Origin of the sequence: Pseudomonas sp. Z4-20 (genome assembly GCF_051131955.1) — a bacterium.
GTDB lineage: Bacteria > Pseudomonadota > Gammaproteobacteria > Pseudomonadales > Pseudomonadaceae > Aquipseudomonas > Aquipseudomonas marvdashtae.
Genome location: NZ_CP071641.1, coordinates 446,348 through 504,018 on the forward strand (window position 1 = coordinate 446,348; position 57,671 = coordinate 504,018).

The 57,671-nt window shown below is 61.3% G+C and carries 47 protein-coding genes (1 of these 47 cut by a window edge); 19 read left to right on the forward strand and 28 right to left on the reverse strand.

The window, feature by feature from the left end; translation table 11 throughout:
• Window positions 1–182: 182 nt before the first annotated feature.
• The 3 genes from J3P82_RS02195 to J3P82_RS02205 form a co-directional block, all read right to left on the reverse strand.
• Window positions 183–467 (reverse strand): fructose-bisphosphate aldolase, encoded by a 285-nt coding sequence (locus tag J3P82_RS02195; protein WP_434560382.1) that lies wholly within the window; start codon window positions 465–467, stop codon window positions 183–185.
• A 458-nt stretch (window positions 468–925) separates the two neighbouring features.
• Window positions 926–1,594: a polysaccharide lyase family 7 protein gene (locus tag J3P82_RS02200; RefSeq protein ID WP_434560384.1), complete on the reverse strand. Its 669-nt coding sequence runs from the start codon at window positions 1,592–1,594 to the stop codon at window positions 926–928.
• 306 nt (window positions 1,595–1,900) lie between these two features.
• Window positions 1,901–2,569 carry a polysaccharide lyase family 7 protein gene (locus J3P82_RS02205; protein WP_434560386.1) on the reverse strand — a complete coding sequence of 223 codons (669 nt, stop codon included), beginning with the start codon at window positions 2,567–2,569 and terminating at the stop codon, window positions 1,901–1,903.
• Between the two features lie 323 nt (window positions 2,570–2,892).
• On the opposite strand from J3P82_RS02205, the gene J3P82_RS02210 reads away from it, so the two are divergent.
• Genes J3P82_RS02210 through J3P82_RS02220 form a run of 3 tightly spaced genes read left to right on the forward strand, consistent with a single transcriptional unit; the run spans window position 2,893 to window position 5,862 of the window.
• Entirely contained in the window at window positions 2,893–5,016 is a 2,124-nt protein-coding gene (locus J3P82_RS02210) for a putative bifunctional diguanylate cyclase/phosphodiesterase (protein ID WP_434560388.1), read from the forward strand.
• A 41-nt stretch (window positions 5,017–5,057) separates the two neighbouring features.
• Window positions 5,058–5,561 (forward strand): M48 metallopeptidase family protein, encoded by a 504-nt coding sequence (locus J3P82_RS02215; protein ID WP_434560390.1) that lies wholly within the window; start codon window positions 5,058–5,060, stop codon window positions 5,559–5,561.
• 4 nt (window positions 5,562–5,565) lie between these two features.
• Window positions 5,566–5,862 (forward strand): winged helix-turn-helix domain-containing protein, encoded by a 297-nt coding sequence (locus J3P82_RS02220; protein ID WP_434560392.1) that lies wholly within the window; start codon window positions 5,566–5,568, stop codon window positions 5,860–5,862.
• Between the two features lie 38 nt (window positions 5,863–5,900).
• Here J3P82_RS02220 and J3P82_RS02225 read toward each other — a convergent pair whose 3' ends face one another.
• On the reverse strand, window positions 5,901–6,353 hold the full coding sequence (locus tag J3P82_RS02225; protein WP_434560394.1) for a GNAT family N-acetyltransferase: 453 nt from the start codon (window positions 6,351–6,353) through the stop codon (window positions 5,901–5,903).
• 259 nt (window positions 6,354–6,612) lie between these two features.
• Here J3P82_RS02225 and J3P82_RS02230 point away from each other — a divergent pair, with 259 nt between their 5' ends.
• Window positions 6,613–7,350, forward strand: coding sequence for a substrate-binding periplasmic protein (locus J3P82_RS02230; RefSeq protein ID WP_434560396.1), 738 nt, complete (start codon window positions 6,613–6,615; stop codon window positions 7,348–7,350).
• 89 nt (window positions 7,351–7,439) lie between these two features.
• Here the strand turns inward: J3P82_RS02230 and yccS are convergent, their stop codons facing one another.
• The 12 genes from yccS to J3P82_RS02290 form a co-directional block, all read right to left on the reverse strand.
• Entirely contained in the window at window positions 7,440–9,611 is a 2,172-nt protein-coding gene (yccS, locus tag J3P82_RS02235) for a YccS family putative transporter (protein WP_434560398.1), read from the reverse strand.
• 145 nt (window positions 9,612–9,756) lie between these two features.
• On the reverse strand, window positions 9,757–10,935 hold the full coding sequence (locus J3P82_RS02240; protein ID WP_434560400.1) for an NAD(P)/FAD-dependent oxidoreductase: 1,179 nt from the start codon (window positions 10,933–10,935) through the stop codon (window positions 9,757–9,759).
• 182 nt (window positions 10,936–11,117) lie between these two features.
• Window positions 11,118–12,455 carry an ATP-dependent RNA helicase DbpA gene (dbpA, locus tag J3P82_RS02245; RefSeq protein WP_434563668.1) on the reverse strand — a complete coding sequence of 446 codons (1,338 nt, stop codon included), beginning with the start codon at window positions 12,453–12,455 and terminating at the stop codon, window positions 11,118–11,120.
• Window positions 12,456–12,634: 179 nt separating this feature from the next.
• Window positions 12,635–14,062 carry a multidrug transporter subunit MdtD gene (mdtD, locus tag J3P82_RS02250; RefSeq protein ID WP_434560402.1) on the reverse strand — a complete coding sequence of 476 codons (1,428 nt, stop codon included), beginning with the start codon at window positions 14,060–14,062 and terminating at the stop codon, window positions 12,635–12,637.
• A gap of 205 nt (window positions 14,063–14,267) precedes the next feature.
• Window positions 14,268–15,605, reverse strand: a complete 1,338-nt coding sequence (locus tag J3P82_RS02255; protein ID WP_434560404.1) for a TldD/PmbA family protein — start codon at window positions 15,603–15,605, stop codon at window positions 14,268–14,270.
• Complete coding sequence (locus J3P82_RS02260) at window positions 15,605–17,047, reverse strand: TldD/PmbA family protein (RefSeq protein ID WP_434560406.1); 1,443 nt, start codon at window positions 17,045–17,047, stop codon at window positions 15,605–15,607. Before J3P82_RS02260 ends, J3P82_RS02255 begins: the two co-directional genes overlap by 1 nt.
• A gap of 159 nt (window positions 17,048–17,206) precedes the next feature.
• The gene (gene betA, locus J3P82_RS02265) at window positions 17,207–18,910 is read right to left on the reverse strand and encodes a choline dehydrogenase (protein ID WP_434560408.1); all 1,704 of its coding nucleotides are present in this window, start codon (window positions 18,908–18,910) and stop codon (window positions 17,207–17,209) included.
• A gap of 128 nt (window positions 18,911–19,038) precedes the next feature.
• Window positions 19,039–20,511 carry a betaine-aldehyde dehydrogenase gene (betB, locus tag J3P82_RS02270; protein ID WP_434560410.1) on the reverse strand — a complete coding sequence of 491 codons (1,473 nt, stop codon included), beginning with the start codon at window positions 20,509–20,511 and terminating at the stop codon, window positions 19,039–19,041.
• An 80-nt stretch (window positions 20,512–20,591) separates the two neighbouring features.
• Window positions 20,592–21,212: a transcriptional regulator BetI gene (gene betI, locus J3P82_RS02275; RefSeq protein ID WP_434560412.1), complete on the reverse strand. Its 621-nt coding sequence runs from the start codon at window positions 21,210–21,212 to the stop codon at window positions 20,592–20,594.
• A 261-nt stretch (window positions 21,213–21,473) separates the two neighbouring features.
• Window positions 21,474–22,652, reverse strand: coding sequence for a choline ABC transporter ATP-binding protein (gene choV / locus J3P82_RS02280; RefSeq protein ID WP_434560414.1), 1,179 nt, complete (start codon window positions 22,650–22,652; stop codon window positions 21,474–21,476).
• Entirely contained in the window at window positions 22,649–23,494 is an 846-nt protein-coding gene (gene choW, locus J3P82_RS02285; protein ID WP_186634273.1) for a choline ABC transporter permease subunit, read from the reverse strand. The genes choV and choW overlap by 4 nt, the downstream gene beginning before the upstream one ends.
• Before the next feature lie 66 nt (window positions 23,495–23,560).
• On the reverse strand, window positions 23,561–24,508 hold the full coding sequence (locus tag J3P82_RS02290; protein WP_434560416.1) for a choline ABC transporter substrate-binding protein: 948 nt from the start codon (window positions 24,506–24,508) through the stop codon (window positions 23,561–23,563).
• Window positions 24,509–24,941: 433 nt separating this feature from the next.
• On the opposite strand from J3P82_RS02290, the gene J3P82_RS02295 reads away from it, so the two are divergent.
• Together J3P82_RS02295 and J3P82_RS02300 are read left to right on the forward strand one after the other, a co-directional pair.
• The gene (locus J3P82_RS02295) at window positions 24,942–26,318 is read left to right on the forward strand and encodes an L-serine ammonia-lyase (protein ID WP_434560418.1); all 1,377 of its coding nucleotides are present in this window, start codon (window positions 24,942–24,944) and stop codon (window positions 26,316–26,318) included.
• 446 nt (window positions 26,319–26,764) lie between these two features.
• Entirely contained in the window at window positions 26,765–27,868 is a 1,104-nt protein-coding gene (locus J3P82_RS02300) for a GlxA family transcriptional regulator (protein WP_434560420.1), read from the forward strand.
• 46 nt (window positions 27,869–27,914) lie between these two features.
• On the opposite strand, the gene J3P82_RS02305 is transcribed toward J3P82_RS02300, so the two are convergent.
• The 5 genes from J3P82_RS02305 to J3P82_RS02325 all read right to left on the reverse strand — a co-directional run bounded on the left by J3P82_RS02305 (window position 27,915) and on the right by J3P82_RS02325 (window position 31,920).
• Entirely contained in the window at window positions 27,915–28,175 is a 261-nt protein-coding gene (locus J3P82_RS02305; protein ID WP_434560422.1) for a hypothetical protein, read from the reverse strand.
• Between the two features lie 328 nt (window positions 28,176–28,503).
• Complete coding sequence (locus J3P82_RS02310; RefSeq protein WP_434560424.1) at window positions 28,504–28,980, reverse strand: thioesterase family protein; 477 nt, start codon at window positions 28,978–28,980, stop codon at window positions 28,504–28,506.
• A gap of 22 nt (window positions 28,981–29,002) precedes the next feature.
• On the reverse strand, window positions 29,003–29,968 hold the full coding sequence (locus tag J3P82_RS02315) for an L-carnitine dehydrogenase (RefSeq protein WP_434560426.1): 966 nt from the start codon (window positions 29,966–29,968) through the stop codon (window positions 29,003–29,005).
• A gap of 47 nt (window positions 29,969–30,015) precedes the next feature.
• Window positions 30,016–30,903, reverse strand: a complete 888-nt coding sequence (locus J3P82_RS02320) for a 3-keto-5-aminohexanoate cleavage protein (protein ID WP_434560428.1) — start codon at window positions 30,901–30,903, stop codon at window positions 30,016–30,018.
• Window positions 30,904–30,975: 72 nt separating this feature from the next.
• Complete coding sequence (locus J3P82_RS02325; protein ID WP_434560430.1) at window positions 30,976–31,920, reverse strand: choline ABC transporter substrate-binding protein; 945 nt, start codon at window positions 31,918–31,920, stop codon at window positions 30,976–30,978.
• A gap of 194 nt (window positions 31,921–32,114) precedes the next feature.
• Between J3P82_RS02325 and J3P82_RS02330 the strand changes: the two genes are divergently transcribed.
• Window positions 32,115–33,074 (forward strand): GlxA family transcriptional regulator, encoded by a 960-nt coding sequence (locus J3P82_RS02330; RefSeq protein ID WP_434560432.1) that lies wholly within the window; start codon window positions 32,115–32,117, stop codon window positions 33,072–33,074.
• A 298-nt stretch (window positions 33,075–33,372) separates the two neighbouring features.
• Here the strand turns inward: J3P82_RS02330 and J3P82_RS02335 are convergent, their stop codons facing one another.
• From J3P82_RS02335 to J3P82_RS02355, 5 genes are all read right to left on the reverse strand, one after another.
• A complete protein-coding gene (locus J3P82_RS02335) occupies window positions 33,373–33,789 on the reverse strand; it encodes a DUF3010 family protein (protein ID WP_434560434.1) in 417 nt (138 codons plus the stop codon).
• Between the two features lie 49 nt (window positions 33,790–33,838).
• Entirely contained in the window at window positions 33,839–34,615 is a 777-nt protein-coding gene (locus J3P82_RS02340; RefSeq protein WP_434560436.1) for a DUF4239 domain-containing protein, read from the reverse strand.
• A gap of 104 nt (window positions 34,616–34,719) precedes the next feature.
• Window positions 34,720–35,043 carry a helix-turn-helix domain-containing protein gene (locus J3P82_RS02345; RefSeq protein ID WP_434560438.1) on the reverse strand — a complete coding sequence of 108 codons (324 nt, stop codon included), beginning with the start codon at window positions 35,041–35,043 and terminating at the stop codon, window positions 34,720–34,722.
• On the reverse strand, window positions 35,027–35,281 hold the full coding sequence (locus J3P82_RS02350) for a type II toxin-antitoxin system RelE family toxin (RefSeq protein WP_186634314.1): 255 nt from the start codon (window positions 35,279–35,281) through the stop codon (window positions 35,027–35,029). The genes J3P82_RS02345 and J3P82_RS02350 overlap by 17 nt, the downstream gene beginning before the upstream one ends.
• An 88-nt stretch (window positions 35,282–35,369) precedes the next feature.
• Window positions 35,370–35,771, reverse strand: coding sequence for a lysozyme inhibitor LprI family protein (locus J3P82_RS02355; RefSeq protein WP_434563670.1), 402 nt, complete (start codon window positions 35,769–35,771; stop codon window positions 35,370–35,372).
• Between the two features lie 233 nt (window positions 35,772–36,004).
• Between J3P82_RS02355 and J3P82_RS02360 the strand changes: the two genes are divergently transcribed.
• The 9 genes from J3P82_RS02360 (at window position 36,005) to J3P82_RS02400 (ending at window position 51,481) form a co-directional block, all read left to right on the forward strand.
• Window positions 36,005–36,982, forward strand: a complete 978-nt coding sequence (locus J3P82_RS02360; RefSeq protein ID WP_186634465.1) for a dipeptidase — start codon at window positions 36,005–36,007, stop codon at window positions 36,980–36,982.
• A gap of 79 nt (window positions 36,983–37,061) precedes the next feature.
• The gene (locus J3P82_RS02365; RefSeq protein WP_434560440.1) at window positions 37,062–37,592 is read left to right on the forward strand and encodes a DUF5943 domain-containing protein; all 531 of its coding nucleotides are present in this window, start codon (window positions 37,062–37,064) and stop codon (window positions 37,590–37,592) included.
• A 15-nt stretch (window positions 37,593–37,607) separates the two neighbouring features.
• A complete protein-coding gene (gene dgcA / locus J3P82_RS02370; RefSeq protein WP_434560442.1) occupies window positions 37,608–39,668 on the forward strand; it encodes a dimethylglycine demethylation protein DgcA in 2,061 nt (686 codons plus the stop codon).
• 104 nt (window positions 39,669–39,772) lie between these two features.
• Complete coding sequence (gene dgcB, locus J3P82_RS02375) at window positions 39,773–41,722, forward strand: dimethylglycine demethylation protein DgcB (RefSeq protein ID WP_434560444.1); 1,950 nt, start codon at window positions 39,773–39,775, stop codon at window positions 41,720–41,722.
• Entirely contained in the window at window positions 41,722–42,942 is a 1,221-nt protein-coding gene (locus J3P82_RS02380; protein ID WP_434560446.1) for an electron transfer flavoprotein subunit alpha/FixB family protein, read from the forward strand. The genes dgcB and J3P82_RS02380 overlap by 1 nt, the downstream gene beginning before the upstream one ends.
• Before the next feature lie 15 nt (window positions 42,943–42,957).
• Window positions 42,958–43,728, forward strand: a complete 771-nt coding sequence (locus J3P82_RS02385) for an electron transfer flavoprotein subunit beta (protein ID WP_434560448.1) — start codon at window positions 42,958–42,960, stop codon at window positions 43,726–43,728.
• A gap of 1,004 nt (window positions 43,729–44,732) precedes the next feature.
• Entirely contained in the window at window positions 44,733–48,185 is a 3,453-nt protein-coding gene (locus J3P82_RS02390; RefSeq protein ID WP_434560450.1) for a GMC oxidoreductase, read from the forward strand.
• 152 nt (window positions 48,186–48,337) lie between these two features.
• Entirely contained in the window at window positions 48,338–50,206 is a 1,869-nt protein-coding gene (locus tag J3P82_RS02395; protein WP_434560452.1) for a hypothetical protein, read from the forward strand.
• A 27-nt stretch (window positions 50,207–50,233) separates the two neighbouring features.
• The gene (locus tag J3P82_RS02400; RefSeq protein WP_434560454.1) at window positions 50,234–51,481 is read left to right on the forward strand and encodes a metallophosphoesterase; all 1,248 of its coding nucleotides are present in this window, start codon (window positions 50,234–50,236) and stop codon (window positions 51,479–51,481) included.
• 43 nt (window positions 51,482–51,524) lie between these two features.
• Here the strand turns inward: J3P82_RS02400 and gbcA are convergent, their stop codons facing one another.
• Window positions 51,525–52,820, reverse strand: a complete 1,296-nt coding sequence (gene gbcA, locus J3P82_RS02405; RefSeq protein ID WP_434560456.1) for a glycine-betaine demethylase subunit GbcA — start codon at window positions 52,818–52,820, stop codon at window positions 51,525–51,527.
• Window positions 52,821–53,104: 284 nt separating this feature from the next.
• Between gbcA and gbcB the strand changes: the two genes are divergently transcribed.
• Complete coding sequence (gbcB, locus tag J3P82_RS02410; RefSeq protein WP_434560458.1) at window positions 53,105–54,205, forward strand: glycine-betaine demethylase subunit GbcB; 1,101 nt, start codon at window positions 53,105–53,107, stop codon at window positions 54,203–54,205.
• A gap of 192 nt (window positions 54,206–54,397) precedes the next feature.
• Here the strand turns inward: gbcB and J3P82_RS02415 are convergent, their stop codons facing one another.
• Window positions 54,398–55,438, reverse strand: a complete 1,041-nt coding sequence (locus tag J3P82_RS02415; protein ID WP_434560460.1) for a low specificity L-threonine aldolase — start codon at window positions 55,436–55,438, stop codon at window positions 54,398–54,400.
• 196 nt (window positions 55,439–55,634) lie between these two features.
• Here J3P82_RS02415 and J3P82_RS02420 point away from each other — a divergent pair, with 196 nt between their 5' ends.
• Window positions 55,635–56,339: a TraX family protein gene (locus J3P82_RS02420; protein WP_434560462.1), complete on the forward strand. Its 705-nt coding sequence runs from the start codon at window positions 55,635–55,637 to the stop codon at window positions 56,337–56,339.
• A gap of 177 nt (window positions 56,340–56,516) precedes the next feature.
• Window positions 56,517–57,671: the 5' portion of a serine hydroxymethyltransferase gene (gene glyA, locus J3P82_RS02425; RefSeq protein WP_434560464.1), read on the forward strand. 99 nt of this gene lie beyond the right edge of the window; only the first 1,155 of its 1,254 coding nucleotides appear in the window; the start codon lies at window positions 56,517–56,519; the stop codon falls past the right edge of the window.

The following is a 57,671-nucleotide window of genomic DNA, read 5'->3' on the forward strand; positions in this document are numbered from 1 at the left end:
TTGAAAAACCCGCAGTGATGCGGGTTTTTTATGTTTGGGATTTGGGTATATATCCGTTACCGCAGTAATAGATATGCACACAGAACTTGATAGCGCTGTGTCAGCCAGCATCCCTGTCAATGACCCACCGCTATCGCGAGCAAGCTCGCCCCCACTGAGGATCGTCTCCCACCGCGAGGGCTTTATTGGTCTTCGAGGCCATGTTGTTCAACGACACCGAACACGTCGGTGACATCCTGGACCAGAATCCGAGCGACATTGGCGAGGGTGTTGAAGTCACCGGCAGCCGAATCGCGCAGGGTGGCGCAGGCCATGAGCGTCAAGTAGTCGAGAGTCGCGTGCAGGCGCTCGCTGGCGCAGGCGTGAAGCTCGGTCAGTGGGGCGGTTTTATCGATGAACAGGACGGGGTGGGTGGTGGCGATCGGCGTGAGCGGAGTGAAGCGGCTGAGCAATTGTTCGGCTTTCATGACAAACCTCTAACTCAAGAAAAAGTATTTGCCACCGTTCGCTGCGAAACAAATTGGGTGGCAGCCATGTGCGGGTTCGCAGACCGAGGAGTTAGAAGCCCGGCAGACCCGAAGATCTCCCACACACAGCCGCCATGAAAAGCCGACGTCGGCAGGAGAGGCCTATGTCGATTTCTGACGGTCGTGATTCTAACTCACACGGGCTGCGAAACCCTCGTCCACTGACCAAAGCCAGCAGACCCGCCGAACTATAGAGGAAATTTTCGAGGCCAAAATCGACCCTGTAGGACGCACCGCCCCTGTGGCGAGGGAGCTTGCTCCCGCTCGGGGGCGCAGCCCCCGTAAAACCGGTGCATGCGGTAGGTCTGGCGAGAAGAGGGGCCGGTTCGCAGCCCAGCGGGGATAAATCCTCTCGCCACAAGAGGGTGTTTTCCTACGAGATTTTCGGAAGTGAAATCTCAGGTGTTGTGATCGATGTCCAACTTGCTGAACGTCACCTTGCCGCCTTCACTGGTATAGCCACTGTTGTCCTGCACATACACCCCAGCCTTGAAGTACAGCGGCTTGACCCGCCAGGCGCCGCCGACCGTGGTGTACCAGCTATTACCCGCAGCGGTGATGCCCAGGTCGCCGGTGCGATCAAGGTGTATCCGATAAGAAAAGGCCCGGTCAAGCTTCACGCCTGTCGCCACCGTGATGACCCGGCTTTTGCTGTCATCGGGGCGCATGCGCACCTTGGCGACGATGTTGCCGGTGTTGGTGGCGTCCTTGAACTGGTATTCCAGCTTCACCATCGGTTTGTTGCTGTCCTTGGCATGGATCTGGCCAATGACAATTTTGCCGCTGCTGGGAACCTGATTGACCACCAGCGTCGCGCGCAATTGATTGTCGGCCTCGGGGTACAGCCAGTTGCGCAGGGTGCCGTCTCTGTAGGTTTCGCGCAATTCGCTGCGCGGATAGATCGCATTTTCAGTCTTGGAACCGGTGACGGGTGACCAGAAATAGACCGTGCTGCCTTCGGAGTTGAAATACTTGTCCCTGAACCCGTTCACCAATCGAGGTGTTTCGATGGTCTTCGGCGGGCTGCCTTCGGGGATGCTCAGGTTCCAGGTTGCAAGGTCGACCATGTTCGGATCCTTTCTGAGAAGAAGAAATGATTTACGCCACAGCCTGAGGCTCTAAGACGCGCTTTCTGCGGACGCCGGCAGGCGCGCGGACAAACATTTGGCACGTTCGTTCGGCGGAGGATTGGCGTCAGCAGTCCGTCAGAGTAGGGATTACCGATTTTGTGCCGCAGATAATTGACCGTTGGTCGGTAGCGTCAAATTTTTATTGAACGATGGCTTTTTGGCGGTGCCCTTGCAACGTTGATCGAAGGGGAGCGAGTCGGCTGCGGGCAAGCAGCGATCCATGCTGCTGCTCGGGGGGCGAGCTTAGAGGTTGTGATCGATATCCAGCAGGCTGAAGGTCGCTTTCCCGCCTTCAGTGGCGTAGCCGGTGTTGTCCTGCACGTAGACACCTGCCTTGAAGTACAGCGGCTTGTTGCTCCAGGTGCTGTTGACTGTGCCACTCCACTGATAACCGGCACCGCTGATGGTCAAGAGACCTGCACGGTTGAGGTGGATAAGGTACGAGAACGGCTGGTTGAGCTTGATGCCCGTGGCAATGGTAATGACCTGGCCCGCTGCATCATCAGGGCGCATGCGCACCTTGGCGACGATGTTGCCGGTGGAACTGTAGGTCTTGTACTGGTATTCCAGCTTTACCATGGGACTGGTGCTGTCCTTGGCGTGGATCTGGCCAATCACCAGCTTGCCGGTGCTCGGCACCTGGCCGACGGTCAGGGTGGCGGCCAGCTTGTTATCCGCAGCCGGGTATAACCAGTTGCGCAACGTGCCGTCGCTGTTGGTTTCGCGCAGCTCGCTGCGAGGGTAAATGGCGTTGGCCGTCGTGGCGCCCGTGACGGGGACCCAGAAAAACACGGTGCCGGTTTCAGCGTTGAAGTACTGGTTCTTGAAACCTTGTACCAGTTGCGAGGTTTGGATGGTCGCCGGTGGTGCGCCTTCAGGAATGCTCAAGTTCCAGGTTGCGAGATCGATCATGTCTAGGTCCTGCGTATCGGATGTAAGAGTGGGTACGCCGTGTCGGGAGGCTTTAAACCGCCCTTTGAAGCGTGTCGAAACGCTGGAGAGGGGCTTTTTCTTGTTGACCGTTCGGCGAATGTTTGACGTCAATTGTTCGTCGAATGGGTCATTGCAGTTTCTGTGCCTGAGAAGGGTGACCGTTAGTCGGCTATTTCGGGCTTTGCCTGGATGATGGCGTGTTGACATCTACTGCTTTTCAGAAAGCCGGTCTAGAGTGAGATCACTGTATTTTGTCCGCCTTGCTCTATAAGGCAGGCATGGCGTCCGATAAGAGAAGCAGCATGGAATGCGCGCAACCCCCGTTTGGCGAAGACAGCTCTGTCCTGTTAATTGTTGATGATTACCCTGAAAACCTGCTCAGCATGCGAGCGTTGTTGCAGCGCCCGGATTGGCAGGTCATGACCGCAGCCTCCGGGGTCGAGGCCTTGAACCTGCTGCTTGAGCATGACATCGACCTGGTGCTGCTGGATGTGCAGATGCCGGACATGGACGGCTTCGAGGTGGCGCGCCTGATGCGCGGCAGCCAGCGAACGCGGCTTACGCCGATTATTTTCCTGACGGCCAATGAGCAATCCCAGGACGCGGTCATCAAGGGCTACGCCAATGGCGCGGTGGATTACCTGTTCAAGCCGTTCGACCCGCAAATCCTCAAGCCCAAGGTTCATGCCTTGCTGGAGCACCAGCGCAACCGTCGGGCCTTGCAGCGCCTGAGCCAGGATCTGGAAGCCGCCCGGGCCTTCAACGCCTCGGTACTGGACAACGCCGCCGAAGGCATCCTGGTAGTGGATGAGAGCGGGTGCATCCGTTTCGCCAACCCTTCCACGTGCCGTTTGCTCAACGCCACCGCCGACCTGTTGCAAGGAAGGGCGTTCTTGGATTTCCTGCAAAAACCCCACATTCCCGATTGGGTGGGTTCGCAGATCCATACGGCTTATCAGCGGGGCGAAACCTGGCGCCTGCACGACGCCGTGTTGCGCACCGCGCCCGGCCAGCAAGTGTCGGTGGCCTTGTCTTGCGCGCCGCTGTCTTCGGAACAAAAGGCCATGGTGGTGACGCTCCAAGACATGTCGGTGGTCCGCCATCTACATCAACAACTCGAATTCCAGGCTGTTACTGACCCGCTGACCGGTTTGCTCAACCGCAGGGGGTTTTATCAGACGGCGGAAAACCTGTTGATGCGCAGCGAACGGTCGGAGAGCAACTGGGTGCTGCTGTACCTGGACCTCGATGGCTTCAAGCGCGTCAATGATTCCCTGGGGCACGATGCCGGTGACCGGGTGTTGCGCTGGGTCTCGGAACAATTGAAAGCTTGCCTCCGTCCGTTCGATATCCTGGCGCGGCTTGGCGGTGACGAATTCACGGCCCTGCTGGATCTGGAAGTGCCCGAGCAAGCAGCCAAGATTGCCGAAAAGCTCATCGAGCGCGTCTCGGTCTGCCAGCAGATCGAAGGCATGGACGTGGCGTTGGGCGCCAGTATCGGTATTGCGACCTACCCGGACTGCGGCTCCAATCTGGATGGTTTGTTGCGCGCCTCCGACATCGCCATGTACGAAGCCAAGCGTGCCGGCCGTCAGCAATACCGTTTTTACGACCACGAAATGAACGGTCGAGCCCGCTCACGGTTGATGCTTGAAGAAAGCGTGCGCTCGGCAATCGAGAACCGTGACTTCAACATGGTCTATCAGCCGCAAGTGGACATTCATGACGGTCGGACCCGCGGGTTCGAGGCGCTGTTGCGCTGGCAACATCCGAGCGTCGGGGACGTGCCGCCGGGCTTGTTCCTGCCCTTGCTGGAGGAGGTGCGACTGATCAGTCGGCTTGGCAGTTGGATTTATCATCGCAGCGCGGCCCAGCGCAAAGTCTGGGAACGCTTTTTCGCCGATGACCTGGTGCTGGCGGTGAGCCTGAGCAGCACCCAGTTCGGCATGCCCAACCTGGTGACCGAACTGCGTCAGGTTCTGGAGCGCCATGCGTTGAAGCCTCGGCAATTGGAAGTCGAGGTGACCGAGGATGCACTGATGCGCAACCCGGACGAGACCCATAAGCAGTTGCGGCTGTTACGCCACTTGGGGGTGCGGGTCGCGCTGGACGATTTCGGTTCCGGCCCCTGCTCGCTGACGCATCTGCGCGACTTGGAACTCGATACGCTCAAGCTGGACCGGCATTTGATCGCCCGTTTGCCGGACTCGCCACGGGATGCCGCGCTGGCCGCCTCGGTGATCGATTTATGCATTCATCTAGGCTTGCGGGTGATCGCCGAGGGGGTCGAGACTCAGGCGCAATATCAGTGGCTCAAGGACCATGGCTGCGAATACGTGCAGGGCTTCCTCGTCGCGCGGCCCTTGATGGCCGAGGACACCGATGCCTTTGCCCGGCCGTTCGACTGGAGCGCGGTGCAGGCCTGAATTCGCTACACTGGCGGCCTCATTGATTGTGTTGCCGTCCGATGACCGTGCTCAAATACCTCCAGGCGTACCCCACCGCCCTGCAAGCCCAGGTGCAACAATTGATTGCCCAGGATCGACTGGGTGAATACCTGCGCGAGCGTTATCCCGGCCGCCATCCGATCCAGAGCGACAAGGCGTTGTACGGTTACGCGCTGGACCTCAAGCAGCAGTACCTGCGTAACGCCCCGGCAATCGACAAGGTGCTGTTCGACAATCGCCTCGACTTGACTCATCGCGCACTTGGCTTGCACACGGCGGTGTCGCGAGTGCAGGGCGGCAAGCTCAAGGCCAAGAAGGAAATTCGTATTGCTTCGCTGTTCAAGGACGCGGCGCCTGAATTCCTGAAGATGATCGTGGTGCACGAGTTGGCCCACTTCAAGGAGTCGGACCACAACAAGGCCTTCTACCAGCTGTGCGAGCACATGCTGCCGGGCTACCACCAAGTTGAATTCGACTTGCGGGTTTACCTCACCTGGCGGGATCTGCAACAAGACAAGGAATGACCGTATGGACGTCAGCAAGACCAAGAGCAGCTTCTACCGCCGCTTGTATGTGGCGTACCTGATCGACAGCGACACGGCCAGTAACATTCCCGCCCTCACCGAGTCCACCGGCATGCCCAGGCGCACCGCCCAGGATACTGTCGCGGCACTGGCTGACCTGGATATCACTTGCGAATTCGAGCAAGAGCAGGGCGCCCGGAACCATGCCGGGCGTTACCGGATTCGCGATTGGGGCGCTATTGATCGGCGGTGGATCGAGCAGAATCTGGATCGGATCAAAGCGGTGCTGGAGTATCCCTGAGGAATTGGCGGATGGCAGCGTTGGCGCCTTCGCGAGCCTTAAGGTCGATGCATGCCGATGTGTGGAATCCCGTCTTCCAGGTACTCGACACCTACCGCTTCAAACCCATACCGCCGGTAATACCCTTGCAGATGCGCCTGGGCCGACAATGAGATCGACGTCCCAGGCCAGTGCCTTTCGGCCTGCTTGAGGGCCTGCTCCATCAGTATGTGCCCCAGCCCCTGACCTCGGGCGTTGGGCGCGATGACGACCCGGCCAATCACCACATCGCTGTTCTGCGAATGGGGATCGAGCAAGCGAAGGTAGGCCACCAAGTGATTGTCCTGCCATGCCATCAAGTGGCAAGTATCACCCTCCAGATCCAGTCCGTCGACGTCCGGGTAGGCGCAGTTCTGTTCGACGACGAACACATCGGCACGCAGTTTCAGAATGGCGTAGAGCTGTTCCTTACTCAGGTCACTGTGATGTTTGCAGACCCATTCGATTTCCATTTTTGAATTTCCTTGAGAACTTGATGCCGATATTAGGCGCCCTGGCCTTGGATGTCTTTCTGCGGTTTGTCGGAAAATCTGTGACAAAGGCCAAAATGCCATCATCGATGTGTCGCGACCTTGTCTTCTTTGTGTAATCTTCAATCCAGCACTGCGCAGCGGCTTCGATAAGCTAACGTTAGGACCGGATATCCCAGGATATCCCTTGAGTATCGGGCTAAAAACAAACCGGGCTTTGAACCCGTCAAGGATGTTTGGCATGCCGCGATTGCATCGAGCTGTTGCTTTGGTCGGGTTGCTGTTGCTGAGCCACGACGCCTGCGCGCAAAAGCTGCGCTTGGTCGCCGATGCCTGGCCGCCCTTTACCGACTCGACGCTGGTCAACGGTGGCTTGGCGACCGATATTGTCACCACGGCGCTGGCGCGGGCGGGGTATGCCAGCGACTTCGAGCAGGTGCCCTGGGCCCGGGCAATGCTGGGTATCAGCGAAGGACGCTACGACGTGCTGATCAACGCCTGGTACGCCGAGGAGCGCACCCATGTGGGCCAGTTCTCGGCCGAATACCTGCGCAATCGCGTGCGCTTCATCAAGCGCAAGGACGCGGACATTGACTTCGATAACCTGCAGCAACTGTACGAATTTCCCATCGCGGTGGTACGCGGTTACGCCTATTCCAAAGCGTTCGATGAGGACGGGCAGGTGCAGAAAGTCCCTGTGCACAACTTTGCGATGGGCGTTCGCATGCTGGTCGCCGACCGGGTGAAGCTGACCCTGGAGGATGAATACGTCGCCCGTTATTACCTGAGTCGTGAATCCGCCAAGGTGCGTAATGCCGTGGAATTTCTACCCAAGCCGTTGAGTGAAAACAGCCTGCGTATCCTGGTCAGCCTGAAGAATCCCGAGCATGCGGAGATCGTTGCCGGGTTCGATCGGGAGATCGCGGCGATGAAAGCGGATGGAAGTTATCAGAAGTTATTGAAGGCGCACGGGATGTAGGGGTAAGAGCAGCTTCAAGCTTCAAGCTTCGAGCTGCAAGCAGGGCGCCACCAGCTTGACTTGCAGCTTGAGGCTTGAAGCTCGCCCCGTCAGGCCTTCATCAGGTGCGCTGCCAGTGTGCGCAAAGGTCCCAGTTGGCGGCAGATCAAACCCAGTTGTGTCTGCACCAGCCGCTGGCCCTCGTCGATTTCATCGGGCATCTGCTCCAGCTCACTGGCGAGGGCTTCTTCTTCGTCGCTCTGGATGGCAATCGGTTGCTTGCTCGCCAAGCCCTGGGCGATTTCATCGATGCTCGTCGCCAGCTTCACGCCCGCGCCGTTGATCAGTTGCTCGCGAACCTCCGCCGGTAACTCGGTGCCCCGGTGGGCGCCCAACCCCGACAGGTAGCTGAGCAGGGTGTGGGACAGCACCAGGAAGCGGAACCCCACATCGGCTTCCTTCCGGAAATGCCCCGGCTCCATCAACATGTTCGCCAGCGTGGTCGATAGCGCCGCGTCGGCGTTGTGGGCGTTGCGTCGGGCCAGGCGATAGGCCAGGTCGTCGCTTTTGCCCGCCGCGTACTGCTGCATGATCTGGCGCAGGTAGATGCTGTTGCAGGTCAGCGTGTTGGCCAGCACCTTGTTCAGCCGCCGGCCCTGCCAGTCCGGCAGGAACAGGAACACTGCCAGCCCGGCGATCAGACTGCCAAGCAAGGTATCGAACAGCCTTGGCAGCAGCAGCCCGTAGCCGTCTCCGACCTGGTTGAAGCAGAACAGCACCATGATGGTGATCGCCGCTGTCGCCAGGGTGTAGCGCGTGGTGCGGTTGGTAAAGAACACCACCCCGGCGGCAATGGCGAAGCATGACTGCACCAGCGGGGTGGGAAACAGGTCGAACAACGCCCAGGCCACCGTCAGGCCGATGGCGGTGCCGATGATCCGCTGGCCGAGCTTGCGCCGGGTGGCGCCGTAGTTGGGTTGGCAGACGAACAAGGTGGTGAGAATGATCCAATAGCCCTGGGATGGGTGGATCAGATGCACCATGGCGTAACCCACGCTCAGGGCCAGGGGCAAGCGCAGGGCATGACGGAACAGCAGCGAGGTGGGCGTCAGTTGAGTGCGCAAGCGCAGCCAGACGTCCTTGAGGTTGCGCGGCGAGCGGTCCAGCAGGCTGCTGTCGGTGGCGTCGGCCAGGGCGTCGGGGTTGCTTGCATCGCTGAGCAATCGGTCCATGGTGCCGAGGTTGACCGACAAGGCCCGCAACGATCGCAGCAAGCCGCGCCAGGCCGGGTTGCTCTGGATGCGCAGATGCTCGAGGGACGCGTGCAAATCGTTCAAGGCCTCGGCGAAGCTGTCGTCGTAGACGAACGGCTGGCGCAGCTGGATCGACTCCGCCAGTGCCTGGCAGGCCTTGCCTTGCTGGCGCAGCAGGCGTTGGCAGCGGAACAGCACGTCACTGTGGAAAAAAGCTTCGGCCAGCGCGTTGTAGGGGTAGTGGGAAGAACTGGCGCGTTCATGGATGTCCTGGGCGAGGAAGTACAGCTTGAGGTAGCGGCTGACTTTCGAGCCCGGCCGGCCATTACCGACGCGATGCAGGATGATTTCCTTGGCGTTGTTGAGCGCGGCGACCACGCGGCCATTCTGTTGGGCCAGTTCCAGGCGGCGGGCTTCGATATCCAGGTGACGGATCGGCTCAAGCAGCGATGACTTGAGTTTCAGGTAGCGTCCCAGCTCGCGGAACAACCGCGCCAGGCTCTGCTGCACCGGCTGGTTGGAAAACAACGCATGCCACAGCACCGAGAGCAGGCCATACCATGCGGCGCCGGCCACCAGCAGCAAGGGCTCATGCCAGAAATCGGTGACCGCGCCGCCGCGCTGATCCACGCCGATCATCGTATAGACGGAAAGAATCAGGGTGGCCGAGGCAATTGCGCCATAACGCTCGCCCAAGGCGCCGAGCATGGTCAGGCCAAAAGCCGCCAGGGCCAGGGCGACGATGAACAGGACTGGGTAGGGAAACAGCAACTCCACCGACAGCGCGGCGACAGTGAAACAGACCAATGTCACGGCCAGCGCATTGAGGCGGCCCTGCCAACTGTCGTCGGTCTCGGCCAGGGCGCTGGCGATGATGCCCAGGAACAGCGGGATCAGCAGCGCCATCTTATCCAGATACCAGCACAGCCCCATGCTGCCGGTCAGGGCGATGAACACCCGCACGCTATAACTGAATTTGTCCAACGCCCAGAGGCGACGCAAGGATTGGCTAAACGAGGTCGATGACATGAAGTGCAAGGGCCTGACGGACAATGACGCTAAATTGAGGCAGTAATGACGCCGATGCAATGGCGACGATCACTTGCGACAGCAAAAAGTGTTCCCGGAGGCAATGACGCACCTCGCCACAGAGGCAGGCTCAACACAGGTGGGATCAGACGTACTGCGCCGCCGCATAGCCGGAAGCCCAGGCCCATTGGAAATTGAATCCGCCCAGATGGCCGGTGACGTCCAGCACTTCACCAATGAAATACAGCCCTGGGCTTTTGAGCGATTCCATGGTCTTGGACGAGACTTCCCGCGTGTCGACGCCGCCCAAGGTGACTTCGGCGGTGCGATAGCCTTCGGTGCCGGCAGGGATCACGTTCCAGCTCGCCAGTTTCTCTGCGATGTCGGCCAGCTCCGAGTGGGTGTATTGCTTCATCGGTTTGGAGACGAACCAGGTATCGGCCAGCAGGTTGGCCATTTTTTTGGTGAACAGCTCGCTGAGCAGCGTCTTGAGTTCGCTGTTGGGGCGCTCGGCCTGTTGCTGTTGCAGCCATTGCGGCACGTCGTGGTCAGGCAGCAGGTTGATTTGCACCGTGTCGCCCGGCTCCCAGAACGACGAAATCTGCAAGATCGCTGGGCCGCTCAGGCCGCGATGGGTGAACAGGATGTTCTCGCGAAAACTCTGCTCGTTGCAGCTGACCAGGCAATCCACCGACGTGCCGGAAAGCTCGGTGCAAAGGGCCTTGAGCTGATCGGTGATGGTGAACGGCACCAGCCCGGCGCGGGTCGGCAGCAGCTCATGGCCAAACTGTTTCGCTACCTGATAACCGAAACCGGTGGCGCCCAGGGTTGGGATGGACAGCCCGCCGGTGGCAATCACCAGGGATGGGCAGCTGATGGTTCCAAGGGTGGTTTGCAACAAATAGCCGCTTTCGGCTTTTTCGATCTGTTGGACTGAGGTGTCCAGGTGCAAGCTCACGCCGGCCTGGCCACACTCGTCCAGCAGCATTGCGAGGATGTCGCTGGATTTGTTATCGCAGAACAACTGGCCGAGTTTTTTCTCGTGGTAGGGCACGCCGTGCTTGGCCACCAGTGCGATGAAATCCCACTGGGTGTAGCGGGCCAGGGCTGATTTGCAGAAATGCGGGTTCTGCGAGAGAAAATTGCCAGGCTCGGTGTACATGTTGGTGAAATTGCAGCGCCCACCGCCCGACATGAGGATTTTCTTGCCGGCCTTGTTGGCGTGGTCCAGCAACATCACCTGCCGCCCGCGCCCGGCGGCGGTCAGCGCGCACATCAACCCTGCGGCGCCAGCGCCAATGATCACGACTTCGGTAGAGCGCAAAACGGTGTCCTCACATTCAGATGAGTATGGAGCTTTTGTGGCGAGGGAGCTTGCTCCCGCTGGGCTGCGAGCAGCCCCGAACTGACGACACGGTGCATCTGGAATATCGCATCGCCTGGATTACGACTGCTGCGCAGCCGAGCGGGAGCAAGCTCCCTCGCCACAGGGTGAATCAACGGCAATCAGAGAATCCGCACCCGCAACGAGCGGCCCTTGATCTTGCCATCGTTCAGCCGCTGCAGCGCCTGTTTGGCGATCCCGCGTTCCACTGCCACGTAGGCCTGGAAATCGAAAATCGCGATCTTGCCGACCTGGGCGCCGGGAATGCCGGCGTCGCCGGTCAGGGCGCCGAGGATGTCGCCGGGGCGGACCTTGTCCTTGCGCCCGGCGCCGATGCACAGGGTGCTCATCGCTGGCAGCAACGGGGCGCCGCCCTGGGACTTGAGGTTGTCCAGTTGGTCCCAGCTCAGCGGAGATTTCTGCAACTGCTCGATGGCCTGGGCGCGGTGGGCTTCGGACGGCGCCACCAAGCTGATGGCGATGCCTTTCTCACCGGCGCGGCCAGTGCGGCCGACGCGGTGGATATGGATCTCCGAGTCCCGGGCCAGTTCGACGTTGATCACCATGTCCAGCGCGTCGATGTCCAGGCCGCGTGCGGCCACGTCGGTGGCGACCAGCACCGAGGTGCTGCGGTTGGCGAACATCGCCAGCACTTGGTCACGATCGCGCTGCTCCAAGTCGCCGTGCAGGCCGACGGCGGAGATGCCCTTGGACGTCAAGTGGTCAACGGTCTCCTGGACTTGCTGCTTGGTGAAGCAGAAGGCCACGCAGGAGGCTGGACGGAAATGCGCGAGCACCTTGACCACCGCGTCCATGCGCTCCTCCGGGGAGATCTCGTAGAAGCGCTGCTCGATCTGCGCGTCGGAGTGGAACGCCTCGGCCTTCACCTGCTGCGGGTTGCGCATGAACTTGGACGACAGTTGCTTGATGCCAACCGGGTAGGTGGCGGAGAACAGCAGGGTCTGGCGACGTTCCGGGGTCTGCAGGATGATGTCCTCGATGGCGTCGTAGAAACCCATGTCGAGCATGCGGTCGGCTTCGTCGAGGATCAGCGTGTTCAAGCCATCGAGCACCAGCGAGCCCTTGCGCAGATGCTGCTGGATACGCCCCGGCGTGCCGACAATGATGTGAGCGCCGTGTTCGAGGGAGGCGATCTGGGGGCCGAAGGAGACGCCGCCGCACAAGGTCAGGACCTTGATGTTGTCTTCGGCGCGGGCCAGGCGACGGATTTCCTTGGCGACCTGGTCGGCCAGCTCGCGAGTCGGGCACATCACCAGTGCCTGGCAGCCGAAGAACCGTGGGTTGATCGGGTTCAGCAGGCCGATGCCGAAGGCCGCGGTCTTGCCACTGCCGGTCTTGGCCTGGGCGATCAGGTCCATGCCCTTGAGAATCACCGGCAAGCTTTGCGCCTGGATCGGCGTCATCTGGGCATAACCGAGTGATTCGAGGTTAGCCAGCATGGCGGCGGACAGCGGCAAAGTATTAAAAGCGGTGGCAATGGTGGTCACGGGACTGGCCTGCAAAACAAAATGTCGCGCAGTGTAGCAGCCTCGTGCCACTTTCTTCGAACGTTCTGGACGAGCTGCGGCGCAGTTCCGAAGCGGACAGATTTCCCTGTGGCGATCTGGCTTTATCGAAGCTAGTGCTCGATATGCTCATCCGGCCGCTTCACCCGCCGTCCGTCTTCCCGTGACAACTGGGAGAAAATCGTCGCCGCCAGCATCGCCATGATCCCCACCGTCACGAACGTCAGTTGGAACGCACCCAATACCGTGTCCACGCCATCGTTGCCGACCTGGGCGGTAAAGCCGCCGAGCAAGGCGCCGGCGCAGGCTACGCCGAGGCTCAGGGACAATTGCGCCACCACCGACAGCAAGCTGTTGCCGCTGCTGGCGCTGGCGTCGTCCAGGTCGATCAGCGTCACGGTGTTCATCGCGGTGAATTGCAGCGAGTTGATCGCCCCCAACACCGCCAGTTGCGCCAGCAGCAGCCAGTACGGCGTCTGTTCGCTGACCAGGCCCATGCTCGCCAACATCACGCCCAGCGCCACGGTATTGCCGGTCAAGACGATGCGATAGCCCAGGCGTTCGATCAATGGCCGGGCCACGGACTTGGCTACCATCGCCGCCGCCGCCAGGGGCAACATGCTCATCCCGGCCTGGGACGGCGAATAGCCCAGCGCCACCTGTAGCAACAGCGGCACCAGAAACGGCAGGGCGCCGCTGCCCAGGCGCGCGAACAGGTTGCCGAGAATGCCCACGGCGAAGGTCCGGGTCTTGAACAGTGACGGTGGGAACAGGGCGTTCTCGACATGCCCGGCCCGCAACCAATACGCCGCCAGGCAAGCCATGCCGCCAAACAGCAGCAACATCACCCGCAGGTGCGGCAAGTGCAGTTCACCGAGGCCTTCCATGGCGATGGTGATCAGCACCATCGCCGCGCCGAACAACAGGAACCCCAGCCCATCGAACCGCGTGCGCTCGCTGCCGCGCAGGTCCGGAATGAATTTCCAGACGGCATAGCAGCCGATTACCCCCACCGGCAGGTTGATGATGAAAATCCAGTGCCACGTCAGGTACTCGACCATCCAGCCACCCATGGTCGGGCCGATCAGCGGGCCGAGCAGGCCGGGGATGGTGATGAAACCCATGATCCGCACCAGCTCCGAACGCGGGTACGCCCGTAGAACTACCAGCCTGCCCACCGGCAGCATCAGCGCGCCACCCAGGCCCTGGACGACCCGGGCGCCGATCAGCATGCTCAACGAATTGGACAAGGCGCACAGCAACGAGCCGAAGCTGAACAGCAGGATCGCGCCGAAGAAAATCTTCTTGGTGCCAAAGCGGTCGGCGATCCAGCCCGAGGCCGGGATCAGCAGGGCCACCGTGAGCATGTAGGCGATGATCACGCCTTGCATGCGCAGCGGGTTCTCCGCCAGGTCGCTGGCCATGGCAGGCAGGGCGGTGTTGAGGATGGTCCCGTCCAGGGACTGCATGAAGAAAGCAATCGCCACGACCCACGGAAGCCAGCGGGCGGTGACGGCGTCGAGTGGGGCGCGGTTGGGCATGGGACCTCTTGCATTAAAATTGAACAATTACCTGTGGCAAGGACGCTCTTGTGGCGAGGGAGCTTGCTCCCGCTGGGGGGGCGAAGCACCCCCAACCGGCCAACACGGTATGCCTGAAAGATCGCGTCGCCTGGATTACGACTGCTTCGCAGCCGAGCGGGAGCAAGCTCCCTCGCCACAGGAGGGTGAAGCCATCTTCTTGGTGCTACAACGTCAACGTCAAGCGCTTCACCAACGCCCCCGGCAACAACATCGAGGCCGTCGCCCGCTGGCTGTAGGTACTGGCCGAGAGAAGAAGTTCCCGCTCCTGGGTCAGGCCTTCGAGTTGCGAACCGAGCAGGCTGTAGACGCTGTCGTCGAAACGCATGGTGCTGACCGGTGCCTGGATCTGGCCGTTCTCGACCCAAAACGTGGCGAAGCGGGTCATGCCGGTCAGGCGCGCGGCCGGTTGGTCGGAATAATTCAGATACCACAGGTTACTGATGTACAAGCCAGTGCCGAGTTCCTCAAGCACATGCCTTTGCTCCAAGTGACCTTCTTTCATTTCCAGCGCTGTCGGGTATTCGTAGCTGCTGGCGCCGTTGGCGGTGACGCCGTATTCGGCGGCGCTGCGGGAATTGACCAACCGGGCATTGGCCGTGCCCTTGGCAATCAGCGCCAGGTCATCGCGTGGATAGCCTTCGTCGGAAAATGCCGGGCTCAAGGAGCCGCTGACCTGCTCCGTCAGCCACACGTTGGGGCTGAAGTTGGCTTCGTTGGCATAGAACTTCTGCAGCGGGCTTTGCTTGCTGGCGATTGCCCGCGCCGAGAACCCACCCCAACTGAGCATGCCCATGATTTCCTCCAGCGCAGCCGGCGCCAGGTAGGCGCGGTACTCGCCAGGCGGCAGCGTGCGCAGTGGCCGGCCAAGAAACGTCAATTGTTCGCGGGCTTGCTCGAAGCGCCGGGCGAATTCCTCACTGCTCCATGCGTGTCCGGCATAGCTTGCCTTTACGGCCTGGCCGTTGTCATGAAACAAGCTGAAGTCGAAATTGAAGCTGTTGGCCTGATGCCAGCCAAATGCCCCCGAGGAACTGGCGAAGCCACGGCTGATGGGGCCGGCGGCGTAAAAACCGACCAGGTCCAGGCCTTCGGCGGCGCGGGTGATTTCAGCGACGGCCTGCGCGGTCTCGGGCAGCGAATGATCCTGCACATTGTTGCTCTGCCAGTGATTGTGATTGAGCAGCAGGTAGGGATCGGCTGGCAGCAGAGGCAAGGTGTCGCGCAATTGTTGCAAGCCCTCGGCCAAGCGTTGCAGGTCGGTCTCGGTGTCGCCGGACAAGGTGATCTGCAAGTCGGCATGACGGCCCTCGTCGATCAACTTGAGACTGACGTTGGCCTGCTGCACCTGTCCGGCCTGGCGAACCTTGCCGTGGTTGAAACGCACGAAAGCCGAGGATTCGGCGGCATAGCCCAGGGTGAATTGTTCAGGGCCGTGCAACGCATTGCGCAACCAATCGACCAACGCCTTGAACGCCCCAGACTCATTTGTGATCGTACTCATCAGGCGTCTCCCCCAAACACATCGATATTGCTGAATACACAGGCCGGCGACGCGTGGCCGACGCGGATCACCTGGTTCGGCTCGCCCTTGCCACAATTTGGCGTGCCCAGGACTTGCGACGTGCTGGCATCGCCCACCGCCTTCAGGCTCTTCCAGAATTGCGCGGAGATGCCTCGGTAGTTGGGGTTCTTCACCACGCCCTTGAGCTCGCCGTTCTCGATCAATTGGCCCCATTCGCAGCCGAACTGGAATTTGTTGCGAGCGTCGTCGATCGACCAGGAGCGGTTGGTCCGCATCAGCACACCGTGCTCGATGCCCTGAATCAATTGCTCCAGGGTCTGGTCGCCGGGCTCGATGTTCAGGTTCGCCATGCGGTCGATGGGCGGCCGATTCCAACCGCAGGCGCGGCTGTTGGCGACACCGTCGAGGCCGGCGCGAAACTGCGACAACGCGCCGCCCAAGGGTCGCAGCAACAGGCCTTCTCGAATCAGGAACTGCTTGCTCGCGGCGGTGCCGTCGTCGTCATGGCTGTAACTGGCCAGTTCTTCGGGAATGTCCGGGTCGAAGGTCACGTTCAGCAGATTGGAGCCGTATTGCAGCTGTCCAAAATCGCTGGTCTTGACGAAGCTGGTGCCGGCGTAATTGCGCTCGTCCCCCAGGATGCGATCCAGTTCCAGCGGATGACCGATGGATTCATGGATCTGCAGCATCATCTGGTCGGGCATGAGCAGCAGGTCGCGCGGCCCTTGCGGGGTGTTCGGCGCCATCAGCAGTTGCAGCGCCTGGCCGGCGATTTTCGGGCCGGCACCGATCAGGCCGCAGCGGCGGATGACATCGAAGCCGCCTTGCTGGCCGAAGTTCTCGCGGCCCAAGGTTCGGGTCTGGCTGTCTTGCCCGTCGAAAGCGGTCACGTCCAAAGCCGGGTAAATGTAACGCTGGGCCTGGCGCAGTTCGGCACCGGCACTGTTGAGGTAGATCTGTTCGACCTGGGTCAGGCCAATGCTCACTTGCCAGTTCACCAGGCGCTCGTCCGCCGGCACTGCCGCCGACTCGTCGCCAAGCAACTGGAAGCAATCGCCCAGTGGAGGGAAGGCCTGGTCGAAATGAGGAGAGAAATAATCGGCGCGGTCGCTGGACACCGATTGCTCGCGCAAGTCGAGCAAGGCGTGGGGCTTGAGCTGGCGGGCCTGTTGCTCGGCCCGTGCCAGCGCCGCTTGCAGACCGGCCTGGGACAAGTCGTTGGTGGCCGCATAAGCCTCGACGCCGTTGACTCGCGCGGTGAGCATCGCGCCTTCGTCGCGGCTCAGGCTGGGCGGTTCGGCGACATTCTTGCGCACCGACAGGTGCTGGCCGGACTCGCGGACATAACGCAAGGAGAAGAACTCGGCGCCCGTGCGCAGCGCAGCAAACCGCTGCTTGAGCTGGGGGTGGAAATCGAACATGGAACCTCCTTGTCTGGAGTGGCGGTGCAGCGAGGTGTGGCGCGTTGACGCGGCGGCTCTAGAGTAGGCCTGGGGCTGGGAGGGATCAAGGCAGAAGGGAACAAAGACGGGGGAGCCTGGATGCCATCGCGAGCAGGCTCGCGATGGCGGTCAAGCATCTTACTGCGCGCCGGGCGCCACTTCACGCAATGGCTTGCCGCGCACCGGCGCATCGCCCGCCACGTAATAAGGTGCGGCACTGCGCGGCAGGGGCTGGCGACCGCGAATCTTGTCGGCGATTTTCTCGGCGATCATGATCGTCGGGGCGTTCAGGTTGCCAGTGGTGATGATCGGCATGATCGAAGCATCGACTACGCGCAATCCCTGCATGCCATGCACACGGCCTTCGCCATCCACCACTGCCATGTCGTCGGTGCCCATCTTGCACGAGCAGGACGGATGGAACGCGGTTTCGGCGTGTTCGCGGATGAACTGGTCCAGTTGCTCGTCCGTCTGCACTTCGATGCCCGGACTGATCTCGCGACCACGGAACGGGTCGAGCGCCGGTTGCTGCATGATCTCGCGGGTCAGGCGGATGCCATCGCGAAACTCCTGCCAATCCTGCTCGGTGGCCATGTAGTTGAACAGGATGCTCGGGTGCTGGCGCGGGTCCTTGGACTTGGCCTGGATCCGTCCTCGGCTCGGCGAGCGCATGGAGCCCATGTGCGCCTGGAAACCGTGTTCCTTCACACCGTTGCTGCCGTTGTAGTTAATCGCCACCGGTAGGAAATGGTACTGGATGTTCGGCCATTCAAAATCAGGACGGGAGCGGATGAAACCGCCGGCCTCGAACTGGTTGCTGGCGCCGATCCCGGTGCCGTTGAACAGCCATTCGGCACCAATGGCCGGCTGGTTGTACCAGAGCAGCGACGGGTACAGCGAAACCGGCTGGGTGCAGGCGTATTGAAGGTACAGCTCAAGGTGATCCTGCAGGTTTTCACCGACGCCCGGCAGGTCGTGGACCACCGGGATGTCGAGGCTTTCGAGCAATTTTGCCGGACCGACGCCGGAGCGCTGCAGGATCTGCGGCGAGGCGATGGCGCCGGAGCACAGCAGCACTTCCTTGCGCGCCCGGGCTTCGACGCGCTCCTCAGCGGCGCCCACCAGGTAACGCACGCCGACCGCGCGTTTGCCTTCGAACAGGATCTTGTCGGTCAGGGCGTGGGTGACGATGGTCAGTGTGGAGCGCTTCTTGGCGATGTCCAGGTAACCGCGCGCGGTGCTGGCGCGGCGGCCGTTGGGCGTCACGGTGCGGTCCATCGGGCCGAAACCTTCCTGCTGGTAGCCGTTGAGGTCGTCGGTACGCGGGTAACCGGCTTGCACGCCGGCCTCGACCATGGCGTGGAACAGCGGGTTATTGCCGGGCTTGGGCGTGGTCACGCTGACCGGGCCTTCGCCGCCGTGGTAGTCGTTCGGGCCGATGTCGCGGGTTTCGGCTTTACGGAAATATGGCAGGCAATCCAGGTAGGTCCAGTCTTCCAGACCCGGCAGCTTGGCCCAGTTGTCATAGTCCAAGGCGTTGCCGCGGATGTAGCACATGCCATTGATCAGCGAAGAACCGCCCAGGCCCTTGCCGCGACCGCATTCCATGCGGCGGCCGTTCATGTGTGGCTCCGGATCGGTCTCGTAGGCCCAGTTGTAGCGGCGGCCTTGCAGCGGGAATGCCAGGGCGGCGGGCATTTGCGTGCGAAAGTCCAGGCGATAGTCCGGGCCGCCGGCTTCGAGCAGCAGGACGCTCACGCCTTCGTCTTCGGTCAGGCGGGTGGCTAATGTGTTGCCTGCTGAACCGGCGCCCACAATGATGTAGTCGTATTCTGTAGTCATAGGTTCTCCGGGGAGCTGCAAGCTCCAAGCTTCAAGCTGCAAGAAAAAGCAGCGAGCGGTGTATATGAGAGCAACGGCAAACCCGAACTGCTTTTACTCGCAGCTCGAAGCTTTCCGCTCGAAGCTCCTCAGAACACTGAGGCGTAATCGCCCATTTCGACCTGTACCGATTTGATGCGGGTGAAGTTGTTCAGCGAGCTGATGCCGTTCTCCCGGCCCACGCCCGATTGCTTGTAGCCACCGACCGGCATTTCCGCCGCCGATTCGCCCCAGGCGTTGATCCAGCAGATGCCGGCTTCGAGCTGGTGGATCACCCGGTGGGCGCGGTTCAGGTCGCGGGTCACGACGCCGGCGGCCAGGCCGAAGTCGGTGTCGTTGGCGCGGCGGATCACTTCTTCTTCGGTGTCATAGGTGAGGATGCTCATCACCGGGCCGAAGATTTCTTCGCGCACGATGGTCATCTCATCGGTGCAATCGGTGAATACGGTCGGCGCGACGAATGCGCCCTTGGCCAGGTCGCCATCGGTCAAGCGACCGCCGCCGCACAGCAGGCGCGCGCCTTCGGCTTTGCCTTTCTCGATGTAGCCCAGCACGCTTTCCATGTGGGCGAAGCTCACCAGCGGGCCGAAATTGGTGTTTTCGTCTTCCGGATTGCCGATGCGGATGCGCGCCACGCGTTCGGTGATCTTGGCTTCGAAGGCAGCCTTCAGGTGGCTCGGCACGAACACGCGAGTACCGTTGGTGCACACCTGGCCGGAGCTGTAGAAGTTGGCCATCATCGCGGTGTCGGCGGCGCGATCCAGGTCGGCGTCGTCGAAGATGATCAGCGGCGACTTGCCGCCCAGCTCCATCGTCACGTCCTTGAGCGATGAGCTCGACGCGCTGGCCATGACTTTCTTGCCGGTGTCGGTGCCGCCGGTGAAGGAGATTTTCTCGATGCGCGGGTGCTCGGTCAGCCAGGTGCCGACTTCGCGGCCGCTGCCGGTGAGTACGTTGAACACGCCTGCTGGGACGCCGGCTTCGGTGTAGATCTCGGCCAGTTTCAGGGTGGTCAGGGAGGTGACTTCGCTTGGCTTGAAAATCATTGCGTTGCCAGCGGCCAGGGCCGGTGCGGATTTCCACAGGGCGATCTGGATCGGGTAGTTCCACGCGCCGATGCCGGCCACCACGCCCAGGGGCTCGCGGCGGGTGTAGACGAACGACGTGGTGCGCAGCGGAACCTGCTCGCCTTCAATGGCAGGCACCAGGCCAGCGTAGTATTCCAGCACGTCGGCGCCTGTGACGATGTCGACGTATTTGGTTTCGGAGAAGGACTTGCCAGTGTCCAGGGTTTCCAGGGCCGCCAGCTCATCGTTGCGCTCGCGCAGGATGTCCACGGCGCGGCGCAGGATGCGCGAACGCTGCATGGCGGTCATCGCCGCCCAGATTTTCTGGCCCTTTTCGGCGCTGACCACGGCGCGTTCGACATCTTCTTTCGTCGCGCGCTGCACCAGGGCGAGTACTTCACCGTTGGCCGGGTTGATGGCTTCGAAGGTGGCGTCGCCGCTGGCATCGCTGTACGCGCCATCGATGTAGAGTTTTTGCAGTTCGAAACGGGCCATAAAGTCCTCGCAAGTGCATAAGTGGTTGGCTTGGCCACCGGGCGTGTCGTTTATAGCTGACTACGCGGTTCGGTGGCGGTTCAGGAGTCGAGCCGTTCTCCGTGCTCTGGTTCTCCTGCCTTGGCCAGTTGGAAATCCATGTATTCGTAAGCGATCTGGTGTGCCTGGGCGGTATCGAACGCGTCTCCCGACAGCGCTCCGCGCAGCCACAAACCGTCAACCAGCGCGGCCAGGCCCCGTGCCGCGCTGCGTGCCTGGTCAACGGGCAACACGCGGCGGAACTGGCAACACAGGTTCGAATACAGACGGTGATCGTTGATCCGCTGCAACCTGTGCAAAGACGGGTGGTGCATGCTGGTGGCCCAGAAGGCCAGCCAGGTTTTCATCGCCGGGCCGTTGACCTGGCTGGCGTCGAAGTTGCCTTCGATGATCACCTTCAGGTGAGATCGCGGGCTCGGGTCCGTCAGCGCTTGACGCCGCGCGGTGACGTTCTCGCTCAAGACGCTCATCAGGTACTGGGCCGTAGCTGCAATCAGGCCATTCTTGTCCTGAAAGTAGTGACTGATGATGCCGTTGGAAACACCGGCCAAACGGGCAATCAGCGCAATGCTGGCGTCCCCCATTCCGACCTGATCGACAGCCTGCAAAGTGGCTTCGATCAATTGCTGGCGGCGGATGGGTTGCATACCGACCTTGGGCATCTAGCACATCTCCTTAGGCCCACAGACAGACGAGTGCAGTCCGCCATGGTGAGGGCCAGTCTATTTTGTTTTGATTGAACGTTCAATCAACAAAAAATAAATTCTATGACATGTCGTCGCTATTTGCCGGGGCGAGGACTTTTGGGGATGTCTTTATAACACTCGTTGGTTGGCATGTAGGCCGAATGCGCCTGGTAGCTGGTCTTGCACACACAAAAACGCCGCGATCATCTCGCGGCGTTTTGGTGTGCGTGGGCTTGCTTAGCCCAGGTTTTTGCCGAGCAGCGCGTGGTACAGCTCGCTGTCGCCCAGGATTCCGACGACTTTCTGGTTATCGTGGAGCACCAGTTTGTTGCCGGTCTGGTAGCGGATTTGCAACGCGTCGCGCATGCCGATGTTGGAGTCCACCAGGGTCGGGCGGCGGTCGAGGCCTTCGACGGCTTGGCCCGGCGCCCAGTTTTGCAGATCCAAGGCCGCGCCGTTCTGCCGGGCGCCCTTGATGGTGTTGCCTTCGGCCAGATCGAGCCAGGAATCGCCGCCCGGGTCCAGGCACACCGAACCGTTGATGCGCTTGCAGTTGTCCAGGGTACGCATCAGGCTGCGACCGCACAGGACGTTGAGCGGGTTGGTGTGGGCGACGAACGTACGCACATAGTCGTCCGCCGGGTTCAGCACGATCTGTTCCGGCTTGCTGTACTGGATGATCCGGCCGTCTTTCATGATCGCGATACGGCTGCCCAGTTTCAGGGCTTCGTCCAGGTCATGGCTGACGAATACGATGGTCTTGCTCAGCTTGCGCTGCAGTTCCAGCAGTTCGTCTTGCAGGCCTTGGCGAATCAGCGGGTCGAGGGCCGAGAAGGGCTCGTCCATCAGCAGAATGTCGGCGTCCATCGCCAGGGCGCGGGCCAGGCCGACCCGTTGCTGCATGCCGCCGGACAATTCGTCGGGCTTCTTGTTGCGCCATTGGGTCAGACCCACCAACTCAAGCTTTTCATCCACCAGCTTCCTGCGTTCCTTCTCCGGTCGACCCTGCATTTCCAAGCCGAAGCTGATGTTCTCGCGCACCGTCAGCCAGGGCATCAGGGCGAACTTCTGGAACACCATGGCGATGCGTTTGGTGCGCATCATCTTCAGTTCTGCGGGGGTGCAGGAGGCGATGTCGATCTGCCGGCCTTCGTGTTCGACGAACAGCTTGCCGCGACTCACCGTGTTCAAGCCGTTGATGCAGCGCAGTAGGCTCGACTTGCCGGAGCCGGAGAGCCCCATCAGTACGCAGATCTCACCTTTTTCGACATCCAGGCTGGCCTTTTCCACGCCGACGATCTGCCCGGTCTGCTTCAGGATTTCGTTGCGGGTCATGCCCTTGTCGAGCAGCTTGAGGGCTTCGCGTGGATCTTTGGAGAAGATCACGTCGACCTCTTCGAAGCGGATTATGCTCATGCGTCACCCCCTACTTTGGCGTCGGGTTGTTTGCAGATTCGGTCGAGCATGATCGCCAGCAATACGATCGCCAGGCCGGCTTCGAAGCCCAGGGCGATATCGGCGGTGTTCAGTGCGTTGACCACGGGTTTGCCCAGGCCGTCGGCACCGACCAGCGCCGCGATGACCACCATCGACAGCGACAGCATGATGCATTGGGTGATACCGGCGGCAATGCTCGGCATGGCATGGGGCAATTCAATGCGTGAGAGGAGTTGGCGACGGGAGCAGCCGAAGGCTTTGCCGGCGTCCATCAGTTCGTCCGGAACGTCGCGGATGCCCAGGTAGGTCAGGCGGATGGGCGCGGCAATCGCGAACACCACCGTGGAGATCAGGCCGGGGACCACACCCAGGCCGAAGAGGGTCAGGGTAGGAATGAGGTAGACGAAGGTCGGCACGGTCTGCATCAGATCGAGTACCGGACGCATCATGGTGTAGAACATCGGCTTGTGCGCGGCAACAATGCCCAGCGGCACGCCGATCAATACGCAGACCAGGGTCGCGAACAGTACCTGGGCGAGGGTTTCCATGGTCTCCTGCCAGTAGCCCAGGTTCAGGATCAGCAGGAAGGAGGCGACGACAAAAACGGTCAGGCCCCATTTGCGCTGGATGAAATGCGCCAGCAAGGCGATGAGGCCGATCAGGGCCAGGGGGTTGAACCAGGTCAGCGCAAACGTCACGCCGTGAATCATCGTTTCCAGAAACATCGCGATGGCGTCGAAAGTGTCGGCGCCGTTTTGCGTCAACCATTCGACAAAGCCCGCGATGTACTGGCCCAAGGGTATTTTCTGATCAATAAGCATGGTAGTGAACTTCCGCATGCAAGGAATAAACAGCCCGGGCGGGCGAACCCGTCCGGCATAAGCTTGTTACTGCGCGAGCTTGGCTTTCACGGCCTCCAGGCCAGGCTTGCCGTCAATGGTGGTGACGCCGGCGAGCCAGGTGTCGAGCACCTGTGGATTTTTCTTCAGCCAGGCCTTGGCGGCGGCTTCAGGCTTCATCTTGTCGTCCAGGACGTTGCCCATCAGCGTGCTTTCCATGTCGAGGGTGAAGACCAGGTTTTTCAGCAACTGACCGACGTTGCCGCACTCCTGGGCGTAGCCCTTGCGCGTGTTGGTATAGATGGTTGCCTGGCCGAAGTTCGGACCGAAGAATTCATCGCCACCGGTGAGGTATTTCATCTTGAAGCGGGTGTTCATCGGGTGCGGTTCCCAGCCCAGGAACACCACGGCGGTGTTACGGCGCTGGGCGCGATCGACCTGAGATAGCATGCCGGCTTCGCTGGATTCGACGACCTTGAAGCCAGCGTCCTTGAGACCGAAGGCGTTCTTGTCGATCATGCTCTGGATCAAGCGGTTGCCGTCGTTGCCAGGTTCGATGCCGTAGATCTTGCCGTCCAGTTCCTTCTTGAACTTGGCGATGTCGGCGAAATCCTTCAGGCCCTTGTTAAAAAGCTCTTCGGGAACAGCCAGGGTGTACTTGGCGTTCTCCAGGTTGGCGCGCACGGTTTCCACGGTGCCGGCTTCGCGGTAGGCCTTGATGTCGTTTTCCATGGTCGGCATCCAGTTGCCGAGGAAGACGTCCATGTTCTTGCCGTCGGCCAGGGATTTGTAAGTCACTGGCACGGAAATCATCGTGGTCTTGGTCTTGTAGCCGAGGGCGTCGAGGACGACGCTGGTGGTAGCGGTGGTGACGGTGATGTCGGTCCAGCCGACATCGGAGAAGTTGACGGTGCTGCACTGTGCGGGTTCTGCAGCGTTGGCCAGCATCGGAAGACTCAGCATGGCGGCCAACAACAACGGCTTGGAACCTTTCATGGGTGGACTCCTGGTGTTTTATCGGCAGTGTCCGGTCGGGACAACCGCGCTTTTTTGCTTTTTTTAAGTTGCGGTTGGTGGCGCGTGGGCACTCTGGGTGACACGCGGCCTTGCAAACGAGCCGTAACCGATCATGTACCAGTGCAAATCTGACGCCTACAGGGTGCGTCGTATCCAGTACAGGGAGGGTCGCATCCAGTGTTGGTGACGTCGTTTACAGATTTTTTCTGCCCTCGGCTGGCTTCTGACACGCAAAAAAACGTCGTTAACCCGGGCAAAAGGGCCGCGGCGCTGGTGGGCATGATTGCGTCGGTGTCAGACGTCGAAAGCCGATTCAAAAGCCGGATGATGCGGCCATCCCGGCGTTGAGCGTAGCAGCTGCGCCACCGGGCGCTCCCGCGCCCGGATGTGCCCGTTCTGGAGATCCAAGGCAATGGCCATCAGCGTATTCGACTTGTTCAAGATTGGTATCGGCCCGTCCAGTTCCCACACCGTGGGGCCCATGCGCGCCGCAGCGTTGTTTGTCGAAGCACTTCGGGCCAAGGCGCTGCTGCACGATGTGCGCCGGGTCGAGGTGCAATTGTTCGGTTCCCTGTCGGCCACCGGCATCGGTCACGGCAGCGACAACGCGGTGATCATGGGTCTGATGGGCGAATGGCCCGATGCAATCGATCCGTCGCAAATCGGCACGCGCATCCAGTTGTTGCGCGAAACCCAGACCCTTTTGCTGGACGGCCGCCTGCCGGTGCCTTTCGTCTGGGACCGCGACATGCGCCTGATCGATGAAAACCTGCCGTTCCACCCCAACGCGATGACGTTGGTGGCCGAAGGTGAAAGCGGCGAACTGCATCGGGACACCTATTATTCCGTGGGCGGCGGTTTTGTCGTCGACCAGGCCCAGGCGTCCAGCGGCGTGGTGGATCTGGATGACACCCGGTTGCCTTACGATTTTTCCAGTGCCGAAGAACTGCTCGGCCTGTGTCGCACGCACAATCTGCGGGTGGCCGAATTGATGATGGCGAATGAGAAAGTCTGGCGTTCCGAGGAAGAAATCCGCAGCGGCTTGATGAAACTCTGGCGGGCCATGCAGGATTGCGTCGAGCAAGGCCTCAAGCATGAAGGCATCCTGCCTGGCGGTCTGAATGTACGTCGGCGCGCGGCAAAGCTGCACCGCAGCCTGCAGGAACTGAACAAACCGAACGTGATCGGCTCGACCTTGAGCGCCATGGAATGGGTCAACCTGTTTGCCTTGGCCGTAAACGAAGAGAACGCCGCCGGTGGGCGAATGGTCACGGCACCGACCAATGGCGCGGCAGGGATCATTCCCGCCGTGCTGCATTACTTCATGAAATTCAGTGAAGTGGTGACCGATGCCAACGTCGTGGATTACTTCCTTGCGGCAGCGGCGGTGGGGATCCTGTGCAAGAAGAACGCTTCGATCTCCGGCGCCGAAGTCGGCTGCCAGGGCGAAGTCGGCTCGGCCTGCGCCATGGCGGCGGCGGGGCTGGCGGAAATCCTCGGAGCGACGCCGGAGCAGCTGTGCAACGCCGCGGAAATCGGCCTGGAGCATAACCTTGGCCTGACCTGCGACCCGGTCGGCGGCCTGGTTCAGGTGCCGTGCATCGAGCGCAATGCGATTGCCGCAGTGAAAGCCATCAACGCCGCGCAAATGGCCCTGCGCGGTGACGGCCAGCATTTTATCTCCCTCGACCGAGTGATCCGCACCATGCGCGACACCGGTGCCGACATGCATGACAAATATAAAGAGACATCGCGCGGTGGCTTGGCGGTGAGTGCGGTGGAGTGCTGATCCAACGCTCCCTCGCCACGGATGAATGAAACCGCTCGTTAAATGAACACCGATCCACAAACACGCCACCTTTTAGCGCGTCGCAAACAGATAAGGCGTGACTTATTGGTCACGCCTTTGTCCGCCGCGCTACCGTCCGTCCCCGCGCTGGTGGTGACAACCGCCGCGAAAACCCCGCAGCCCAGTAACCACAAGTGCTACCGAACTGCTCACAGCCCACCGTGGCGCTTGCCTGGCGCCATTGATGGCACTTCAACCTCGCCCCGACGAGCGCCTTATATAGACAGGCGCCATGTCGTTTTCAGGATTTATTGAACACGCATTCAAATTTAGGCATGGCAATTGCTCTATCCCGATAAAGCCCCGTCTCGCGCAAGAGATTGATGGGTCAATAACAAGAGCCTCCGCCTGAGGCCATCACCCGCTTTGTGTGAGGAGATACCGCGATGACGACGTCCAACTCCGGGGCCCAACCCCAGAACCGTGCGCCTCAATCCATCGGCTTTTTGCTGCTGGACAATTTCACGCTGATTTCCCTGGCGTCCGCGGTGGAACCGCTACGCATGGCCAACCAGCTCTCCGGTCGCGAGTTGTATCGCTGGACCACCCTTACCGTAGACGGCGGGCAAGTCTGGGCCAGTGACGGTCTGCAGATCACCCCGGATGCCTCCATGCACAAAGCGCCGGTCTTGGACACTGTCATTGTGTGCGGCGGCATCGGCATCCAGCGCACCGTCACTCGCGAACATGTCTCATGGCTGCAAAGCCAGGCCCGTCAGTCCCGTCGCCTCGGCGCGGTCTGCACCGGCAGTTGGGCCCTGGCGTGCGCCGGCCTGCTGGACGGTTTCGATTGCAGCGTGCACTGGGAATGCCTGGCGGCGATGCAGGAAGCCTTCCCGCGGGTGTCGATGAGCACGCGCCTGTTCACCCTCGACCGCAACCGCTTCACCAGTTCCGGCGGCACCGCGCCGCTGGACATGATGCTGCACTTGATCAGCCGCGATCACGGCCGTGAGCTGTCGGCGGCGATCTCGGAAATGTTCGTCTACGAGCGCATCCGCAACGAGCAGGATCACCAACGCGTGCCGCTCAAGCACATGCTCGGCACCAACCAGCCGAAGTTGCAGGAAATCGTCGCGCTGATGGAGGCCAACCTCGAGGAGCCGATCGACCTGGACGAACTGGCGGTGTACGTCGCCGTGTCCCGGCGTCAACTCGAGCGCCTGTTCCAGAAATACCTGCACTGCTCGCCGTCGCGCTATTACCTCAAGCTGCGGCTGATTCGTGCGCGGCAGCTGCTCAAGCAGACGCCGATGTCGATCATCGAAGTGGCTTCGGTGTGCGGCTTCGTCTCCACGCCGCACTTCTCCAAGTGCTACCGCGAATACTTCGGCATTCCACCGCGCGACGAGCGCGTTGGCTCCAACACCACGCAACAGGTGGCGATGATGCCGCTGCCGCAGGCCCTCGTCCTGTCGCCGCTGTCCGGCCCGCTATCGGCCCTGAGCCAGGCGCGCAACGAATCGACGTTTGCCAGTGTGAGACTCTAAAACAGAGGGCTTTTGGGGCGAGGGAGCAGGCTCCCTTGCCACAGGGTCAGTTGTGGTTCTGTTGGTATTGCGCCAGTGCCGGTAACAGTTGCTTGTCGATTGCCTGGCGCACCGCCGGCAGGATGGTCGCGCTGCTGGTGTACATATCCTTGACCATCTTGCGCAGCTCATTCGCCCGGGCCGTGTCCAGGCCGCGCACCGCGCACTCGCAGGCCTGCTCGGCGGTGGTGCCGCTGGGTATCTGCAGTCCCAAGGCCTTGAGCTGGCCCAACAGGTCTTCTTGGTCGATCAAATCGGCGTACATCATGACGCTTTTCCTTGTTCAGGGATTGGGGTCGTGACTGGATTCTGGTAGCCGTCCGAAGCGGCGGCAAGGGCAAATCGTCGTTGTGTCATGAATGACTATGAGCGCGTCGTTTTCGGCTAACTCGCCGGGCCCTGGAGTGGGCACACTGACCCCAAGCTGAATCACGATGGTTTGGTCACCCTCGCGCAACAGCTCCTCCAGTAACGCTCCTGCCCCGATCCTGTCACGGCTTGATCGGGGATTTTTTTGCCTGCTTGCAGGAGAAATTGACCTCGTTGGCGCAGGTCCATCCCGTCGATGCGCAAGGTTGATTCACCCGCCAGGCAGCTCAACGAGCCGGTGGCAGGGCGATCACCCGACCGATGTACGCCGGGGACGGCAGGTCGGATTGGCTGTCGAGCATGGCTTTGAGGCGGGCGAGGGTCTGTACGGTAAAGGGGGCGGAGCGTGGGCCTGCCAGGTCGACGTGCAACAGCATCTGCTCATTGCCGGCCAGCTCCTTGTCACCACCCGCCAGGTGCAGGCTGTGATAAAGATGCAAGCGCTTGGCGTCGTGGCCGATGATCTGCGTGTGCACCTCGACGTCGGCGCCGAGCTTCACTTCATGCAGGTAGTTCAGGTGCAGTTCGAGGGTGAACAGCGAGTGGCCGCTGGCTTCGCGGCTCTGGCTGTCGAGACCGAGCTGGTCCATCAGCGCGTCGGTGGCGTAGCTGAAGACCAGCAGGTAGAAGGCATCGCGCAAATGGCCGTTGTAGTCGACCCATTCGGGGAGGATGCGGGTTTGGTAAGTGGTGAGGGTGGGCATGGCTGTCTCCGAGCGTGATCAGTTATTCGCTGAAGGCCATGCCATGTTTGGCCTTGGTGGCTTTCACCGCCTCCAGCACCGCCAGCAGGCAATCATCACGATAGCGCTCCAGCGCCGAAATGCTGTGGCGGCCGAGTTGCTCGCTGGTGCCGTCCACCACATCATCGATCAGTTTCTCGGTCAGTTCCGGCGCGGGCAGGTAGGTCCAAGGCAGTTGCAACGCCGGGCCGAACTGGGCCATGAAATGGCGCATCCCGGCATCACCGCCGGCCAGCGTGTAGGTCAGGAACGTGCCCATGAACGACCAACGCAGACCGGCGCCAAAACGAATCGCGTCGTCGATTTCCCCGGTGGTGGCTACGCCGTCGTTGACCAGGTGCAACGCCTCGCGCCACAACGCTTCGAGCAGACGGTCAGCGATGAAACCGGGGACTTCCTTGCGCACATGCAACGGGCGCATGCCGAGGGATTCGTACACTTTCATTGCTGCTTGCACGGCTTCGGGCGCGGTGTTTTTCCCGCCCACTACTTCCACCAGGGGCAGCAGATAGACCGGGTTGAACGGATGCCCGACTACGCAACGTTCCGGATGGGTTGAACCCTCGTAGAACTCGCTTGGCAGCAGGCCCGAGGTACTTGAACCGATCAGGGCGTCGGGCTTGGCGGCGGCGCTGATCTGGCTGTGCAGCTGGAGTTTGAGGTCCAGGCGCTCGGGGGCGCTTTCCTGGATGAAATCGGCATCGCGCACACATTCTTCGATGGTCGCGACGAAGCGCAACCGGTCCTGCGAGGCTCCGGCGGCCAAGCCTTGTTTTTCCAGGGCGCCCCAGGCGTTGGCGACGCGTTTGCGCAAGGCTGCCTCGGCACCGGGCGCCGGGTCCCAGGCGACCACGTCCAGGCCATGGGCCAGGGCGCGGCTGACCCAGCCGCTGCCGATCACACCGCTGCCCAAGGCGGCGAAGGTTTTGATGTCAGTGATGAAACGCATGGTGATTTCCTGAGGGTTCAATGATTCATATTCGAGGTGTGATCTGGTTAGCCGCGCTGGGCCAGGCCCATTTTCTTGCGGCCTTCTGCCGGGGTCAGCAACCGGGCACCGAGGCGGCTGAGGATTTCGCCGGCGCGTTCCACCAGTTGGCCGTTGGTGGCGAGCACGCCTTTGTCCAGCCACAGGTTGTCTTCCAGCCCGACCCGCACGTTGCCACCCAGGAGCACGGCTTGGGCGGCCATCGGCATTTGCATGCGACCGATGCCAAACCCGGCCCACACCGCGTCGGTTGGCAGGTTGTCGACCATGGCTTTCATGGTGGTGGTGTCCGCCGGCGCGCCCCACGGAATGCCCAGGCAGAGCTGGAACAGCGGGTTGTCAAGCAAGCCTTCCTTGATCAGTTGCTTGGCGAACCACAGGTGACCGGTGTCGAAGATCTCCAGCTCGGCCTTGACCCCCAGTTCGGTGATGCGCTTGGCACCGGCCCGCAGTTGCGCTGGGGTAGAGACGTAAATGGTGTCGCCGTCGCCGAAGTTCAGGGTGCCGCAATCCAGGGTGCAGATTTCCGGCAACAGCGCCTCGACATGGGCGAGACGGGTCAGCGGGCCTACCAAGTCCGTGTTGGGGCCGAACTCCATCGGGTTCTCGCCGCTACCGATCTCCAAGTCGCCACCCATGCCGGCGGTGAGGTTGACGATGATGTCGACGTCCGCCTCACGGATGCGCTCCATCACTTCGCGGTACAGCGCGACGTCGCGGCTGAACTTGCCGGTCTGTGGGTCGCGAACATGGCAGTGCACTACGGTCGCACCGGCTTTGGCAGCCTCGACGGCAGCCGCGGCGATCTGTTTTGGGGTGACCGGCACGTGAGGGCTTTTGGCGGTCGTGTCGCCAGCACCGGTGAGTGCGCAGGTGATGATGACGTCGTGGTTCATGGTGCGGATTCCTTCAGGCGTGATGAGTCACCGCGCAGCTCTTTAGTGCTGCGCAGAGGGTTTAACGTTTGGTCAGTTACTGGTGAGTTTCAGGTTGTCGGCAGCCGGCTTGCCATCGAACGTCGTGACGCCTTCGAGCCAGCGCTGTTTGTCTTGCGGGTGATCCTTGAGCCATTGCCGGGCCGATTCGAGCGGATCCTTGTGATCGAGCAGGGGTTGCATCATCCGGCTCTCATCTTCGGCGGTGAAGGTCAGGTTGCTCAGCAGCTGGCTGACGTTCGGGCATCGCTGCGCATAGTCCGGCGCGGTGACGGTCCAGACGGTGGCCATGCCTTCGTTCGGGCCGAGGGCGCCTTCGCTGCCGGTGAGGTAGCTCATTTGCACGTTGACGTTCATCGGGTGCGGCGCCCAGCCGAAGAACACCACGGCTTCCTTGCGCCGCACGGCGCGGTCCACGGCGGCGAGCATGCCGGCTTCGCTGGACTCCACCAGCTGGAACTTGCCCAGGCCGAACTGGTTCTTGGCGATCATCGCCTTGATCTGGGTGTTGGCGCCGGAGCCGGGTTCGATGCCGTAGATCTTGCCGCCCAACTCTTTTTCGAACTTGGCGATGTCGGAAAACGTCTTCAGGCCCTTATCGGCCAGGTAAGTCGGTACGGCCAGTGTGGCGCGGGCGTCCTTAAGGCTCGGTTGCTCCAGCACCTTGACCTGTTTGGCTTCGACGAACGGCGTGATGGTCTGGGTCATCAGCGGGTTCCAGTAGCCCAGGAATAGGTCGAGGCGCTGGTCGCGGATCCCGGCGAAAATGATCTGTTGGGAAGCGCTGGTCTGTTTGGTCTTGTAGCCGAGGCCGTCGAGCATCACCTGGGTCAAGGCGCTGGTGGCGATGACGTCGGTCCAGTTGACCACGCCCAGGCGCACGTTCTGGCATGTGGCGGGCTCGGCTGCCATGGCGAACGGGCTCAGGAGAGTCGTACCGCTAAGTGCAAGCACGCAAGAGCTGATCAGTCGTTTCATGTCGGGTTCCTCGGCAGTTTTTATTGTTATGGGGGTTCCGGTGTCTGTGCGCCGGTGATGCCAAGTTACGCAGCCAGGGCCTGCTCAAAGCGCACAGCGGCGACGTGCTCTTGCACTGCAGCGACCTGTCCTCTTGAAGGGGCGTTGCAACTGGCGTATCAAGGTCCGCACGCTACCCGACCACCGAGCGCGCCATGTCCCAGGATTTCTACTTCTTGTTGATGCCGGGTTTTTCGGCCATCGGTTTCATCTCGGCCATCGAGCCCTTGCGGGTCGCCAACCGTTTTCGTGGCGAGCTGTATCGCTGGCACGTGTTGAGCGCCGATGGTGGGGCGGTTTTGGCGAGCAATGGCATGTCGGTCAACGCGGATGCCGCGCTGGAGCCGCTGAAGAAAGGCGCGACGCTCTGGGTGGTGGCGGGTTTTGATCCGTTGAAATACGCCGGCCCGGTGCTTGAGCGCTGGCTGCATCGGCTGGACAGCGAAGGCGTGATCCTGGGCGGCATCGACACCGGCAGTGTGGTCCTGGCCGAGGCGGGACTGCTGGAAGGGCATCGGGTGACGCTGCATTGGGAAGCGATCGAGGCGTTCAAGGAGTCCTATCCACAGCTCAGCGTGACCCAGGAACTCTTCGAAATCGACCGCCGCCGCATCACCTGCGCGGGCGGCACCGCGTCCATCGACCTCATGCTCGACCTGATCGGCCAGGCCCATGGCCCGGAACTGGCGATCCAGGTCAGCGAACAATTCGTGCTGGGTCGGATTCGTCCACGCAAAGATCACCAACGCATGGAAGTTGCCAGCCGCTATGGCATACGCAACAAGAAGCTGGTGCAGGTGATCGGCGAGATGGAAACCCACAGCGAACCGCCGCTGAGCACCTTGGCCTTGGCCGAATCCATCGGCGTCACCCGACGCCAGCTCGAACGCCTGTTCCGTCTGCACCTGAACGACACCCCGAGCAACTTCTACCTGCGCCTGCGCCTGGAAAAAGCCCGGCAACTGCTGCGCCAGACCGACATGAGTGTGTTGGAAGTGAGCATCGCCTGCGGGTTTGAGTCGCCGTCGTATTTCACCCGCAGTTATCGGGCAAGATTTGTGCGGTGTCCGCGGGAGGATCGGCGGCGGCAGGGGGATGAGCGAGAGGTGGTTTGACAGGGTTTTATACAACGAGCCTTTCGCACCCTTCATCGATTCAACGCTGGAGGCGGTGGGCAAGGCGCTGAAGAACATGGGAAGCGCAGTCGTACCCGGTACCCAGACCATCCAATCCTCGGGCAAAGAACCTGTGGCGAGGGGATTTATCCCCGTTGGGGCGCGAAGCGGCCCCAAAACCTGGCGACTCGGGAGTGTCAGATAAATTTAATAGCTGCTGTTGGGGCTGCTGCGCAGCCCAACGGGGATAAATCCCCTCGCCACAGTCACGGTGTCTGGTTGGGCATTGGTAGAGAATCTATTTCTTCATCAACGCCGAGCAGGCTGCTTTATAGGCCTCGTGCTGATACTTGTTCAGCGTCGCCGGCAGGGCGAAGTCATGTTTTTTGCTCTGGGCGTTGATGGTCTGCGGCGACAGCAGCGTTACCTCACAACCTTCCAGCAACTGGAAAACCCCTTCGATCTTGAACGTGGTCGGCCCACCGGCGAACTCGCCTTTCTTGCTGCGCTTCTTGATGGCGATGCGTTCAATGCCGTTGTCCGCCACGAATGCCCTCACCTGGGCGGCGAAAGCCTTGACGTTGGCGGCTTCGTCATCGTCGTCCAGGGCGATTTTCTTGATACTCAATGGGACGTGGCTCAACGCTTGTTGATCCAGCGAGGCGAGGGCGATGATCGCTTCGCTGCCTTTGATTTCGATGCCGCAGATGATCATGAGTGGCCTTGGATTCCGGATGTCTGGAGCCTCAGTCTATCCACCTTGATCAATTCATGCTCGCGCGCAGGTCCAGCATGATCTTGTCGAAATAGTCGACACGGATCACGCCAAAGCGCGGGTACTCGAAATCCAGGATCACATACAGCACGCAGACCATCACCGCCGCGTATCCAAGGCTGTGCAGCCAGTTGCGCCGCTTTGTACCGGCCATGCCGTAGCCGATCAGCAGGGCGCTGATTAGGGTCATTGTCACCAGCATCAGGTAAATGGTCAGGGGCGGGTGGGTTTCGTGGGCCACGGCGCGAGTGGTGGTGATGTCGATCATTTCGTTTTGCGCCTGTAGCACGGGTGTGCCCAGGGTTGGGGTGGGCATCTGTTTCAGGGCGGCGACGGTGAGTTCCCAGATGGTCTGCTGCAAACCATTGGCCCGGTCATGAGCGGCCTCGTCGACTTCGTCTTCGCGCAGGTCGCGGTAGTACTCGATACGCGCATCAACATAGTCCCGGAACGCCTGGCGGATCTTGGGTTGTTCACTGGAGGGCAGGAGGGCCAGGCGCAGCCAGGCAGTGCTCATGGCATTGGTTTCGGCGACGATCAGCGCGCGACGCTGGTCCAGGCGCGAGGCCGCGCCGGAGAAGGTAAAGGCGATCAACAGCGCCAGCAGGCCGAACACCGCGCCTTCAATGGCGCCGATGCCCTGGCGGGCGCCGTCCGGGTCCTGGGCCAAGTGACGGTTGCCGACCCGACGACCGACTTCGATGCCGAGCACGATGGCGATAAAGATGGCTAACCCATAGAAGGGCAAGGCGGTAAGAGAGTGCATACGAAAATCCTTTTGATCGTCGTGTGTGACTCGTCTGTACAGCCGGGCTCGGACGGGTATGTAGCCAGTTTAGACGACGTTGCTGGTTTGTCGCTTTTGAGGTTTTACAGTTCCAGCTGATCGGCACGGATACCAAAAGCAGCGGCAATTTTTTCGCGGGTCGCCCTGCGCAGCTTGCCGACTGATTCCTGTTGGGCAAACGCCGGTTGGGAGATGCCCAGACGACGGGCAACCTCCTCCTGGGTCAAACTCAGATGTTCGCGCCAGGCGCGAATCGGTGTCGCACCGTCGACGATACGGCTGACTACCTCATGAGGAATCAGATCCGGTTCTAGTTTTTGCGCAACGTATTTTGCATACGGAATGACCACGAATGCCGGGTTCCCGTCTGCGTCGTTGATGATCTGGATATCAGTAGGTTCGTTCATCGCGTTTCTTGACCTCTTGAATGCTGACGACCTTGATCGCCCCGTCCCAATCGAACATGACTCGATAGCTACCTACCCGCAGGCGGTACGCATAGCCATGGCCAACAAGTGCTTTGACATTCACCACGTCAGGCATCTGGGCGAGCGCCGTAACGGCGTCCCGAACCTGAACCTGATGGACGGAGTGCAATTTCAAAAGCTGCTTAACGGCTTTTCTGGTCCAGTGGATAGTGTTCATGGAAGGATATAAGTCTTTTATAAGATTTGCGAATCCTGACTTATATCCCGTCCAGGGCCAACGCGTGAAAGATGTCTGAATATTGCTCTCACTCCTGCCCAATCGACTCCAAAAACTCCGACCGGTCATCGCTCACCTGGGCCATGCAGTCGTTTTCGGCGATTTTGTAGGCGTCGCTGCCGGGTTTGGCCGGGAAGGCGGCGATGGCGCAGTCGGCGTCGCGCTGTTTTTGCCACAGTTGTTGGGCGGCCTTGACCTTGGCGGTAATGTCGTTGAGCTGGGCCTTGTCGCTGGCGTAGCGGGTTTGCAGGCGCTCAAGGAGACTCTGCAGGTTTTCGCTGAGCAATTGCTCGGCGGCGGTTTTGCCGTAGGCCGAGCATGCCAGGGTCTGGACGTCGTTTTCGACTTCGTCGCAGGGATTGGGCTCGGTGTCTTCGGTTGCGTGTGCCAGGGTGCTGATCAATGCCAAAGCCAGGAAGATTGATTTCATCGCGTTGCCGCTCAAGTCCAGTAAAAACCAGTGATGCGGCGGATTCTGGCGCAAGCGTCGGGTAAAGAACAGACGGGCAGGGTGGACCTGTCGCAGCCCATTGTCGCGGATTGACGCTTTCGGCAATTCCCCTGTCGTTTTTGCACCCGGTCGCGACGGCCCTCAGGCATATGCTGGCCCCAAAGCGCCGGCACACGATTCGGCGCATGAATCGCTAACAAGGGGACTGCCTGATGAGCCCAGCCGAATTGCACGCCGACAGCATCGTTATCGACGGGCTGATCATTGCCAAGTGGAACCGCGACCTGTTCGAAGACATGCGCAAGGGCGGCCTGACCGCAGCCAACTGCACCGTGTCGGTGTGGGAAGGTTTCCAGGCCACCATCAACAATATCGTCGCCAGCCAGAAACTGATCCGCGAGAACAGCGACCTGGTGATCCCGGTGAAGACCACCGCCGACATCCGTCGCGCCAAGGAACAGGGCAAGACCGGCATTATCTTCGGCTTCCAGAACGCCCACGCTTTTGAAGACCAGCTCGGCTACGTCGAGATATTCAAGCAGCTCGGCGTTGGCGTGGTGCAGATGTGCTACAACACCCAGAACCTGGTGGGCACTGGCTGCTACGAGCGCGACGGCGGCCTGTCGGGCTTCGGTCGCGAAATCGTTGCCGAGATGAACCGCGTCGGCGTCATGTGCGATTTGTCCCACGTTGGCTCCAAGACCTCCGAAGAGGTGATCCTTGAATCGAAGAAACCGGTCTGCTACTCCCACTGCCTGCCGTCCGGCCTGAAGGAGCACCCGCGCAACAAATCCGATGAAGAACTGAAGTTTATCGCCGACCATGGCGGTTTCGTCGGGGTGACCATGTTCGCGCCGTTCCTGGCCAAGGGCATCGATTCGACCATCGACGACTACGCCGAAGCCATCGAATACACCATGAACATCGTCGGCGAAGACGCCATCGGCATCGGCACCGACTTCACCCAGGGTCACGGCCAGGATTTCTTCGAAATGCTGACCCACGACAAGGGCTACGCCCGCCGCCTGACCAGCTTCGGCAAGATCATCAACCCCCTGGGCATCCGCACCGTGGGCGAGTTCCCGAACCTGACCGAAACGCTGCTCAAGCGCGGCCATCCTGAGCGTGTGGTACGCAAGATCATGGGCGAGAACTGGGTCAACGTTTTGAAAGACGTCTGGGGCGAATAAACCCCGCTGTATCACTGAATCCTTTACCTGCGGCCATTCGCGCCGCAGGCACATCACGAATTTCCGGAGTCAAATTTTCATGGCCAAGATCGCCCCGCAACTGCCTATCGAAGTCGACAGCGAAACCGGTGTCTGGACCTCCGACGCCTTGCCAATGCTGTATGTGCCGCGGCACTTCTTCGTTAACAACCACATGGGTATCGAGGAAGTGCTGGGCGCCGACGCCTACGCCGAGATCCTCTACAAGGCCGGCTACAAATCCGCCTGGCACTGGTGCGAGAAAGAAGCTGAATGCCACGGCCTGGAAGGCGTCGCGGTGTTCGAGCACTACATGAAGCGCCTGTCCCAGCGTGGCTGGGGCCTGTTCAAGATCCAGGACATCGACCTGGACAAAGGCACCGCCAGCGTCACGCTCGAACACTCGGCATTCGTCTATGTGTACGGCAAGGTCGGGCGCAAGGTCGACTACATGTTCACCGGCTGGTTCGCCGGCGCGATGGACCAGATCCTCGCCGCTCACGGCAGCAAGATCCGCACCGTGGCCGAGCAGGTCTATGGCGGTTCGGAAGAAGGCCACGACGACGGCCTGTTCATCGTCAAGCCGTTGTAAGTCGAGGATTGCGCCATGGCTTTTGAAGCAATGTTCCAGCCGATCCAGATCGGCAAGCTGACCATCCGCAACCGCGTGCTCAGCACCGCGCACGCCGAGGTCTACGCCACCGACGGCGGCATGACCACCGACCGGTACGTGAAGTATTACGAAGAGAAGGCCAAGGGCGGCATCGGCCTGGCGATCTGCGGCGGCTCGTCGGTGGTTGCCATCGACAGCCCGCAGGAGTGGTGGAGTTCGGTGAACCTGTCCACCGACCGCATCATCCCGCACTTCCAGAACCTGGCCGACGCCATGCACAAGCACGGCGCCAAGATCATGATCCAGATTACCCACATGGGCCGTCGCTCACGCTGGGACGGTTTCAACTGGCCAACGCTGATGTCGCCGTCCGGCGTGCGTGAGCCGGTGCACCGTGCGACCTGCAAGACCATAGAACCGGAGGAAATCTGGCGGGTGATCGGCAATTACGCCAGCGCCGCCAAGCGCGCCAAGGCCGGAGGCCTCGACGGCGTCGAGCTGTCCGCCGTTCACCAGCACATGATCGACCAGTTCTGGAGCCCGCGGGTCAACAAGCGTACCGACGAATGGGGCGGCAGCTTCGAAGGCCGCATGAAATTCGGCCTGGAAGTGTTGAAGGCCGTACGCGCTGAAGTCGGCGACGATTTCTGCGTGGGCATGCGCCTGTGCGGCGACGAGTTCCACCCGGACGGCTTGTCCCACGAGGACATGAAGCAGATCGCCAAATACTACGACGATACCGGCATGCTCGATTTCATCGGCGTGGTGGGCTCGGGTTGCGACACCCACAACACCCTGGCCAACGTCATTCCGAACATGAGTTATCCACCGGAGCCGTTCCTGCACCTGGCCGCCGGTATCAAGGAAGTGGTCAAGGTCCCGGTGCTGCACGCGCAGAACATCAAGGACCCGAACCAGGCCACGCGAATCCTCGAGGGTGGTTACGTCGACATGGTCGGCATGACCCGCGCTCACATCGCTGACCCGCACCTGATCGCCAAGATCAAGATGGGCCAGATCGACCAGATCAAGCAGTGCGTCGGTGCAAACTACTGCATCGACCGCCAGTACCAGGGTCTGGACGTGCTGTGCATCCAGAACGCCGCGACGTCCCGTGAATACATGGGCGTGCCGCACATCATCGAGAAGTCCACCGGGCCCAAGCGCAAAGTGGTCGTCGTGGGTGCCGGCCCGGCGGGGATGGAAGCGGCGCGTGTGGCCGCCGAACGTGGACACGACGTGACCCTGTTCGAGAAGAAGGAATTCATCGGCGGGCAGATCACCACGGCCTCGAAAGCCCCGCAACGGGACCAGATCGCCGGTATCACTCGCTGGTTCCAACTGGAGCTGGCGCGCTTGAAAGTCGACCTGCGCCTGGGCGTTGCCGCCGACGCGCCGACCATCATGGACCTGCGTCCGGATGTGGTGGTGCTAGCCGTCGGCGGGCATCCATTCATCGAGCAGAACGAACATTGGGGCGCCGCCGAAGGGCTGGTGGTCAGCAGCTGGGACGTGCTCGATGGCAAGGTGGCACCGGGCAAGAACGTGCTGGTCTACGACACCATCTGCGAATTCACCGGCATGTCGGTGGCCGACTTCCTCGCCGACAAAGGCAGCCAGGTCGAGATCGTCACCGACGACATCAAGCCTGGCGTGGCCATTGGCGGGACGTCGTTCCCTACCTACTACCGCAGCATGTACCCCAAGGAAGTGATCATGACCGGGGACATGATGCTGGAGAAGGTCTACCGCGAAGGCGACAAATTGGTAGCGGTGCTGGAGAACGAATACACCGGCGCCAAGGAAGAGCGCGTGGTGGACCAGGTGGTGGTGGAGAACGGCGTGCGGCCGGACGAAGAAATCTACTACGCGCTCAAGGAAGGTTCGCGCAACAAGGGCCAGATCGACGTCGAAGCCCTGTTCGCGATCAAGCCCCAGCCGTGTCTTGCGCAGAGCGGCGACGGCTACCTGCTGTTCCGCATCGGCGACTGCGTGGCCCAGCGTAATACTCACGCCGCCATCTATGACGCCCTGCGGTTGTGCAAGGATTTTTAAGAACAGCCACGAGCCACAAGCTTCAAGCTGCAAGAAAAGAGCAATGCAGGACTGGCTTTTACTTGCCGCTTGTGGCTTGAAGCTTGCCGCTTGAGGTAACTCTGATGCTAAACACCCTTCTTCCAATCCTGCTGTTCGCAGCCCTCGGCCTCGCTGCCCTGGGTGCCTTGCGGCGGGTGAATATGTGGCGCCGGGGCCGACCCTCCAAAGTCGACCTGATCGGTGGCCTCTTCGCCATGCCCAAGCGCTACATGGTGGATCTGCACCATGTGGTGGCGCGGGACAAGTACATCGCCAACACCCACGTCGCCACGGCGGGCGGGTTTGTCCTGGCGGCGGTGCTGGCCATTCTTGTGCACGGTTTCGGCCTGCAAAACCTCATCCTCGGCTATGCCTTGCTGTTCGCCACGCTGCTGATGTTCAGCGGCGCGATCTTCATTGCCCTGCGCCGCCGCAATCCCCCCTCGCGGCTGTCCAAGGGCCCCTGGATGCGCTTGCCGAAAAGCCTGTTCGCGTTTTCCATCAGCTTCTTCCTGGTGACCTTGCCGGTGGCCGGGATCCTGCCGGCGGACTTTGGCGGCTGGTTGCTGGTGGCGTTGCTGGGCCTGGGCGTGCTGTGGGGCGTGTCGGAAATGTTCTTCGGCATGACCTGGGGCGGGCCGATGAAACATGCCTTCGCCGGCGCCCTGCACCTGGCCTGGCACCGCCGTGCCGAACGCTTTGGCGGTGGCCGCTCCACCGGTCTCAAGCCGCTGGACCTGAACGACCGCGCCGCGCCGCTGGGTGTGGAAAAACCCAAGGATTTCACTTGGAACCAGCTGCTGGGCTTCGACGCCTGCGTGCAGTGCGGCAAGTGTGAAGCAGCCTGCCCGGCGTTTGCCGCCGGCCAGCCGTTGAACCCGAAAAAACTCATCCAGGACATGGTCGTCGGCCTGGCCGGCGGCACCGATGCGAAATTTGCCGGCAGCCCTTACCCAGGCAAGCCCGTAGGCGAGCACGGCGGTAACCCGCATCAGCCGATCGTCAACGGTCTGGTGGACGCCGAGACCCTGTGGTCCTGCACCACGTGTCGGGCGTGCGTCGAGGAATGCCCGATGATGATCGAGCACGTCGATGCCATCGTCGACATGCGCCGCCACCTGACCCTGGAAAAAGGCGCCACGCCGAACAAGGGCGCCGAGGTGTTGGAAAACCTCATCGCCACCGACAACCCAGGTGGTTTCGCCCCGGGCGGGCGGATGAACTGGGCCGCAGACCTGAACTTGAACCTGCTCAGCGAGAAGAAATCCACCGACGTGCTGTTCTGGGTCGGCGACGGTGCCTTCGATATGCGCAACCAGCGCACCCTGCGCGCCTTCGTCAAAGTGCTCAAGGCAGCGAAAATCGACTTCGCCGTGCTCGGCCTCGAAGAGCGCGACAGCGGCGACGTGGCCCGGCGCCTGGGTGACGAAGCGACGTTCCAACTGTTGGCCAAGCGCAACATCCAGACCCTGGCAAAATACAGCTTCAATCGCATCGTCACCTGCGACCCCCACAGCTTCCACGTGCTGAAAAACGAATACGGTGCCTTCGATGGCAATTACCTGGTGCAGCACCACAGCACCTACCTGGCGGAAATCATCGACGCCGGCGCGCTGAACCTCGGCCAACACAAAGGCGACAGCGTGACTTATCACGACCCGTGCTACTTGGGGCGCTACAACGGCGAGTACGAGGCGCCGCGCCAGGTGCTGCGTGCGTTGGGCATCGAGGTCAAGGAAATGCAGCGTTCCGGTTTCCGCTCGCGTTGCTGCGGCGGCGGTGGCGGTGCGCCGATTACCGACATCCCGGGCAAGCAGCGCATTCCCGACATGCGCATGGACGACATCCGCGAAACCGGCGCCGAACTGGTGGCCGTGGGTTGTCCACAGTGCACCGCGATGTTGGAGGGCGTGGTCGAACCACGGCCGATGATCAAGGACATTGCCGAACTGGTGGCCGACGCGCTGCTCGAAGACGCGGCCCCGAGCAAGCCCGTGACCCCGGCCAAACGTGAACCTGCGGAGGTGCATTAATGAGCGACATCATCCGCCGCGACCCTCGCGCCGAGTGGATCGCCCGCAACCGCCTGCACCCGCTGCATGCGGCCATGCAACCGGTACAGCACAGCTGGATGGGGCCCAATGGCGTCATTCGCAAGAACGTCCACGGCGTCGGCTTCATCGGCCCCAACGGCATCAAGCGGATTGATCGCAGCGGTGTCCAGCAAGGTGGTGCGAGCAAACGCACCGCTGCCGTGGAAGTCCAATTGCCATTGCATCAGGTGCCGCAACCGGCGTTCTACATCAGCGTAGTGCCGGACATGGTCGGTGGCCGTCTCAGCAGTCACGACCGCGATCTGTTGGGCCTCGCCCACCAGCTGGCGGGCGCGGAAGGCGCGGTCCTGGCGGTGGTGTTCGGCGAGCATAAAGAGAATGCCTTCGCCACGGCGGGCGTGGACCGCTTGCTGGTGCTTGAAGGTGAAGAGTTCAGCGGCTATGCACCGGAACAACGGGTGCAAGGCCTGCGGGCTGTGGATAACCAGTTCGGCCCGCGGCATTGGTTGTTGCCAGACAGCCGCACTGGTGGCGGCGAACTGGGTCGGCGTTTTGCCGCCGCCCTGGGCGAGCGCCCGGCCACTCGGGTCTGGCAGGTCAAGGGCGAGGAGTGTATCGGCCGCGCCGGTGCGGGCCTGCAAGACTTGGCCAGGCCGTTGGCGCGTTTGATCCTGGCAGCGGCCGAATGCGCCGAGCCAGTCAGCGAAACCCGTCACGAAGCCTTGCCGGTGGAGTTATCCACAGGCGTGGCCCGCAGCTTGTCGCGAATTGAAGACCTCGGTGCGGTGGCGGTGGATCCTGGCGCGATTCCGATGGCTGAGGCCGAGTTCATTTTCTCCGGCGGCAACGGCGTCAAGGACTGGGAGCTTTTCCACAGGACGGCCGCGGCCCTTGGCGCCACCGAAGGCGCTTCGCGGGTGGCGGTGGATGACGGCTTCATGGCCCGCGACCGCCAGGTCGGCGCTAGCGGCACCTGGGTTACGGCGCGGGTCTATGTGGCTGTGGGGATTTCCGGGGCGATCCAGCACCTGCAAGGCATCGGTGCTTGCGACAAGGTGGTGGCGATCAACCTCGATCCCGGCTGCGACATGATCAAGCGTGCGGACCTGTCGGTGATCGGCGACAGCGCGGCGATTCTCCAGGCCCTGATCGCGGCGGTAGAGGCTTACCGCAACGAAGCCAGGCGCGATGCGGCTTAAGCTAAGGAAACGTTCATGAGTAACCAAGTGATCAGCCTCGTCTCCATCGGCGCCCACCCGACCTCCGGTCGACCCCGGCGCGCCGAACAGGACGCCCGCGCCGTGGAGCTGGGCCTGCAACTCGCCGGCACGGATCTGCAAGTGCTGCATGCCGGCGATGTGGCCGAACCGGCCTTGCGTGCCTACCTGGGCATGGGCCTGGATGAACTTCATGTGTTGGAAAATCCGGAGGGCGCCGACGCCCTGCCGGCCCTGACCGATTACCTGCGCGACGCCGGCGCTCAAGTAGTGCTCACCGGCAGCCAGGCGGAAACCGGCGAAGGTTCGGGCATGCTGCCGTTTTTGCTGGCGGAAAACCTCGGGTGGCCGCTGGTGGTGGGGCTGGCCCAGGTGGAATCCATCGAAAACGGCGCGGCCCTGGTGCTGCAAGCATTGCCGCGTGGCCAGCGGCGACGGCTCAAGGTGCGCTTGCCGTTTCTCGCCACTGTGGATAACGCTGCCCCCAAGCCCCGTCAAAGTGCCTACGGCCCGGCGCAGCGTGGCGCATTACAGGCTGAAGAAGTCGAAGTGGTCGACGACAACTTGCTGACGGTGGCGACTCTGCAACCGGCCAAGCCACGGCCCAAGCGCCTGAAGGTAATCAAGGCCAAGAGCGGCGCCGACCGTATGAAAGCTGCCACGGCCAAGGCCAGCGGCGGAGGTGGGCAGGTGCTCAAGGGCGTCAGCCCGGAGGCGGGGGCCGAGGCAATTCTCAAGCTGTTGGTGGAGGAAGGGGTGGTTCGCTGAGCCCAGACTCACCACGATTGACTGTCCTGGCCCCCTCGCGAGCAAGCTCCCCACAGGGGGTGGATAACCTGTTCGCTTCTCGGTGCACCACGCGTCAATCAAGCCTTACAGGCCTTCGCTCAAAAAACGTGCGGCCTAACTGGCGGTTTTTTCGGGGTTTTTGTCAACAGCCACACGAAGCCTCTGATACTTGCCCCCAATCTCTGTTGGCGCTTCTGTGGATAAGATGTTCGCTCAACGCTGCAAGCCGTACGGGACGGGGTGTTCAGTGGGTTGGTCATAAAATGATCGATTGGCGTTTTTTATCAGGAAAACCTTTGTAAACCGCGATTTACAAGCCGTTCATGCAGTTTTCCACAGAAGCGTCAAAATTACCCCCAAACCCTGTTGGCGCTTCTGTGGATAAGGTGTTTGTTCACCGCCACAGCCCATGTATTCATGGGCTTACAGAGGTTTGTTCAAAAAACAACCGATAAGCCAGTAAAACCGTCATCCTCCATAAGTCACGGTTTTTATTCGCGTTGCCGTAGAAAAAATTCCCGACCTGCGCGCATTTGTCCCCATTTGCTGTGGGTGTCCATGTGGATAACTTGTTCGCGGAACCCTGAAGGCCGCAGCGGGCTTAGCGCGAAAGGCAATAGATCAAATTTCATACAGTTCTAAGGAACCGCCTTGACGTAGAGGTGTCGGCTGTCTTCACTCAGGGCACAAGGACAGCGCGACTTTATCCATATCTGGTTCAGGGAGAACGCACGATGGATAGCAAGGCCCCCCACCCGTATCCCGCTTCAGCCCCGACGTGCATCCCGACACCTGTTACTTCGCTACCCCAGCGCGCTCATCGTGCAGCCCATCAGCGAGTACGCCTATAGCGCCTGAGTTTCCCCCCGATCAACACCGTTGACTGCCGCTTTAACCCATACGGGATAGTGGCCAGGCGTTCATGCGCCTGTGAATTTACAGGCAACCGCAGAGTTGCCCCTTCTGCCTGAGAGGACTTGAACATGACACGGATATCGACCCCCATCAGTGAGATCAAGGAACACTACGACGTTATCGTCATCGGTTCGGGATACGGCGGCGGGATTGCCGCCTCGCGCTTGTCCCGGGCCGGGCGCAGCGTCTGCCTGTTGGAACGTGGCCGGGAGATCCAGCCGGGCGAATACCCCAACACGTTGCTCGCCGCCACCGAGGAATTGCAAGTGCATGACCCGGACGGCCACATCGGTTCGCGCACCGGGCTGTTCGACCTGCACGTCAACGCCCAGCAGAACGTAGTGGTCGGGTGTGGCCTGGGCGGCACTTCGCTGATCAACGCCAACGTCGCGCTGGAAGCCGAGCCGGGCGTGTTCGAGGACCCGCGCTGGCCGCTGGCGATGCGCGAACACAGCGACACGTTGCTCAAGGACGGCTACGCGCGGGCCCGGGAGATGCTCAAGCCCAATCCCTATCCGGCGTCCGCGCCGAACCTGCCCAAGCTCGATGCCCACAAGAAATCCGCTGACTACCTCAAGCAGGGCGCGCACTTCTACAGGCCGCCGATCAACGTGACGTTCGACAAGCTGCCGAACAACCTCAACCACGTCGGCGTCGAACAGTTGCCGTGCAATGGTTGTGGTGATTGCGTCTCGGGCTGTAACAACAAGGCCAAGAACACCACGCTGATGAATTACCTGCCGGACGCCTGGAACCATGGCACCGAGATTTTCTGCCAGGCCGAAGTGCGCCATCTGGAGCGCGATGGCGACGGCTGGATCGTGCATTTCCAGTACCTGGACAGTGGCCGCGAAATGTTCTCGGCGCCGACGCTGTTCGTACGCGCCGGTATCGTGGTGGTGTCGGCCGGTACCCTGGGTTCCACCGAAATCATGTTGCGTTCACGGGACAAGGGCCTGTCCATGTCCAACCAGTTGGGCGAGAACATGAGCGGTAACGGCGACATCCTCGGGTTCGGCCACAACTGCGACCAAGTCATCAACGGCATCGGCTTCGGCGCCCATTCGGCCAAGGAGTTGGAACCGGTGGGGCCGTGCATCACCTCGGTGATCGACATGCGCACCGAAGGCGACTGGCGCAGCCGCATGGTGATCGAAGAGGGCTCGATCCCCGGCGCCCTCGGCCGGGCCATGGTGCCGAGCATGGCGGCATTCGCCGAGATGGTCGGCGTGCCCACCGACACCGGGTTCGGTGCCAGCCTCAGATACAAGGGACGCGAAGCCGAAAGCTTCCTGCGTGGCCCGTATTACGGCGCGCTGCATAACATGCAGACCTATCTGATCATGAGCCACGACAACGGTAAGGGCCGCATGGTTCTCGACAACAAGGACCAGTTGCGTATCGACTGGTCCGGTGTCGGCGAGCAGGAAAACGTCACCCTCGGCAACGAACGGTTGCACCAGAGCACCAAGGCGCTGGGCGGCATCTGGGTCGAGAACCCGATCTGGACCAAGCTGCTCAAGCACAGCATCGTCTCGGTCCATCCGCTGGGCGGCTGTGTGATGGGGGAAGACGCGAGCCAAGGCGTGGTCAATCACAAGGGACAGGTGTTCAGTGGCGCCAGCGGCACCGACGTCTACCCAGGCCTGTACGTCACGGACGGCTCGGTGATCCCGACGTCCCTGGCGGTCAATCCGCTGCTGACCATTTCAGCGGTGAGCGAACGCAACATGGGGCTGCTGGCGGCCGATCGCGGTTGGCTGATCGACTACGCGCTGCCTTCGGCCCCGCGCAAACCGGTGGCGGCGCCGACCCTTGGCGTGCAGTTCACCGAAACCATGAAGGGCTATTTTTCCAGCGCCTTCACCCAACCCCAGGGCACCGACCTGGCTCTTTACGAAGCTGCGGCCAAGCGGGGCGAGGCCGACAACTCGCCCATCGAGTTCACCTTGACCATCACCGCTGCCGACCTCGATCGGCTGATCAAGGAGCCGGAGCACGCCGCGACACTGGTGGGCACTCTCGACGCGCCGCTGTTGTCGCCCAAGCCGTTGGTGGCCAGTAACGGCGTATTCAACCTGTTCGAGCAATATCAGGAACAGGTTGGCGTGCGGCACATGAACTACGACATGAAACTGGCCGCCGAGGACGGCACTGAGTATTTCTTCAGCGCGTTCAAGACCGTGCCGGAGGACGACGGCGTGCTGAACATCTGGCATGACACCAGCACCTTGTACGTCACGCTCTATCGTGGGCCGGACAAGACCGGCGCGGTGATCGGCTCCGGGGTAATGCACATCCTGCCGGCCGACTTCGCCAAGCAGATGACCACCATGAAGGTGCTCAACGCCCGTAATGAGCGTGAGCGGTTGGAGGCGCTGGCGCGGTTCGGCAAGTTTTTTGCTGGAATCCTGTGGGAGAGCTACGGCGGAGTGTTCGCTGGCGATGTCTATTTCAACCCCGACGCGCCAGCTCGCTTGAAACGGCCGCTGGATGCGCCCGCGCCGGTGGTGCATTTCTTCCAGACCGAAGACAACGTCGAGCTGCGCCTGACCCGCTATCAGGCCGGCAGCAAAGGCCCGGTGATGCTGGTCCATGGTTTGGGCGTGGGCTCGAATATCTTCTCCACCGACACCATTCACACCAATCTGCTGGAATACCTGTGCAAGCACGAGTACGACGTCTGGCTGCTGGATTTGCGGGTGAGTATCCTGCTGCCGGCGAGCAAAAACGAATGGAACGGCGATCAGGTGGCCCAATACGACTTCAAGGCCGCCATCGGGCAGATCCAACAGGCAACCTTGGCCCGCGACGTGCAATGCGTGGTGCATTGCTACGGCGCGACGACCTTTTTCATGTCAATGCTGGCGGGCTTGCAGGGCGTGCGTTCGGTGGTCTGCTCGCAGATCGCCGCCGACACGGTGGTCGCCACCGCCACGGGTCTGAAGGCCGGTTTGCACTTGCCGGGCATGCTCGATGCCATCGGCATCAAGTCCATGACGGCCTACGCGGACACCAAGGAAAGCTGGTTCAACAAACTCTACGATAAGGCTCTCAATGGCTATGCCCGGATCGAGGCCCAGGGCTATTGCACCAACCCGGTCTGCCATCGCATTACGTTCATGTATGCATCGCTGTACCGCCACGACACCCTCAACGAAACCCTGCACGACAACCTGCATGAGTTGTTCGGCGAATCGAACATCCAGACCTTCGAGCACTTGGCGCTGATCGTGCGCAAGGGGCATCTGGTGGACTTCAAGGGCAACGACGTCTACATGCCGCATTTTGATCGGCTGAAGCTGCCGATCTGCTTCATCAGTGGTGCCGACAACCAATGCTATCTGCCGCAAAGCACCCTCAAGACTTACGAGCGATTGTGCGAGATGCATGGGCCGCAGTTGTTCAGCCGGCACGAGGTACCCGGCTATGGCCATATCGACTGCATGTTCGGCAAGGACGCGGTGGTGGATGTGTATCCGATCATCCTTGAGCACCTGGAGAAGACCGCGCTCGGCTGAAGCGACTCACCCGTGGCGAGGGAGCTTGCTCCCGTTCGGCTGCGAAGCAGTCGTCGCTTTTGAAGTCTTGGGGGGCCGCTACGCGGCCCAGCGGGAGCAAGCTCCCTCGCCACATGGGTTTGTGGTGAGTCAGGAATAAGGAAAAGGATGCCATGAACACTTACATCCGCTGGTTCCAACGCATTATCTGGATCGGAATCGTCATGAACATGGTCTTCGCGATTCCGGCGCTGTTCGCCCCGGCGTTGCTGACGTCCATGCTCGGCCTGCCGCCGGTCCTATCCGATCCCTGGCTGGAAAACACTGGCATGTTGCTGGTGGGGATCAGCCTGTTCTACATGCCCTCGGGGTTCAACGCGCCGCGTTTTGTGGTGCATTCATGGTTGTGCGTGCTCTCACGGCTGGTGGCGGTGGTGTTCTGGATCTACCTGATCAACACCAGTAACCAAGGCTCGCTGTTCGTACCGATGTTGATGGGCGACCTGGGCATGTTCCTGATATTGGGCGTGCTGTTGTACTTGGGCAGCCCGCGGGAAAATCGTCCGCTGGCCTTGCTTTGCGTCGGTTGGCGAGAGTGGCGTGAAGGCTGGGCACAGCGCTGGCAAAGCCATGGCTTCAAAACAGGACTGTTGGTCGTACTGTTGGTGCTTGGTTTCATCGGCTACCAGACCTGGTACCAGATGATCCGCGAGGTACCGCAACCGGACTTCGCTTCCGACGAAGACCATTACAAATACGCCGCCATCGGCCTGGGCATCGAGGCGCGGATTCCCTACTACCTGTTCGCCGTGCTGCCGCAGATGTGCCCGGAAAAGCTGCCCAAGCCGGGCGGTTACGAGGTGTTCGGTTTCCTCTATGAAAACGGCAACGACCTACCCATCGGCATGGCCAAGCGGCAGCTCGGTTATCCCACGGTCGAGCCGAACTGCGCCCTGTGCCACACCGGTTCCTACCGGGCCAATGCTTCTGACGTCGCGGTGCCGGTCGCCGCCGCGCCGGCCAATACCCTGCAACTGCAAGCCTTCCAGTGGTTCGCCTACGAGTGTGCCAGCGATCCGAAATTCACCCCTGATGCGGTGATGGCGGCGATCAACGGCAAGTTCCAGCTGGGGTTCTTCGAAAAGCTCTATAACCGCTACCTGATCATCCCGATGGCCAAGAGCGCGCTGCTCAAGCAGAAACAGGCCTACGCCTGGCAGAAGCTGCGTCCGGCCCAAGGCCCAGGGCGGACCGATACCTTCAACCCGACCAAGATGGTGGTGTTCGGCTTCCCGGATGATTCCACCATCGGCACGGTGGACTTGCCCCAGGTCTGGAACCAGAAACCCCGCGAGTCCATGTACCTGCATTGGGACGGCAATAACAACCAGATCCACGAACGCAACTACGCCGCCGCCATGGCCGTGGGCGCGACGCCGCAGTCGGTGCTGCCGCCGAGTTTCAACCGGGTGACCAACTGGCTGCTGGGCCACAAGGCGCCGGCATGGCCGTTCGCTTTGGATCAAGCAAAAGTCGCCCAAGGCAAACCGATCTGGGAGCAGAACTGCGCCGGCTGCCACGACTTCGGCCGCAGCGACACCGGCCAGGTCACTACCAACATCGACCAGTTGGGCACCGATCCCCATCGGCTGAATTCCTTCACCACCGGGCTGGTGACGGCGTTCCACGGCTTCAAGAAAGCGCCGTTCGATTTTGGCGCCTACCGCAAGACCCAGAGCTACAGCAACACGCCCACTGACGGCATCTGGCTGCGCGCGCCGTACCTGCACAACGGTTCGGTGCCAACCCTGTGGGATTTGCTGCAACCGCCGGAGCAACGTCCGCAAGTCTTCTACACGGGCTCCGACATCTACGACCCGCAGAAGGTTGGCTTCATCACCAGCGGTGCGCAGATGAAGGCATCAGCGGATTTCAAATACGACACCCGCCTGGAAGGCAACCATAACGGTGGTCACCTGTATGGCACGCAACTGTCAGAGGTCGACAAACGGGCCCTGATCGAATTCATGAAGACCCTGTAGTCCAGGGCAAAACGAAGGAGCGTTCACATGTCATTACTGCACCATTGGGAACATGAGTTCGACAAGGTCAAGGTCCGCCTGCATGGGTTGGTCACGCGACTGGAGATGTCCTGGAAAAAACTCGTCAACGACCTGGAGCCCGAGGAATTTCAGGCCATCGTCAAATTGCTGGAGCGAGGCCACGACCAGGCCCGGCATGTCATCGAGCACGGTGACTTGCCCGATGACGAACCGGCCGTGCCATGGGAGCTGGCCCATGGTCTTTCGATCCTCAAGATCGGCAACGCCACGCCCCTGCCGCAAAAAGAACAGGAGCTGCCAACGCGGGTACTCAAGGACGGCACTTTGCTGGGCTGTCGAAAGTGGGAGCTGCTGGACTTGCTGTGGAGCGAGGCGCTGCTCAAGTGGATCGAAAACCTGCGCCATCACGCGCCGTTTGCTACCAATCCGGCGCTGGTGAAAATGGACAGCGACGTGGTGCTGGCCATCGCCGGCGACTGGGGCACCGGGCCGTTCGACAGCCACGCACCGGCGGTGGCGGTGGCCAACCAGATGCAATTGGCCCTTGCCGATTTCACCATTCATCTGGGCGACGTGTATTACGCCGGCACGCACTCCCAGGAAGACGTCGACATGGTCGGCTGGCCCCAGGGCAAGCACGGCTCGTTCACCCTCAATTCCAACCACGAGATGTACAGCGGCGGCCACGGCTATTTCAAGGAACTGGCCAAGCGCTTCCCGGTGCAGCAAGGCACCAGCTACTTTGCCTTGTACAACGACGACTGGCTGGTGGTCGGCCTGGACAGCGCCTACGCCTCGGACGCTATGAACCTGTACATGGACGGCACCCTCAACACTCAGCAGATCGAGTGGATGAAAACCCTGCCCAAGCGCAAGAAGCTCATGGTGCTCAGTCATCACCAGGGCTTTGATATTTCCGGACACCACAAGACCGCGCTCTACCAACCGGTCTGCGATGCCCTGGGGCGTGAGCCGGATTACTGGTATTGGGGGCATTTGCACAACGGCATCTGCTACGCGCCGCAAGGCGGACTGCACGCGCGTTGCGCCGGGCACGGGGCGATCCCTTACGGCACCACCAGCGAGCTGAACGGGCATGCCCGGGTGCTGTGGTCGGAAACGGAATTGGCGGGGGACGAGGCGTATCCGGAGCGGGTGTTGAATGGGTACGTGAAGGTGCGGCTTAAGGGGGAGGAGATTGTCGAGACGTTTTATGGAGAGGATGGCAGTGTGCGGTGGTCGTCCAGCCCATGATCGTTCTCACGCCCGGCGTGGGAACGATCATGCGGGTTTTGACTTAACCCTGGACCGGAACGCCCTTGAGGTATGGCGCCGGTTCAGCTCCCAGGTTGTTGAGCATGCGCTCGCTGTACCAGTCGACGAAGTTCACCACGCCGAACTCGTAGGTCTTCGAGTACGGGCCTGGCTGGTAGGCGGTGGAGTTGATGCCGCGCTGGTTTTCTTCGGCCAGGCGACGGTCCTGGTCGTTGGTGGCGTCCCAGACTTCGCGCATGCGCGCCACGTCGTAGTCCACGCCTTCGACCGCGTCCTTGTTCACCAGCCATTTGGTGGTGACCATGGTTTCCTGGGCGCTGATTGGCCACACGGTGAACACGATGATGTGGTCGCCCATGCAGTGGTTCCACGAGTGCGGCAGGTGCAGGATGCGCATCGAGCCCAGGTCCGGGTTCTTGATGCGGCCCATCAGCTTGGCGCAGCCCTGCTTGCCGTCCATGGTCATCGACACGGTGCCCTTGAGCAGCGGCATGCGCACGATGCGGTTACGCAGGCCGAAGCTGGCGTGGGCGTAAGGGATTTTCTCGGCGTCCCAGGCGGCGGCGGAAGCGGCCACATGGTCCTTGAACGCCTGGTCGGCCCGTGGGTCGGTGACGTCGTCCCATTCCAGCAGGGTCTTGAGCAATTCAGGGTGCGAGGCGTTGCAGTGGTAGCACTCGCGGTTGTTTTCCAGCACCAGCTTCCAATTGGCCTTTTCGAACAAGGTGGTCTGGATCGCCACCTTGGTGTTTTCCATGTCGTAGGGTTCCATGTAGTGGTTCAGCGTCGACAGGAAGTCATCGATGGCCGGCGGGTTCTCGGCCAGGCTGATGAAAATGTAGCCGCCGGCGGTCTTCACGTTCACCGGCTTTAGGCCGTACTGCTTCATGTCGAAGTCGGCACCCATCTCGGTGCCGGCGAACAGCAGGCGACCGTCCAGCTCGTAGGTCCACTGGTGGTAATGGCAGACCAGCTTGGCGACCTTGCCCTTTTCGCTGGTGCACAGCCGCGAACCACGGTGGCGGCAGACGTTATGGAACGCATGTACCACGCCCTCGGCGCCGCGAATCACGATGATCGGGTTCTTGCCGATCTGCAGCGTCAGGTAGTTGCCCTTGGCCGGGATCTCGCAGGTCATGCCGGCGATCAACCATTCCTTCTGAAAGATTTCCTGCATGTCGATATCAAACAGGCGCTCATCGGAGTAGAACGGCTGCGGCAGCGAGAAGGTGCGCTCGCGCTCTTGCAGCATTTGCGCGGTGGCCTTGCGTGCGGGTTCCAGCGGATCGCCCAGGCTCAGGGTAGTGGTGACGTCCATCGTTTTATCCTCGTGGCTCTCTAAATGGAGCCGGTGAAAATGGCTAATCGGTTGTGCTACGCAAGGCAGAAAACTTTGTTTATCTGTTGGGGCGAGTGTGGGGCCGCGCAGGGGCGCAACCTTATCCATGGGCGACATGGCCCAATCTGTTCCCGACGCGCAAGCCCCGGTAATAGGGGGCTGGTCGCGATAAGTATGTGAATGTCGCAGATAGGTAAATGGCGGCGCAGGCGCCTGCGCACAATCGCCATCATGAAGGCCGACAGTCGGCCGTGGAGATCAGCATGTCCAATACTTTCCTGAACCCGGTCACCACCCAGACCTGGGCCAATGGCCGACATATCGTTCGTTGCGTCAAAGTCATCCAGGAAACCTGGGATGTGCGCACCTTCTGCTTCATGGCCGACCAGCCGATCCTGTTCTTTTTCAAGCCCGGGCAGTTCGTCACCCTGGAGCTGGAAATCGAAGGCCAGCCGATCATGCGTTCCTACACCATCTCCAGTTCGCCGTCGGTGCCCTACAGCTTCTCGGTGACCATCAAGCGCGTGCCGGGGGGCAAGGTTTCCAACTGGCTGCACGACACGCTGCACGAAGGCCAGGAACTGGCGGTGCACGGGCCGGTGGGGTTGTTCAATGCCATGGATTTCCCGAGCCCGAAGGTCCTGTACCTCAGCGGTGGCGTCGGAATCACGCCATGCATGTCCATGGCCCGCTGGTTCTACGACACCAACGCCAACGTCGACATGACCTTCGTCCACAGCGCTCGCTCGCCCAAGGACATCATCTACCACCGCGAGCTGGAGCACATGGCGTCGCGGATCGACAACTTCAGCTTGCACCTGATCTGCGAAAAGCATGGCCTGGGCGAGCCGTGGGCCGGTTACCGCGGTTACCTGAACCATAAAATGCTGGAACTGATGGTGCCCGATTTCCTTGAGCGCGAAGTGTTCTGCTGCGGCCCGACGCCGTACATGAGCGCGGTCAAGCGCCTGCTGGAAGCGGCTGGTTACGACATGAAGCGTTATCACGAGGAATCCTTCGGCGCCACGCCACCGGAAGCCCGTGCCGATGCAGTGGAGCAGGCCGAACAGGCGGCCGACGCTCCGCAGGTCGATGCCGCGGACCTGCACCTGGTGGAGTTCACCTCCTCGGGCAAGAGCATCCGCGTAGGGCCGGGAGAAACCGTACACGCCGCCGCCGCCAAGCTCGGCATGATGATCCCCAAGGCTTGCGGCATGGGCATCTGCGGCACCTGCAAAGTATTGAAACTGGGCGGGGAAGTGGAAATGGAGCACAACGGCGGGATCACCGAAGACGACGAGGCCGAGGGTTACATCCTGTCGTGCTGCAGCGTGCCGAAGGGGGATGTGCGGATCGATTTCTGATCTGCCCATCCTGGTAGTGGTGAGCCCCCTGTGGCGAGGGAGCTTGCTCCCGCTGGGCTGCGCAGCAGTCGTCATCCCGAAAGCACGAATTAACTGATAGGCCGCATGGGGCTGCTGCGCACCCCAGCGGGAGCAAGCTCCCTCGCCACAAAAGCTTCAAAGCTTCAAGGCCTGAAGATATCGGTCGTTGCTTCAGGCGCTCATCACTTCCCGAATATCCGCCGCCAATTCCTGCACCCGCGCTTCTTCGGTGTCCCACGAGCACATGAAGCGTGCACCGCCCTTGCCGATGAAGGTGTAGAAGCGCCAGCCCTTGGCGGTCAGGGCGGCGATGGCCGGTTCCGAGAGTTGCAGGAACACGCCGTTGGCCTGGACCGGGAACATCAGCTCGACGCCAGGAATGTCGCTGACCAGTTGTGCCAGCAATTGGGCGCAGTGGTTGGCATGGCGGGCATGCTTGAGCCAGGCGTCGTTCTGCAGCAGGCCGACCCAGGGTGCGGAGAGGAAGCGCATTTTCGAAGCCAATTGCCCGGCCTGCTTGCAGCGGTAGTCGAAGTCTACGGCCAGGTCGTGGTTGAAGAACAGGATCGCTTCGCCCACCGCCATGCCGTTTTTCGTACCGCCGAAACACAGCACGTCGACACCGGCCTTCCAGGTCAGGTCGGCCGGGGTGCAGCCGAGGAAGGCGCAGGCGTTGGAGAAGCGCGCGCCGTCCATGTGCAGGTTCAGCCCCAGTTCCTTGCAGGTGACGCTGATGGCGCGGATTTCTTCCGGCGTATAGACGCTGCCGACTTCCGTGGCCTGGGTCAGGGTCACCACGCGCGGCTTGGGGTAGTGGATGTCTTGGCGCTTGAGGGCGATCTCGCGGATCGACTCGGGAGTCAACTTGCCGTTTTCGGTGCGCGCCACCAGCAGCTTGGAACCGTTGGAAAAGAATTCCGGCGCGCCGCATTCGTCGGTTTCGACGTGGGCGGTTTCAGAGCAGATCACGCTGTGGTAACTCTGGCACAACGATGACAGGGCCAGGGAGTTGGCGGCAGTGCCGTTGAACGCGAAGAACACTTCGCAGTCGGTTTCGAATAGGGCACGGAAATCATCCGCCGCGCGGTGGGTCCATTCGTCGTCGCCATAGGCGCGCTGGTGGCCCTGGTTGGCTTTTTCCATAAACGCCCAGGCTTCGGGGCAAATGCCGGAATAGTTGTCGCTGGCGAATTGTTGACTCTTGTCGGTCATGGCCTTGCTCCTTGAATAGAGAGTCCTGGATAAAGAGATCCCTGGTGGAATTCCCGGATGGAGAATTCCGCGGTCCGGCGAACCTTGAGTGCAGAACGCCGTGTTCAATAGTGGTGCGCACTTTACCCAAGATTAGCGAGGGAGCACACGGGATGTTTCGGTCAGAAAATCACAAAATCAGCGGGCCGCTGTACACATGAGTCGGCGCGACGGTGCGCTGGACCTGCTCAAGTGGCTGGCACTGTTGGCGATGGTCCTCGATCATCTGCGATATGTCGGTTTTTCCGCCGATTGGCTCTATGTGCCGGGCCGCTTGGCATTTCCCTGGTTCTGCCTGGCAATGGCGGCCAACCTCGCACGCAACGGCGCCAGCTCGCTTCCATGGCGCTACCTGGGCTGGCTGTTGCTGTTCAGCGCCATCAGTGAAATCCCCTACCGCTTGTTCATTCCCCAGCCCACGACGTTGAACGTGATGCCGACGCTGGTGCTGGGACTGTTGGTGGCGCGCAGTTGGCAAACCCCTACGTTGGAGGCGCGATGCCTGGCGGTGGCGGCGCTGCTGCTGGCGGCGCTGTGCTCGTCACGGTTGATGTTCGGGTTCTACGGCGTGCTGCTGCCGCTGACGATGTTGCTGGTGTTTCGTCGGCCCTGGTATTTCGCGTTGCTACCGGGGATGGTCTGCGTGGCGGCCAATCAATGGCGGGTGTTGTATGGCGCGGCATGGCTGGGGGATGCGGTGGCGTCGTGGGGACTGGTGGCTTGCCTGATCGCGCCAGGGCTCGGGCTCTTGCTTTTGCGACAGGCGGGTCGTTTTCAGCCGCCAGCGATGCGGCGTTGGGCCTATGCGTTGTATCCCGCGCATTTCCTGCTGTTGCTCGCGGTTCGCCAGATTGCCACTTGACCCTTGTGGCCGGTGTTCCATTCGATTTGATCCCATGTCGTAAACGCACCTTTGCGTGGCGTCCATAGGCATTTGACCTGCCTGCGCCGGCCATACCATCGCATCCAAAGGGCACGACCGAAACGGTCCGTGCCTCACCGAGACGAAAGGCGCACCGCCGCCGCTGGGAGAGACGCGATGTTCAGCAAACAAGACCAAATTCAAGGCTACGATGATGCGCTGCTGGCGGCGATGAACGCCGAAGAGCAACGCCAGGAAGATCATATCGAGCTGATCGCGTCGGAAAACTACACCAGCAAGCGCGTGATGCAGGCCCAGGGCAGCGGCTTGACCAACAAATACGCCGAAGGCTATCCAGGCAAGCGCTACTACGGCGGCTGCGAGCACGTCGATAAAGTCGAAGCCCTGGCCATCGAACGCGCCAAGCAGCTGTTCGGCGCCGATTACGCCAACGTCCAGCCGCACTCAGGCTCATCGGCCAACAGCGCCGTGTACCTGGCGCTGATCCAGCCGGGCGACACCATCCTGGGCATGAGCCTGGCCCACGGCGGTCACCTGACCCATGGCGCGAAAGTGTCGTCCTCGGGCAAGCTGTACAACGCTGTGCAATACGGCATCAACACCGACACCGGCCTGATCGACTACGACGAAGTCGAGCGCCTGGCGGTCGAGTGCAAACCGAAAATGATCGTCGCCGGCTTCTCGGCTTATTCCAAGACCCTCGACTTCCCGCGCTTCCGCCAGATCGCCGACAAGGTGGGGGCCTTGTTGTTCGTCGACATGGCGCACGTCGCCGGCCTGGTTGCCGCTGGCCTGTATCCTAATCCGCTGCCTTACGCCGACGTGGTCACCACCACCACCCACAAGACCCTGCGCGGTCCACGCGGCGGCCTGATCCTGGCCAAGGCCAACGAAGCAATCGAGAAAAAACTCAACGCCGCGGTGTTCCCCGGTGCCCAGGGTGGCCCGCTGATGCACGTGATCGCCGGTAAGGCGGTGTGCTTTAAGGAAGCGCTGGAGCCTGGCTTCAAGGCCTATCAGCAGCAAGTGATCGACAACGCCCAGGCCATGGCTGGCGTGTTCATCAAGCGCGGCTACGATGTAGTGTCCGGCGGCACCGATAACCACCTGTTCCTGGTCAGCCTGATTCGCCAGGGCTTGACTGGCAAGGACGCCGACGCCGCCCTGGGCCGCGCCCACATCACCGTCAACAAGAACGCCGTGCCGAACGACCCGCAATCGCCGTTCGTGACCTCGGGCCTGCGCATCGGCACCCCGGCGGTGACCACGCGCGGCTTCAAGGTCAGCCAGTGCGTCACCCTGGCCGGCTGG

Coding starts and splice junctions, on each gene's coding strand:
- J3P82_RS02195 (WP_434560382.1), bottom strand. CDS start 467: ATGAAAGCCGAACAATTGCTCAGCCGCTTCACTCCGCTCACGCCGATC.
- J3P82_RS02200 (WP_434560384.1), bottom strand. CDS start 1,594: ATGGTCGACCTTGCAACCTGGAACCTGAGCATCCCCGAAGGCAGCCCG.
- J3P82_RS02205 (WP_434560386.1), bottom strand. CDS start 2,569: ATGATCGATCTCGCAACCTGGAACTTGAGCATTCCTGAAGGCGCACCA.
- J3P82_RS02210 (WP_434560388.1), top strand. CDS start 2,893: ATGGAATGCGCGCAACCCCCGTTTGGCGAAGACAGCTCTGTCCTGTTA.
- J3P82_RS02215 (WP_434560390.1), top strand. CDS start 5,058: ATGACCGTGCTCAAATACCTCCAGGCGTACCCCACCGCCCTGCAAGCC.
- J3P82_RS02220 (WP_434560392.1), top strand. CDS start 5,566: ATGGACGTCAGCAAGACCAAGAGCAGCTTCTACCGCCGCTTGTATGTG.
- J3P82_RS02225 (WP_434560394.1), bottom strand. CDS start 6,353: ATGGAAATCGAATGGGTCTGCAAACATCACAGTGACCTGAGTAAGGAA.
- J3P82_RS02230 (WP_434560396.1), top strand. CDS start 6,613: ATGCCGCGATTGCATCGAGCTGTTGCTTTGGTCGGGTTGCTGTTGCTG.
- yccS (WP_434560398.1), bottom strand. CDS start 9,611: ATGTCATCGACCTCGTTTAGCCAATCCTTGCGTCGCCTCTGGGCGTTG.
- dbpA (WP_434563668.1), bottom strand. CDS start 12,455: ATGCTGGCTAACCTCGAATCACTCGGTTATGCCCAGATGACGCCGATC.
- mdtD (WP_434560402.1), bottom strand. CDS start 14,062: ATGCCCAACCGCGCCCCACTCGACGCCGTCACCGCCCGCTGGCTTCCG.
- J3P82_RS02255 (WP_434560404.1), bottom strand. CDS start 15,605: ATGAGTACGATCACAAATGAGTCTGGGGCGTTCAAGGCGTTGGTCGAT.
- J3P82_RS02260 (WP_434560406.1), bottom strand. CDS start 17,047: ATGTTCGATTTCCACCCCCAGCTCAAGCAGCGGTTTGCTGCGCTGCGC.
- betA (WP_434560408.1), bottom strand. CDS start 18,910: ATGACTACAGAATACGACTACATCATTGTGGGCGCCGGTTCAGCAGGC.
- betB (WP_434560410.1), bottom strand. CDS start 20,511: ATGGCCCGTTTCGAACTGCAAAAACTCTACATCGATGGCGCGTACAGC.
- betI (WP_434560412.1), bottom strand. CDS start 21,212: ATGCCCAAGGTCGGTATGCAACCCATCCGCCGCCAGCAATTGATCGAA.
- choV (WP_434560414.1), bottom strand. CDS start 22,652: ATGAGCATAATCCGCTTCGAAGAGGTCGACGTGATCTTCTCCAAAGAT.
- choW (WP_186634273.1), bottom strand. CDS start 23,494: ATGCTTATTGATCAGAAAATACCCTTGGGCCAGTACATCGCGGGCTTT.
- J3P82_RS02290 (WP_434560416.1), bottom strand. CDS start 24,508: ATGAAAGGTTCCAAGCCGTTGTTGTTGGCCGCCATGCTGAGTCTTCCG.
- J3P82_RS02295 (WP_434560418.1), top strand. CDS start 24,942: ATGGCCATCAGCGTATTCGACTTGTTCAAGATTGGTATCGGCCCGTCC.
- J3P82_RS02300 (WP_434560420.1), top strand. CDS start 26,765: ATGACGACGTCCAACTCCGGGGCCCAACCCCAGAACCGTGCGCCTCAA.
- J3P82_RS02305 (WP_434560422.1), bottom strand. CDS start 28,175: ATGATGTACGCCGATTTGATCGACCAAGAAGACCTGTTGGGCCAGCTC.
- J3P82_RS02310 (WP_434560424.1), bottom strand. CDS start 28,980: ATGCCCACCCTCACCACTTACCAAACCCGCATCCTCCCCGAATGGGTC.
- J3P82_RS02315 (WP_434560426.1), bottom strand. CDS start 29,968: ATGCGTTTCATCACTGACATCAAAACCTTCGCCGCCTTGGGCAGCGGT.
- J3P82_RS02320 (WP_434560428.1), bottom strand. CDS start 30,903: ATGAACCACGACGTCATCATCACCTGCGCACTCACCGGTGCTGGCGAC.
- J3P82_RS02325 (WP_434560430.1), bottom strand. CDS start 31,920: ATGAAACGACTGATCAGCTCTTGCGTGCTTGCACTTAGCGGTACGACT.
- J3P82_RS02330 (WP_434560432.1), top strand. CDS start 32,115: ATGTCCCAGGATTTCTACTTCTTGTTGATGCCGGGTTTTTCGGCCATC.
- J3P82_RS02335 (WP_434560434.1), bottom strand. CDS start 33,789: ATGATCATCTGCGGCATCGAAATCAAAGGCAGCGAAGCGATCATCGCC.
- J3P82_RS02340 (WP_434560436.1), bottom strand. CDS start 34,615: ATGCACTCTCTTACCGCCTTGCCCTTCTATGGGTTAGCCATCTTTATC.
- J3P82_RS02345 (WP_434560438.1), bottom strand. CDS start 35,043: ATGAACGAACCTACTGATATCCAGATCATCAACGACGCAGACGGGAAC.
- J3P82_RS02350 (WP_186634314.1), bottom strand. CDS start 35,281: ATGAACACTATCCACTGGACCAGAAAAGCCGTTAAGCAGCTTTTGAAA.
- J3P82_RS02355 (WP_434563670.1), bottom strand. CDS start 35,771: ATGAAATCAATCTTCCTGGCTTTGGCATTGATCAGCACCCTGGCACAC.
- J3P82_RS02360 (WP_186634465.1), top strand. CDS start 36,005: ATGAGCCCAGCCGAATTGCACGCCGACAGCATCGTTATCGACGGGCTG.
- J3P82_RS02365 (WP_434560440.1), top strand. CDS start 37,062: ATGGCCAAGATCGCCCCGCAACTGCCTATCGAAGTCGACAGCGAAACC.
- dgcA (WP_434560442.1), top strand. CDS start 37,608: ATGGCTTTTGAAGCAATGTTCCAGCCGATCCAGATCGGCAAGCTGACC.
- dgcB (WP_434560444.1), top strand. CDS start 39,773: ATGCTAAACACCCTTCTTCCAATCCTGCTGTTCGCAGCCCTCGGCCTC.
- J3P82_RS02380 (WP_434560446.1), top strand. CDS start 41,722: ATGAGCGACATCATCCGCCGCGACCCTCGCGCCGAGTGGATCGCCCGC.
- J3P82_RS02385 (WP_434560448.1), top strand. CDS start 42,958: ATGAGTAACCAAGTGATCAGCCTCGTCTCCATCGGCGCCCACCCGACC.
- J3P82_RS02390 (WP_434560450.1), top strand. CDS start 44,733: ATGACACGGATATCGACCCCCATCAGTGAGATCAAGGAACACTACGAC.
- J3P82_RS02395 (WP_434560452.1), top strand. CDS start 48,338: ATGAACACTTACATCCGCTGGTTCCAACGCATTATCTGGATCGGAATC.
- J3P82_RS02400 (WP_434560454.1), top strand. CDS start 50,234: ATGTCATTACTGCACCATTGGGAACATGAGTTCGACAAGGTCAAGGTC.
- gbcA (WP_434560456.1), bottom strand. CDS start 52,820: ATGGACGTCACCACTACCCTGAGCCTGGGCGATCCGCTGGAACCCGCA.
- gbcB (WP_434560458.1), top strand. CDS start 53,105: ATGTCCAATACTTTCCTGAACCCGGTCACCACCCAGACCTGGGCCAAT.
- J3P82_RS02415 (WP_434560460.1), bottom strand. CDS start 55,438: ATGACCGACAAGAGTCAACAATTCGCCAGCGACAACTATTCCGGCATT.
- J3P82_RS02420 (WP_434560462.1), top strand. CDS start 55,635: ATGAGTCGGCGCGACGGTGCGCTGGACCTGCTCAAGTGGCTGGCACTG.